Consider the following 42,794-nt stretch of genomic DNA (forward strand, 5'->3'; position numbering starts at 1 on the left):
GCCCCCGGCACCGACGCCCCCGGCACCGACGCCCCCGGTACCGACGCCGCCGACGCCCCGGCCGACGCCGACGGCACCCCGCGTCGCCGGTCGCTGCTGTCCGCCCCGACGACCCGGCGCGCGACCGGCCTGCTGCTCGCCGTCACGGTGCTGCTCGTCGCGGCCGCCGCGTTCTTCGGTGCCGAGTGGTACCGCACGACCTTCACCGGGTCGGCGTCCAACACCGCGCTCACCGACGTCGGCACCACCGCGCAGGTCAGCGAGCAGGTCGGTGAGGCGATCACGAAGGTCTACTCCTTCGACTACGCCCGCCTCCAGCAGGCCGAGGACGACGCCCGCGGCGTCATCACCCCGGGCTTCCAACCGGAGTTCGACAAGATCTTCGGCAGCGTGAAGGATCTCGCCCCGCAGCAGAAGGCCGTGGTCACCGCGACGATCCCGAAGCTCGCCGTGGCGAGCATCGACGGCGACCGCGCGACGGTCTACGCCTTCGTCAACCAGGTCATCCGCCGTCAGGCCGACGGCGGCGCCCCGCAGGAGGGCTCCGCGGCGGCGCGGCTGCGGGTCGACGCCCAGTTCGTCGACGGCCGCTGGAAGATCTCCGCGATGACGCCGGCCTGAGCAGGCCCACCCCGCCGTACCCCCGGGTGAACCGGGGGTACGGCGAGGGGCTACAGTTGCTCTCGATCCACCGAAGACCGCAGGTCCGCGTCCTTCCCGAAGGGCGTACGAAGGTTCCGGGAACGTCCGGACGGCCCGCGCAGGAGGACGAGGCGACACCGGGCGCGCGAGTGCCCCACGAACTTCCGACGCCCCGTGCTGCTGCGCACGGGGCGTTCGTCGTCTCCGGGGTCGGAGTGGGAACTGCGTCGGTGGCACCCCCAAGCACGTCCCACGTGCACGAGACCGACCCCCGAGAGGAGGGCAGCGATGGCAGCACCTGAGAAGGTCGCAGCGGTCGAGGAGATCACCAACCGCTTCCGCGAGTCGGACGCCTCGGTCGTGACCGAGTACCGCGGGCTCAGCGTCGCCAAGCTGACCCAGCTGCGCCGGGACCTGGGTTCGGACGCGAACTTCCGCGTCGCGAAGAACACCCTGGTCAAGCGCGCGGCGGCGGAGGCCGGGGTCCAGGGCCTGGACGACCTGCTCGCCGGCCCGACGGCCATCACCTTCATCAAGGGTGAGCCCGTCGAGGCCGCGAAGGCGATCAAGCAGTTCGCGAAGGACAACCCCGGTCTGACGATCAAGGGCGGGTACATGGACGGGCGCGCCCTGTCCACCGCCGAGGTCGAGCAGCTGGCGGACCTCGAGACCCGCGAGGTCCTGCTGGCCAAGCTGGCCGGCGCGATGAAGGCCAACCTGTCCAAGGCCGCCGGGCTGTTCAACGCCCCGGCCTCGCAGGTCGCCCGCCTCGCGCAGGCGCTGGCCGACAAGAAGGCCGAGTCCGGCGAGTCCGCCGCCCCGGCCGAGGCCGACGGCGACTCCGCCGAGAGCTGATCACCACCCCCATCTGTCTTTCGTAGAGAAAGGACCGCCACCATGGCGAAGCTGTCCACCGACGAGCTGCTCGACGCCTTCAAGGAGCTCACCCTGCTCGAGCTCTCGGACTTCGTGAAGAAGTTCGAGGAGACCTTCGAGGTCACCGCGGCCGCCCCGGTCGCCGTCGCCGCCGCGGGTGCCCCCGCCGCCGGTGCCGCCCCCGCCGAGGAGGAGAAGGACGAGTTCGATGTCGTCCTCGAGGCCGCCGGTGACAAGAAGATCCAGGTCATCAAGGTCGTCCGTGAGGTCGTCTCGGGCCTGGGCCTGAAGGAGGCGAAGGACCTCGTCGAGTCCGCGCCGAAGCCGCTGCTCGAGGGTGTCGCCAAGGAGGCCGCCGAGGCCGCCAAGACGAAGCTCGAGGAGGCCGGCGCCAAGGTCTCGCTCAAGTGACCTGAGCACCGCTCGCACGACGGGGCGCCGACCCACCGGGTCGGCGCCCCGTCGTCGTCTCCACCGGTCAGGTCTGCTCGCGGGCCCGCAGCTCGCGGCGCAGCACCTTGCCCGTGACGGTCTTGGGCACCTCGTCGAGCAGCTCCACCTGCCGCGGGTACTTGTAGGCCGCCATCCGCTCCCTGGTGAACGCGATCAGCTCCTCCGGGGTGGCCGAGGCACCGGCCCGCAGTGACACGAACGCCTTGACCGTCTCGCCCCGGTACTCGTCGGCGACGCCGACCACCGCGGCCTCCCGCACCGCGGGGTGCTCGTAGAGCACGTCCTCCACCTCACGCGGCCACACCTTGTAGCCACCCGCGTTGATCTGGTCCTTCTTGCGGTCGACGATGTAGAACCAGCCGTCGGCGTCCATGTAGCCGACGTCCCCCGTTCTGAGTTCGGGCTGCGCGAGTTCTCCGGTGGGGAACGCGTGGGCCGTCTCCTCGGGCTTGCCCCAGTAGCCCGCGACGACCTGCGGCCCGGACGTGCAGATCTCCCCGATCTCGCCGGGCGGGAGCTCCGCGCCGTCGTCGTCGAGGATGCGCACGACGGTGCCGTAGATCGGGACGCCCACCGACAGTGCCCCGGACGCGGAGTCCACCGGCCCCTGGGTGCCGATCGGCGTCGCGTGCGACGGCGAGGTGGTCTCGGTCAACCCGTAGATGTTGTGGATCCACAGCCCGAACGCCTCGTGGAACGCGGTGACCGTCGACGGCGGGATCGGCGCCCCGCCCGAGCAGATCGTGCGCAGCGACGCGAGCGCCTCCCGGTCGGCGTTCGGGGCGTTCATCAGCGCGATGAACACGGTGATCGCCCCGACGGTCAGGGTCGGCCGGTGTTCCCGGATGACGTCGACGCCCAGCGACGGCTCGAACCGGTGGAACAGCACCAGCGGCGCGGCCAGGTACTGGGCGAGGGTCACGTGCGCGATCAGCCCGGTGATGTGGAACAGCGGGGCGATGCCGAGGACGACCTCGTCGTCGCCGAGGCCGCACCAGGTGGCGTAGGCCTGGCTGGTGAAGACGACGTTGCCGTGGGTGTTCATCGCGCCCTTGGGCGGCCCGGTGGTCCCCGAGGTGTAGGTGAGGAACGCCGTGTCGCCGGCGGCGAACGACGCCGGCGGGGGAGTGCTGCCCCGGTGCGTCCCCAGGAACGCGCCGAGGTCGGTGACGTCGTCGCCGGACAGGTCCGGCCGCGCGGTCCCGGGGAGCGCACGCGGGTCGTCACGGGTCTGGAACTCGCGCTCGGAGGTGGTGAGCACGGTGCGCACACCCGGCTGCCCGGCCAGCACGGTCCGCGCGACGCCGTCGTAGAGCGACTCCAGGCACACCAGCACCGACGACCCGGAGTCACGCAGCAGCAGCTCCAGCTCCCGTTCCCGGTTCATCGGGTTGACCGACACCGCGACGCCGCCGGCCTTCCAGGTGCCGACCAGGCCGAGGACGAACTGCGGCACGTTCTGCAGGTACATCGCGACCCGCTCGCCCGCGGTGAACCCGCCGGCGAGCAGCCCGGCGGCGAAGGCGTCGGTGAGCTCGTCGAGCTCGCGGTAGGTGAGCGCGCCGTCGAAGTAGCGGATCGCGTCGCCGTCGGGGTTCCGCGCCACCGCGGCGCGGAACATCGACAGCGCGTCCGGGAAGTCCGGGGTGATGTCGTGCGGCTGGCCCTCGGCGTAGCGGGCCAGCCAGGGGCGGTCGGCGTAGGACATCAGCGGATCACGATCGGGTTCACCGGTGCCCCCGTGCCGTTGACGACCTTGAGCGGGGCCGCGGCGTAGAGGAAGCTCCACCGTCCGTCGGCGGCGCAGGCGTCGGCGAGGTCGTCGAGCCAGGCGATCTCGGTGAGCGCGACGCCGAGGTTGCGCATCAGCGCGCAGTGCAGCGGGAGCGCGACGCCGGTGTGCGGCTCGCTGGTCACCTCGTTGGCGATCGTGTCGGTGACGAGGTTCGGGATCTCCTTGCGCTGGAACCACTCCACGAGCTCGCGTGAGTAGGTGAGCCCGGGCTCGGTGAAGTCGGTGTAGAAGGTGGCCGGGTCGTTGAGCTCGTACCAGTACTTCATCCATCCGGTGCGGATGACGAGCACGTCGTGCGGCTCGATGTCGACTCCCTGTGCCTGCGCGGCGGCCTCGAGGTCGGTGTGGTCGAAGGTCTCGCCCTTGTCGAGCCACTCCTTGCCGCGGTGCCGGGCCATGTCGATGAGCACGCCCCGCCCGACGACGCCCTTCTCCGCGATCGGCAGCACCGAGGCCCGGTCCATCGCGTCGACGGTGGAGCGCGCGTCGTAGCCGTTCCAGAGCTTGCCGTCGTACCAGACGTGGCCGAGCGCGTCGTACTGCGTGGAGCCCTGCAGGAAGATGAGGGCGGTGTCGTCGGCGTAGTGCAGACCGCCGGGGAACTGCGGTGCGTCGGCCGAGTCCCAGGTGCCCTCGTCCATGACGTTCTGGCGCTTGATGCCCTCGCGGCCCGGCCACAGCGGGTCGCCCGGCGCCTCGGTGCGTCCCATGTGGATCTGCAGGGTGAACACCTCGCCGGAACGGACGTGCTGCACGCCCCGCAGGACCTCGCCCGCGTCCAGGTAGTTCAGGCAGCCGAGCTCGTCGTCGGGACCCCACTTGCCCCAGTTGCTGGGGGCGTCGTCACCGAGGAGCTCGCGCATGGGAGGAGTGCTGTCGGACATCGTCGTCCTTTCGTCGCCGCCGGCCGTCACCGACCTGTGACCGATCGTTGGCGTCCCGACGACACCGTGTCAACCGTCACGCGGATCGCCCCGGACGGGCGTCGGTGGACCGGTCGTCCCGGCAGGATGACCGCTCGTCGACGAAGTGGGACTTGACTCGGTGCGGCGTGCAGGTCACCCTTGGGCAACGGTGGTTGCCTGGATGCTGGAATCGGCGACCTGTCTCGACAGCTGCGCTCGCAGCGTCTATAGTCATTCTTTGCGCTGTCTGCGTCCAGGCTCACGCGCTCATGACCGGGGAAGACTTCCGGACCGATCCGTCGGCCGCCGGAGAGGGTTCGGCGGACATGGGTGCGGGGGTTTCGTTCGTCCGTCAGCGCCCGACAACAGACGGCGTGCGACGTGGCCGGCTACCGGCTTCTCGATCCGGGGGGGACCCCGATCGGATCGAGGGAGACGGTAGCGCCCGCCACCGGCGCACGCCAGACGAGAAGCGCAGTTCTCGGAAGGACGCATCTTGGCTGTCTCCCGCGCCGCCGCGACCACCTCGACCCTCTCCGCTTCGGCGAACCCGAACTACCCCGGCGCACCCACCCGGGTCACCTTCGCGAAGATCGCCCAGCCGTTGGAGGTCCCCGACCTTCTCGACCTGCAGATCCAGTCGTACGAGTGGCTGGTCGGCAGCGAGGCCTGGTTCCAGCGCCGGATCGAGGCCGGTGACGATCTCCCGGTGAGCGGTCTGGAGGAGATCCTCACCGAGATCTCGCCGATCGAGGACTTCTCGGGCTCGATGTCGCTGTCCTTCTCCGACCCCCGCTTCGACGAGGTCAAGGCCTCCGTCGAGGAGTGCCGGGACAAGGACATGACCTACGGTGCCCCGCTGTTCGTGACGGCGGAGTTCACGAACAACACCACCGGTGAGATCAAGTCCCAGACGGTCTTCATGGGCGAGTTCCCCGTGATGACCGACAAGGGCACCTTCATCATCAACGGCACCGAGCGCGTCGTCGTGTCGCAGCTCGTCCGTTCGCCGGGTGTCTACTTCGACCACGCGATCGACAAGACGACCGAGAAGGACGTCTACTCGGTCAAGATCATCCCGAGCCGGGGTGCGTGGCTGGAGTTCGACGTCGACAAGCGCGACACCGTCGGTGTCCGCATCGACCGCAAGCGCCGTCAGCCGGTCACCGTGCTGCTGAAGGCCCTGGGGTGGACCGCCGAGCAGATCGGTGAGCGTTTCGGGTTCTCCGAGACGATCATGACGACGCTCGAGAAGGACAACACCGCGGGCCAGGACGAGGCGCTGCTCGACATCTACCGCAAGCTGCGCCCCGGCGAGCCGCCGACGCGCGAGTCGGCCCAGGCGCTCCTGGAGAACCTGTTCTTCAAGGACAAGCGCTACGACATGGCCAAGGTCGGTCGTTACAAGGCCAACAAGAAGCTCGGCCTCGACATCGAGAACTCGGTCGGCACGCTGACCGAGGAGGATGTCGCCACCACCATCGAGTACCTCGTCCGGCTGCACGCCGGCGAGACCACGATGGCCGTGGGCTCCGGTGACTCCGCGCGGGAGATCCCGGTCGAGACCGACGACATCGACCACTTCGGCAACCGGCGCCTGCGCACCGTCGGCGAGCTGATCCAGAACCAGGTCCGGGTCGGTCTGTCCCGCACCGAGCGGGTCGTCCGCGAGCGGATGACCACCCAGGACGTCGAGGCCATCACGCCGCAGACCCTGATCAACACCCGGCCGATCACGGCCGCGATCCGGGAGTTCTTCGGCACCTCGCAGCTGTCGCAGTTCATGGACCAGCACAACCCGCTGGCCGGACTGACCCACAAGCGCCGCCTGTCGGCGCTCGGCCCGGGTGGCCTGTCCCGTGAGCGTGCCGGCATGGAGGTCCGTGACGTCCACCCGTCGCACTACGGCCGTATGTGCCCGATCGAGACCCCCGAGGGTCCGAACATCGGTCTGATCGGCTCGCTGGCCTCGTTCGCGCGGGTCAACCCGTTCGGCTTCATCGAGACGCCGTACCGCAAGGTCGTCGACGGCGTCGTCACCTCGCAGATCGACTACCTGACCGCCGACGAGGAGGACCGCTTCGTCGTCGCCCAGGCCAACGCCCAGCTCAACGAGGACGGCTCGTTCGCCGAGGAGCGCGTCCTGGTCCGCCGCAAGGGCGGCGAGGTCGACCTGATCTCGCCCTCGGGCGTGGAGTACATCGACGTCTCGCCGCGCCAGATGGTGTCGGTCGCGACGGCGATGATCCCGTTCCTCGAGCACGACGACGCGAACCGCGCGCTGATGGGCGCGAACATGCAGCGCCAGTCGGTGCCGCTGCTGCGCTCGGAGTCGCCGCTGGTCGGTACCGGCATGGAGCTGCGTGCCGCCGTCGACGCCGGTGACGTCGTCACCGCCGAGTCCGCCGGTGTGGTCGAGGAGCTGTGCGCCGACTACATCACCGTCATGGACGACGAGGGGCAGCGTCAGACCTACCGTCTGAACAAGTTCCGCCGCTCGAACCAGGGCACCTGCAACAACCAGAAGCCCATCGTCGACGAGGGCGCGCGGGTCGAGGTGGGCCAGGTGCTCGCCGACGGTCCCTGCACCGAGAACGGCGAGATGGCGCTGGGCAAGAACCTGCTCGTGGCGATCATGCCGTGGGAGGGCCACAACTACGAGGACGCGATCATCCTGTCGCAGCGCCTCGTGCAGGACGACGTGCTCACCTCGATCCACATCGAGGAGCACGAGATCGACGCGCGCGACACGAAGCTGGGCGCCGAGGAGATCACCCGGGACATCCCGAACGTCTCCGAGGACGTGCTGGCCGACCTCGACGAGCGCGGCATCATCCGGATCGGCGCCGAGGTCCAGCCCGGCGACATCCTGGTCGGCAAGGTCACGCCCAAGGGCGAGACCGAGCTGACCCCGGAGGAGCGCCTGCTCCGCGCGATCTTCGGTGAGAAGGCGCGCGAGGTCCGCGACACCTCGCTGAAGGTGCCGCACGGCGAGAACGGCAAGGTCATCGGCATCCGGGTCTTCTCCCGCGACGACGACGACGAGCTGGCCCCGGGCGTCAACGAGCTGGTCCGCGTCTACGTGGCCCAGAAGCGCAAGATCTCCGACGGCGACAAGCTCGCCGGCCGGCACGGCAACAAGGGCGTCATCGGCAAGATCCTCCCGCAGGAGGACATGCCGTTCCTCCCGGACGGCACGCCGGTCGACATCATCCTGAACACCCACGGTGTGCCGCGTCGTATGAACATCGGCCAGATCCTGGAGACCCACCTCGGGTGGATCGCCAAGTCCGGCTGGGAGATCGAGGGCACGCCCGAGTGGGCGGCGCAGATGCCCGAGGAGCTCTACTCGGTGCCCGCCGACACGAACACCGCGACGCCGGTGTTCGACGGTGCGCGCGAGCACGAGATCACGGGTCTGCTGGGCTCGACCCGTCCCAACCGGGACGGTGAGCGGATGGTCGGTCCGGACGGCAAGGCGCAGCTGCTCGACGGCCGCTCCGGTGAGCCGTACCCGTTCCCGGTCGCGGTCGGCTACATGTACATCCTGAAGCTGGCCCACCTGGTGGACGACAAGATCCACGCCCGGTCGACGGGCCCCTACTCGATGATCACCCAGCAGCCGCTGGGCGGTAAGGCACAGTTCGGTGGCCAGCGCTTCGGTGAGATGGAGTGCTGGGCGATGCAGGCGTACGGCGCCGCCTACACCCTGCAGGAGCTGCTGACGATCAAGTCCGACGACGTCGTGGGCCGCGTGAAGGTCTACGAGGCGATCGTCAAGGGCGAGAACATCCCGGAGCCGGGGATCCCCGAGTCGTTCAAGGTGCTCCTCAAGGAGCTGCAGTCGCTCTGCCTGAACGTCGAGGTGCTCTCCAGCGACGGTGCGGCGATCGAGATGCGGGACGCCGACGACGAGGACCTCGAGCGTGCCGCGGCGAACCTGGGCATCAACCTGTCCAGCCGCCCGGGCTCGGAGTCGATGACCGTCGACGACGTCGTCAACTGACCCCCGTCCGACCAGCCGCCCTTTAAACGAAGAAACAGAGGACATACGTGCTCGACGTCAACTTCTTCGACGAACTGCGCATCGGCCTGGCCACCGCCGAGGGCATCCGCCAGTGGTCGCACGGTGAGGTCAAGAAGCCCGAGACCATCAACTACCGCACCCTGAAGCCGGAGAAGGACGGGCTCTTCTGCGAGAAGATCTTCGGTCCGACCCGGGACTGGGAGTGCTACTGCGGCAAGTACAAGCGCGTCCGCTTCAAGGGCATCATCTGCGAGCGCTGCGGCGTGGAGGTCACGCGCGCCAAGGTGCGTCGTGAGCGGATGGGCCACATCGAGCTGGCCGCCCCGGTCACGCACATCTGGTACTTCAAGGGCGTCCCGAGCCGGCTGGGCTACCTGCTCGACCTGGCCCCCAAGGACCTCGAGAAGATCATCTACTTCGCGGCGTACGTGATCACCTCGGTGAACACCGAACTGCGGCACAACGACATGTCCACGCTCGAGAACGAGATGAGCGTGGAGCGCCGTCGGGTCGAGCAGACCCGCGACGCCGACCTCGAGGCCCGCGCCCAGAAGCTCGAGGCCGACATCGCCGAGCTCGAGGCCGAGGGTGCCAAGGGCGACGTCCGCCGCAAGGTCAAGGACGGCGGCGAGCGCGAGATGCGTCAGCTGCGCGACCGTGCCCAGCGCGAGCTGGACCGGCTCGACGAGATCTGGACGACGTTCACCAAGCTCGACGTCCAGCAGCTCATCGCGGACGAGTCCATCTACCGCGAGCTCTACGACCGCTACGGCGACTACTTCACCGGCGCCATGGGTGCCGAGGCGATCCAGAAGCTGCTGGAGAACTTCGACATCCCCGCCGAGGCCGAGAAGCTGCGCGAGATCATCCGGTCCGGCAAGGGCCAGAAGAAGCTGCGTGCGCTCAAGCGCCTGAAGGTCGTCGCGGCGTTCCAGACCACCGGCAACTCGCCGATGGGCATGGTGCTCGACTGCGTGCCGGTCATCCCGCCGGACCTGCGTCCGATGGTGCAGCTCGACGGTGGCCGCTTCGCGACCTCGGACCTGAACGACCTGTACCGCCGGGTCATCAACCGGAACAACCGCCTCAAGCGACTGATCGACCTGGGCGCGCCCGAGATCATCGTCAACAACGAGAAGCGGATGCTCCAGGAGTCCGTCGACGCGCTGTTCGACAACGGCCGCCGTGGCCGGCCGGTGACCGGTCCGGGCAACCGCCCGCTCAAGTCGCTGTCCGACCTGCTGAAGGGCAAGCAGGGCCGGTTCCGCCAGAACCTGCTCGGCAAGCGCGTCGACTACTCGGGCCGTTCGGTCATCGTCGTCGGCCCGCAGCTGAAGCTGCACCAGTGCGGTCTGCCCAAGCAGATGGCGCTGGAGCTGTTCAAGCCGTTCGTGATGAAGCGCCTGGTGGACCTCAACCACGCGCAGAACATCAAGTCCGCCAAGCGGATGGTCGAGCGCGGCCGCTCGCAGGTGTGGGACGTGCTCGAGGAGGTCATCTCCGAGCACCCCGTGCTGCTGAACCGTGCGCCCACGCTGCACCGTCTCGGCATCCAGGCCTTCGAGCCGCAGCTGGTGGAGGGCAAGGCCATCCAGCTGCACCCGCTGGTCTGCGAGGCGTTCAACGCGGACTTCGACGGTGACCAGATGGCGGTGCACCTGCCGCTGTCGGCCGAGGCGCAGTCCGAGGCCCGCGTGCTGATGCTGTCGTCGAACAACATCCTGTCCCCGGCGTCGGGTCGCCCGCTGGCGATGCCGCGTCTGGACATGGTCACGGGTCTGTACCACCTGACCCGTCTCCGGGAGGACGCCCACGGCGCCGGGAACCACTACGGCTCCGCGGCCGAGGCGATCATGGCCTACGACCGCAAGGTCCTCCACCTGCAGGCGCCGATCAAGATCCGGCTTCCGCAGGTTACCCCGACCCCGGGCTCGGACGCCGGGACCGTGACCGAGGACGGCGTCTGGACCGCGGAGACCACGCTCGGGCGGGTGCTGTTCAACGAGCTCCTGCCGGCGGACTACCCGTTCGTCAACGAGCCGCTGCCGAAGAAGCGCCAGGCCACGATCGTCAACGAGCTGGCCGAGCGCTACTCGATGACCGAGGTCGCGCAGGTCCTGGACCGGCTGAAGGACGCGGGCTTCTACTGGGCCACGCGCTCCGGCGTCACGATCTCGATCGCGGACGTGCTGGTCCCGCCGGCCAAGGCGGGCATCCTCGAGGAGTACGAGGCGAAGGCCGACCAGATCAACAAGCGCTACCAGCGTGGTGCCCTGTCGCACCAGGAGCGCAACGACGAGATGGTCAAGATCTGGAGCCGGGCGACCGAGGAGGTCGCCAAGGCGATGGAGCAGAACTTCCCCGAGGACAACCCGATCCCGACGATCGTGCAGTCCGGGGCCGCGGGCAACATGACCCAGATCCGCCAGCTGGCGGGTATGAAGGGTCTGGTCGCGAACCCCAAGGGCGAGTTCATCCCGCGTCCGATCAAGGCCTCGTACCGCGAGGGCCTGTCGGTGCTGGAGTACTTCATCTCCACGCACGGCACCCGTAAGGGTCTGGCGGACACCGCGCTGCGGACCGCGGACTCCGGGTACCTGACCCGTCGTCTGGTCGACGTGTCGCAGGACGTCATCGTCCGCGAGGTCGACTGCGGCACCGAGCGTGCCATCCCGATGGCGGTCACCGAGGAGACGAGCGACGGTCGGTTCATCCCGCACCGTTACCTGCGTACCTCGGTGTACGCCCGGACCTCCGGCGAGGAGATCACCGCGGCGGACGGCACCGTGCTGGTGCGCAAGGGCGACGACCTCGGCGACGCCGTGCTGGACGCGCTCGTCGCGGCCGGCGTCAAGACGGTCCGGGTCCGCTCCGCGCTGACCTGCGCCTCGGCCACCGGTATCTGCGGCATGTGCTACGGCCGATCGATGGCCACCGGCAAGCTGGTGGACGTCGGCGAGGCCGTCGGCATCGTCGCCGCGCAGTCCATCGGTGAGCCCGGCACCCAGCTGACGATGCGTACGTTCAAGCAGGGTGGCGTCGCGGGTGACGACATCACGACCGGTCTGCCGCGTGTCACCGAGCTGTTCGAGGCCCGGGTCCCGCGCGGTAAGGCGCCGATCGCCGACGTCGACGGCCGCATCCGCATCGAGGACGGCGACCGGTTCTGGAAGATCACGCTGATCCCGGACGACGGCGGCGAGGAGATCGTCTACGAGAAGCTGTCCAAGCGGCAGTGGCTCGGGATGACCACCGTCGACGGCACCGAGCGTCCGCTCGCGGACGGCGACCACGTGACGGTCGGCCAGCTGCTCCTCGAGGGCATGGCGGACCCGCACGAGGTGTTGCGTGTCATGGGCCCGCGTGAGGTGCAGTTGCACCTCGTGCGTGAGGTGCAGAAGGTGTACCGCACGCAGAGCGTGGACATCCACGACAAGCACATCGAGGTCATCGTCCGGCAGATGCTGCGCCGGGTCACGATCATCGACTCGGGTGCGACCGAGTTCCTGCCCGGCGCACTGGCCGAGCGGGGCGAGTTCGAGTCGGAGAACCGCCGGGTCGTCGCCGAGGGGCTGGAGCCGGCCTCCGGCCGTCCGGTCCTGATGGGGATCACCAAGGCCTCGCTGGCGACGGAGTCGTGGCTGTCCGCGGCCTCGTTCCAGGAGACCACCCGCATCCTCACCGATGCCGCGATCAACGGAAAGCGCGACAAGCTCGTCGGGCTCAAGGAGAACGTGATCATCGGTAAGCTGATCCCGGCGGGTACCGGCATCAACCGGTACCGCAACATCCAGGTCCAGCCGACCGAGGAGGCCCGCGCGGCCGCCTACGCACTGCCGAGCTACGACGACGGCTACTACAGCCCCGACGTCTTCGGCACGGGCACCGGTGCCGCGGTGCCGCTGGACGACTACGACTTCGGTCGCGACTACCGCTGAGGTAGTTGTCCGGTCCGGACCCACGACGGTGGGTCCGGACCGTGACCGGACAGGTCCCGGACGGGGCCGGACACCGCGCTCCCGTGGCGGTGCCCGGCCCCGTTCGTGCGTTCCGGGGCTGTACGCGGGGTGCGGGCCTCAGCGCAGGCAGTCCGCCCGCAGGGCCAGGCCCAGGGTGCGCAGCGAGGCGTCGGCCTCCGCCAACAGCCCGGCCAGCGTCGGGAAGGCGTGCCACATGCCGGGCGCGCGCTCGTAGGTGACCGGTGTCCCGGCCGCGCGGGCGCGCTCGACGAGGGTGTCGGCGTCGTCGACGAGGATCTCGTCGGCACCGGCGACGACGTGGACCGGCGGCAGCCCGGCCAGGTCCGCGTCGAGAGGCAGGAGCTCGGGGGCGCCGGTGTGCGGGCCCGCGTAGTCGGTGACGGCGTCGGGCAGCCACGACGGATCCAGCATCGCGTCGGAGGCGACGTTGCGGGTGAGCGCGTCCGCGGTGCAGGACAGGTCCAGCCAGGGCGAGATCAGTCCGATGGAGCCCGGGAGATCCTCGCCGGTCGCACGCAGCCGCAGCAGCAGCGACATGGTCAGCCCGCCGCCCGCGGAGTCGCCGGCCACCGCGATGTGCCGGGCCGGGATCCCCGCGGCGCGCAGGGCGGCCCAGGCGGCGTACGCGTCGTCGAGGGCGGCCGGGAACGGGTGCTCCGGGGCGAGCCGGTAGTGCGGAGCGAGGACCGCGCTGCCGGTGGCGTGCGCGAGCCCGGCGAGCAGCGGCCGGTGCGACGCCGAGGACCCCACGAGGTACCCGCCGCCGTGCAGGTAGAGCACCCGGTGCGGGGCCAGCGGCCCGGGAGGTGCGACGACCGCGGTGGGCACGCCGCCCAGCGTCCCGAGGTCGCGGCGGGTGCCGCGGGGGAGCGGGAGCGAGGCGCCGATGAGGTCGAGTCCACGCCGTCTCAGGGCGACGGGTAGTGTCGGGGCGAGCAAGGGCGCGATGAGTGCGCGCGTGGCGAGGCGGTTGACGGCCGTCGGCAGGTGCATACCGGACCGTAACCGTCCCTCCGTCGCCACCGTCCACAGGGTGATCCACACCGTGATCGACACGGCGGGATCGTGCTGTGGCGCAGTCATCGCCCACACCGATCCGACCGCGACGAGCGGCCGTCGATCTGCGACGAGCGGGTGAGTCCGCTTGCCAGTGACGGCGTCGTACGGCATCGTCGGGTCATCACAGGTCTCCTCCGGGGCGTCGTCCCGGGGGATCCGAGGACCATCGAAGCCCCCGATGGTCCCGAAGGCAGGTCCGAGGCGAACGCCCGGAACGGACCCGCTTTGACCGTGTCGAAGAGGGCCGGGTATTCTCATGTCCTGTGCTCGGCTCCGGTCGGGCAGGTCCGCGTGTCCCGTGGTGTGCACCGATCCGTTGGTTCCGACCCTCAGATCTGTGGTTGCGCCCCGGAGCAGGGCACGCCGGACGTCCCGACAGCCTCCGCGGGGCCCTTCCGGCCCCGAGCGTGCCCGGGACGACACGCCCGACCTCGGGGTCCGGCGCGACGGTGGCGGAGTCCGGCGAGAGCCGGTGGCCACGCCGGCGCCCGGGGCCCCGGGACACCGAACGAAGATCACCAGTGTCACGGCGAGCGAGACAGTCGAGCCACGTCGACGGGAAGAAGTAGACGGTTCATGCCCACGATCCAGCAGCTGGTCCGCAAGGGCCGCGAGGACAAGGTCTCCAAGACCAAGACCGCCGCGCTCAAGGGAAGCCCTCAGCGCCGCGGGGTCTGCACCCGCGTGTACACCACCACGCCCAAGAAGCCGAACTCGGCGCTGCGCAAGGTCGCCCGTGTGCGCCTGTCCAGCGGCATCGAGGTCACCGCGTACATCCCCGGTGAGGGCCACAACCTGCAGGAGCACAGCATCGTGCTCGTGCGCGGCGGTCGTGTGAAGGACCTCCCCGGCGTGCGCTACAAGGTCATCCGTGGGTCCCTGGACACCCAGGGCGTGAAGAACCGCAAGCAGTCCCGCAGCCGCTACGGCGCGAAGAAGGAGAAGAGCTGATGCCCCGCAAGGGCCCCGCCCCGAAGCGGCCGCTGGTCTCGGACCCGGTCTACGGCTCGCCGCTGGTCACCCAGCTGGTGAACAAGGTCCTCCAGGACGGTAAGCGGTCGCTCGCCGAGCGCATCGTCTACGCCGCCCTCGAGGGGACCCGTGACAAGACCGGCACCGACCCGGTGGTCACGCTGAAGCGCGCTCTCGACAACGTGAAGCCGGCCCTCGAGGTCCGCAGCCGCCGTGTCGGTGGCGCGACCTACCAGGTCCCCGTCGAGGTCCGTGCCGTCCGGCAGACCACGCTCGGGCTGCGCTGGCTGGTCACCTACTCCGGCCAGCGCCGTGAGAAGACCATGGTCGAGCGCCTCATGAACGAGCTGCTCGACGCGAGCAACGGCCTCGGTGCCAGCGTCAAGCGGCGCGAGGACATGCACAAGATGGCGGAGTCGAACCGCGCCTTCGCCCACTACCGCTGGTGACCGGCCGACCGTCGGGCGCCCACTCGCGATCGAGGGAGAGCTGAGCTAGTGGCAGCACAGGACGTGCTGACGGACCTCACCAAGGTCCGCAACATCGGCATCATGGCCCACATCGACGCCGGTAAGACGACCACCACCGAGCGGATCCTGTACTACACCGGGATCAACTACAAGATCGGTGAGGTCCACGACGGCGGCGCCACCATGGACTGGATGGAGGAGGAGCAGAAGCGCGGCATCACGATCACGTCGGCCGCGACGACCTGCTTCTGGAAGAACCACCAGATCAACATCATCGACACCCCCGGGCACGTCGACTTCACGGTCGAGGTGGAGCGCAACCTCCGCGTCCTCGACGGTGCGGTCGCGGTGTTCGACGGCAAGGAGGGGGTCGAGCCGCAGTCCGAGCAGGTCTGGCGGCAGGCCACCAAGTACGACGTCCCCCGCATCTGCTTCGTCAACAAGATGGACAAGCTGGGCGCGGACTTCTACTACACGGTCCAGACCATCAAGGACCGGCTGAACGCCACTCCGCTGCCGCTGCAGATCCCGATCGGCTCCGAGAGCGACTTCATCGGCGTCGTCGACCTGGTCGAGATGCGCGCGCTGACCTGGCGTGGCGAGGTCGCCAAGGGCGAGGACTACACCGTCGAGGAGATCCCGGCGGATCTGCAGGCCAAGGCCGAGGAGTACCGCACGGCGCTGGTCGAGGCCGTCGCCGAGACCGACGACGAGCTCATGGAGCTCTACCTCGGTGGCGAGGAGCTGACGACCGAGCAGATCAAGACGGGTATCCGCGCGCTGGTGACCAACCGCGCCGCGTACCCGGTCCTGTGCGGCTCGGCCTTCAAGAACAAGGGTGTCCAGCCGATGCTGGACGCGGTGATCGCGTACCTGCCGTCGCCGTACGACCTCCCGCCGGTCGAGGGCTTCCTCACCGACGGCGAGACCCCGGCGACCCGCAAGCCGTCGAAGGACGAGCCGTTCTCGGCGCTGGCCTTCAAGATCGCCGCGCACCCGTTCTTCGGCAAGCTCACCTACATCCGGGTCTACTCGGGTCAGGTCGCCGCCGGCGCCCAGGTCATCAACTCGACCAAGGACCGGAAGGAGCGCATCGGGAAGGTCTTCCAGATGCACTCCAACAAGGAGAACCCGGTCGACGAGGCCATCGCGGGCCACATCTACGCGGTCATCGGTCTGAAGGACACGACCACCGGCGACACGCTCTGCGACCCGCAGAACCCGATCGTCCTCGAGTCGATGACCTTCCCGGACCCGGTCATCCAGGTCGCCGTCGAGCCCAAGTCGAAGGCGGACCAGGAGAAGCTCTCGCTGGCGATCCAGAAGCTGGCGGAGGAGGACCCGACGTTCCAGGTCTCCCTGGACGACGAGACCGGCCAGACCATCATCGCCGGCATGGGCGAGCTGCACCTCGAGGTGCTGGTCAACCGGATGAAGTCCGACTACAAGGTCGAGGCCAACATCGGTAAGCCGCAGGTGGCCTACCGGGAGACCATCAAGAAGGCCGTCGAGAAGTTCGAGTACACGCACAAGAAGCAGACCGGTGGCTCGGGTCAGTTCGCCCGCGTCATCATCAAGCTCGAGCCGCTCACCAGCGGTGACGGTGCGCTGTACGAGTTCGAGAACAAGGTCACCGGTGGCCGTGTCCCGCGGGAGTACATCCCGTCGGTCGACGCCGGTGCCCAGGACGCCATGCAGTACGGCATCCAGGCCGGCTACCCCGTCGTCGGTGTGAAGCTCACGCTGCTGGACGGTCAGTACCACGAGGTCGACTCCTCGGAGATGGCCTTCAAGGTCGCCGGTTCGATGGCGTTCAAGGAGGCGGCCCGCAAGGCGAGCCCCGCCATCCTCGAGCCGATGATGGCCGTCGAGGTGATGACGCCCGAGGACTACATGGGTGACGTCATCGGCGACCTGAACTCCCGCCGCGGCCAGATCCAGGCCATGGAGGAGCGGGCCGGTGCCCGTGTCGTGAAGGCGACCGTGCCGCTGTCCGAGATGTTCGGCTACGTCGGCGACCTGCGGTCGCGGACCCAGGGCCGGGCGAACTACACGATGGTCTTCGACTCCTACGCCGAGGTTCCGGCGAACGTGGCGAAGGAGATCATCGCGAAGGCCACGGGCGAGTAAGAGCTCCCCGGGGCGGGCCCCAGTGCCCGACCTGCTCGGAGGGTGCGGTCCGCGGATCGGTAAGGTCCGCGGCCCGCACCACCCGACACCCACAGACCTGCCGTCAGCACGGCGGAGTACAGACACGAGTCCAGGAGGACCCAGCAGTGGCGAAGGCGAAGTTCGAGCGGACCAAGCCGCACGTCAACATCGGCACCATCGGTCACATCGACCACGGCAAGACCACGCTGACGGCGGCCATCACCAAGGTTCTGCACGACAAGTACCCGAACCTCAACGAGGCTTCGGCGTTCGACATGATCGACAAGGCGCCGGAAGAGCGCCAGCGCGGTATCACGATCTCCATCGCGCACGTCGAGTACCAGACCGAGAAGCGGCACTACGCGCACGTCGACTGCCCCGGGCACGCCGACTACGTGAAGAACATGATCACCGGTGCCGCCCAGATGGACGGCGCGATCCTGGTGGTCGCCGCGACCGACGGCCCGATGCCCCAGACCCGTGAGCACGTGCTGCTCGCGCGTCAGGTCGGCGTGCCGTACATCGTCGTCGCCCTGAACAAGGCGGACATGGTCGACGACGAGGAGATCATGGAGCTCGTCGAGATGGAGGTCCGCGAGCTCCTGTCGGATCAGGACTACCCGGGCGACGACCTCCCGATCGTGCGCGTCTCGGCGCTGAAGGCGCTCGAGGGCGACGACAAGTGGGCCGAGGCCATCGTCGAGCTCATGGACGCGGTCGACGAGGCCATCCCGGAGCCCGAGCGCGACATCGAGAAGCCGTTCCTCATGCCCGTCGAGGACGTCTTCACGATCACCGGTCGCGGCACGGTCGTCACCGGCCGTATCGAGCGCGGCATCGTCAAGGTCAACGAGACCGTCGACATCGTCGGCATCCGGCCGAACAAGACCTCGACCACCGTCACCGGTGTCGAGATGTTCCGCAAGATCCTCGACGAGGGTCGCGCCGGCGAGAACGTGGGTCTGCTCCTGCGCGGTATCAAGCGTGAGGACGTGGAGCGCGGCCAGGTCGTCGTGAAGCCGGGCTCGATCACGCCGCACACCGAGTTCGAGGGCCAGGTGTACATCCTGGGCAAGGACGAGGGCGGCCGTCACACCCCGTTCTTCAACAACTACCGTCCGCAGTTCTACTTCCGGACGACCGACGTGACCGGCGTCGTGACCCTCCCGCAGGGCACCGAGATGGTCATGCCGGGTGACAACACCACCATGAGCGTTCAGCTGATCCAGCCGATCGCCATGGAGGAGGGCCTGCAGTTCGCCATCCGTGAGGGTGGCCGCACCGTGGGCGCCGGCCAGGTCACCAAGATCAACGCGTGATGTGACGGGGCCGTCCCCCGGGGCGGCCCCGTTACCCACCCCCCGGTCGAGGGTGCCGCACAGCGGTGTGTCATCCTTGACGGGTTGCACGATGAGCATGGCGCGTGGAAGCGCCGCCTCTGTTCCCGGTCTCCCCGGTAGTCCAGGGGTCGCGCACCACGCGCCATGTTCGTTGTCACCCCCGGTTCTGCGGTCCGCTGCGTTACCGGGGAGATTCCGAGCGACATGCCCGCCCCAGATGGGGGTGGGACGCGGTGACCCGGGCACAACCATGCGGGCAGGGCGCGACACGCCCGACCTCGTGGACCGGAGAGCCCCGGCAGGACGAGTGCTCCAGGGAACTGGACGCGCGACTCCGGGCCGACAGAGACCTGAACAGAGCACGGGCCGCAGCCGGCCCGCCGGACATCCGGTGGCAGCACGGCGCGAGTTCTTACGGGGCCGAACCGCGACACCCCCGCGGCAGGAAGAAGAGGACGACCGACGACCATGGCGGGACAGAAGATCCGCATCAGGCTCAAGGCCTATGACCACGAGGCAATCGACGCGTCTGCTCGCAAGATCGTGGAGACCGTGACGCGTACCGGTGCCCGGGTCGTCGGCCCCGTGCCGCTGCCTACCGAGAAGAACGTGTACTGCGTCATCCGCTCGCCGCACAAGTACAAGGACTCGCGCGAGCACTTCGAGATGCGCACGCACAAGCGACTCATCGACATCCTCGACCCGACGCCCAAGACGGTCGACGCGCTCATGCGCATCGACCTGCCGGCGAGCGTCGACGTCAACATTCAGTGACGGCGGGGTGGAGACGATGACTGCTGCATTCAAGAAGACGACTGCCACCAAGCAGACGAAGAAGGTCACCGGCCTCCTGGGCACCAAGCTCGGGATGACCCAGTTGTTCGACGAGAACAACCGCATCGTGCCGGTCACCGTGGTCCAGCTCGGACCGAACGTCGTGACGCAGGTGCGCTCGCAGGAGACCGACGGCTACACCGCCGTCCAGCTGGCCTACGGGGCCATCGACCCGCGCAAGGTGAACAAGCCGGAGTCCGGCCACTTCGCCAAGTCCGGCGTCACCCCCCGTCGCCACGTCCTGGAGCTCCGCACCTCCGACGCCGCCGAGTACGCCACCGGCCAGGAGGTCACCGTCGAGGCGTTCGCCGAGGTGGCCGAGGTCGACGTGGTGGGCGTGACCAAGGGCAAGGGCTTCGCCGGTGTCATGAAGCGCCACGGGTTCAAGGGCCTGGGCGCCTCGCACGGCACGCAGCGCAAGCACCGTTCGCCGGGCTCCATCGGCGGCTGCGCCACCCCGGGCCGCGTGTTCAAGGGTGTGCGGATGGCCGGCCGGATGGGTTCCGACCGCCAGACCACGCAGAACCTGAAGGTCCACCGGGTGGACGCCGAGCGCGGGCTGCTGCTCGTCAAGGGCGCCGTCCCCGGTCCGCGCGGTGGCCTCGTCGTGGTGAAGACCCCCGCGAAGGGTGATGGCAAGTGAGCACCGTGCAGATCAAGACTCCCGAGGGTTCCGCCTCCGGCAGCGTCGAGCTGCCGGACCACGTCTTCGACGTGACGGCGAACATCGCCCTCATGCACCAGGTGGTGACCGCGCAGCTCAACGCCGCGCGTCAGGGCACGCACGACGTGAAGGGTCGCGGCGAGGTCCGCGGCGGTGGCAAGAAGCCGTACCGGCAGAAGGGCACCGGTCGCGCCCGTCAGGGCTCGATCCGTGCGCCGCAGTTCGCCGGTGGTGGCATCGTCCACGGCCCGACGCCCCGCGACTACTCGCAGCGGACCCCGAAGAAGATGAAGGCCGCCGCCCTGCGTGGCGCCCTCTCCGACCGGGCCCGCGCCGGCGCCGTGCACGTCGTGTCCGCCTTCTCCGAGGGCGACGCACCGTCGACCAAGGCCGCCCGCAAGGCGATCGAGGCCGTCGTGCCCGACGCGCGCCGGGTGCTCGCTGTCGTCGAGCGCTCCGCGGAGAACGCTCTGCTGAGCCTGCGCAACCTGCCGCAGGTCCACCTGATCGCGCCCGACCAGCTGAACACCCACGACGTGCTCGTCAACGACGTCGTGCTGTTCACGCAGGCGGCGCTGGACGAGTTCCTGGCCGGCCCGATCGCGAAGCCGAAGGCTGCCGGCCGCCGCGCTGAGGAGGCCGACAAGTGATCACGGACCCGCGGGACGTGCTGCTCGCGCCGGTCGTCTCGGAGAAGAGCTACGGGCTGCTCGACGAGCGCCAGTACACCTTCGTCGTGGCACCGGACGCGAACAAGACCCAGATCAAGATCGCCGTGGAGAAGGTGTTCGGGGTCAAGGTGACCAGCGTGAACACGCTGAACCGCCCGGGCAAGCGCAAGCGCTCCCGCACCGGCTACGGCAAGCGCAAGGACACCAAGCGCGCGATCGTCACGCTCTCCGAGGAGAGCAAGGCGATCGACGTGTTCGGTGGCCCGGCGAGCTGAGGGAGCGAGCTGACCCATGGCCATTCGTAAGTACAAGCCGACCACCCCGGGCCGTCGTGGCTCGAGCGTGTCGGACTTCGCCGAGATCACCCGGGACACCCCCGAGAAGTCGCTGCTGCGCCCGCTGCACAACAAGGGCGGCCGCAACGCGCACGGGCGGATCACCACCCGTCACCAGGGTGGCGGACACAAGCGCGCCTACCGTCTGATCGACTTCCGTCGTAACGACAAGGACGGCGTGCCGGCGAAGGTCGCGCACATCGAGTACGACCCGAACCGCACCTCGCGGATCGCACTGCTGCACTACGCCGACGGCGAGAAGCGCTACATCATCGCGCCGGCGAAGCTCAAGCAGGGCGACAAGATCGAGAACGGTCCCCGGGCCGACATCAAGGTGGGTAACAACCTGCCGCTGCGCAACATCCCGACGGGCACCGTGGTGCACGCGATCGAGCTCCGCCCCGGTGGCGGCGCCAAGATCGCGCGCTCGGCCGGTGTCGGCGTCCAGCTGGTCGCCAAGGACGGGCCCTACGCGCAGCTGCGGATGCCCTCCGGCGAGATCCGCTACGTCGACGTGCGCTGCCGCGCCACCGTCGGCGAGGTGGGCAACTCGGAGCACGCCAACATCAACTGGGGTAAGGCCGGCCGTATGCGGTGGAAGGGCAAGCGCCCGACCGTCCGTGGTGTCGTCATGAACCCGGTGGACCACCCGCACGGTGGTGGTGAGGGCAAGACCTCCGGTGGCCGCCACCCGGTGAACCCGGCCGGTACGCCCGAGGGCCGTACCCGCCGCAACAAGCCGTCCGACAAGTTGATCGTCCGCCGGCGTCGTACCGGCAAGAAGCGCTGAGCAGGGAGGTAAGACATGCCGCGCAGCCTGAAGAAGGGCCCCTTCGTGGACGACCACCTGCTCAAGAAGGTGGACGTCCTCAACGAGTCCGGCAAGAAGACCGTCATCCGCACGTGGTCCCGTCGGTCCACGATCATCCCGGACATGATCGGTCACACCATCGCCGTGCACGACGGCCGCAAGCACGTCCCGGTGTTCGTGTCCGACTCGATGGTCGGTCACAAGCTGGGCGAGTTCGCCCCCACCCGGACCTTCCGGGGTCACATCAAGGACGACCGCAAGGCGCGTCGGCGCTAGTAGCCGGCCCGAGTAGCGACTAGGAGAGGTGGAGAAAATGGCAGAGACCACTGCCGAGACCACCGGCGCTGCGCTCGAGCCGACTCGTGCGCGCGCCGTGGCGCGGTTCGTCCGCAGCTCGCCGATGAAGACCCGTCGTGTCGTGGACCTGGTCCGCGGCCTGCCGGTCGACGAGGCGCTGGCGATCCTGCGGTTCTCGCCGCAGGCCGCGGCGGAGCCCGTCGCGAAGGTCGTGGCGAGCGCCGCGGCCAACGCCGAGAACAACCTGGACCTGGACCCGGAGACCCTCGTGGTCGCCGTGGCGATGGTCGACGAGGGCCCGACGCTGAAGCGGATCCGGCCGCGCGCCCAGGGGCGTGCGTACCGCATCCGCAAGCGGACGAGCCACATCACCATCGAGGTCGAGTCGGTTCCGCAGAAGGCCGGCCGTCGTGGTGCGAAGGGGAGGGCCCGCTGATGGGGCAGAAGATCAACCCGCACGGCTTCCGCCTGGGCATCACCACGGACTGGAAGTCGCGCTGGTACGCCGACAAGCAGTACTCCGAGTACGTCAAGGAGGACGTCGAGATCCGCCGCATGCTCTCCAAGGGCATGGAGCGGGCCGGCATCTCCAAGGTCGAGATCGAGCGCACCCGCGACCGCGTGCGGGTGGACATCCACACCGCGCGCCCGGGCATCGTGATCGGCCGTCGTGGCGCGGAGGCCGACCGGATCCGGGGCAACCTCGAGAAGCTGACCAAGAAGCAGGTCCAGCTGAACATCCTCGAGGTCAAGAACTCCGAGTCCGACGCGCAGCTCGTCGCCCAGGGCGTCGCCGAGCAGCTGTCGAACCGGGTCGCGTTCCGGCGTGCGATGCGCAAGGCCATCCAGTCGGCCATGCGCAGCCCGCAGGTCAAGGGCATCCGGGTCCAGTGCTCGGGCCGCCTCGGCGGTGCCGAGATGTCGCGGTCGGAGTTCTACCGCGAGGGTCGGGTCCCGCTGCACACGCTGCGTGCGGACATCGACTACGGCCTGTTCGAGGCCCGGACCTCCTTCGGCCGCATCGGCGTGAAGGTCTGGATCTACAAGGGCGACGTCGTCGGTGGCCGCCGCGAGGGCGTCCCGGCCGCCGCCGAGGCCCCGGGCCGTGGCCCGCGCCGTGAGCGTCCGGCCCGGCGCCGTTCCGGTGCCTCGGGCACCACTGCGACCAGCACCGAGGCCGGGCGTGCCGCGCAGAGCGCGGGCCAGGCCGGCGGCGCCGCGACGGCGACCGCCGAGGCCCCGGCCTCCGGTGAGAACCAGAGCAACGGTGGGGAGAGCTGACCGATGCTGATCCCACGCAAGGTCAAGCACCGCAAGCAGCACCGTCCCAAGCGCAAGGGCATGGCCAGCGGTGGTACCGCGGTCACCTTCGGCGACTGGGGCATCCAGGCGCTGGAGCCGGCCTACGTGTCGAACCGGCAGATCGAGTCGGCGCGTATCGCGATCAACCGGCACATCCGTCGTGGCGGGAAGATCTGGATCAACGTCTTCCCGGACATCCCGATGACCAAGAAGCCGGCCGAGGTCCGCATGGGTTCCGGTAAGGGTTCGCCCGAGAAGTGGGTCACGAACGTCAAGCCGGGCCGGGTGCTCTTCGAGATGAGCTTCCCGAACCGCGAGGTGGCGCACGAGGCCCTGACCCGTGCGATCCACAAGCTGCCCATGAAGTGCCGGATCGTGTCCCGTGAGGGTGGTGACATCTGATGGCGAGCAGTGGCAACACCAAGGCCGCCGAGCTGCGCGAGCTCTCCGACGAGGAGCTGGTCGTGCGTGTCCGGGAGGCCAAGGAGGAGCTGTTCAACCTCCGCTTCCAGATGGCCACCGGGCAGCTGGACAACAACCGGCGGCTGCGGGCCGTCCGTCACGACATCGCGCGGTGCTACACCGTGATGCGCGAGCGTGAGCTCGGCCTTTCCGCCGCACCGACCGAGAGCGAGGGCGCGGCGTGAGCGACGAGCAGAAGAACGACGAGCGCGGGGAGCGCAAGGTCCGCGAGGGCCTGGTCGTGTCCGACAAGATGGAGAAGACGATCGTCGTCTCCCTCGAGGACCGGGTGAAGCACCCCCTGTACGGCAAGGTCATCCGCCGGACCAGCAAGGTCAAGGCGCACGACGAGGGGAACACCGCCGGTATCGGCGACCGTGTCCGCCTCATGGAGACCCGTCCGCTGTCGGCGACCAAGCGCTGGCGGCTGGTGGAGATCCTCGAGAAGGCCAAGTAGGAGTCGAAGTGATCCAGCAGGAGTCGCGGCTGCGCGTCGCCGACAACACCGGTGCCAAGGAGATCCTGTGCATCCGGGTGCTGGGCGGCTCCGCGCGGCGCTACGCCGGGATCGGCGACGTCATCGTCGCCACGGTCAAGGAGGCCATCCCCGGCGCCGGCGTGAAGCGTGGTGACGTCGTCAAGGCGGTCATCGTGCGCACCAAGAAGGAGAAGCGCCGTCCCGACGGCAGCTACATCCGTTTCGACGAGAACGCCGCCGTGCTGATCAAGGCGGACAACGGACCTCGGGGGACCCGTATCTTCGGCCCGGTCGGGCGCGAGCTGCGCGACCGCAAGTTCATGAGGATCATCTCCCTGGCCCCGGAGGTGCTCTGACATGAAGGCGAAGATGAAGGTCAAGAAGGGCGACACCGTTCTGGTGATCGCCGGCAAGGACAAGGGTGCACGGGGCAAGGTCATCGCGGCCTACCCGGAGCGCCAGCGCGTGCTGGTCGAGGGCGTGAACCGGATCAAGAAGCACACCCGGATCAGCCAGAACCAGCGCGGGGCCGAGAGCGGCGGGATCGTCACCCAGGAGGCCGCCATCCACGTCTCGAACGTGATGGTGTGCGACTCCGACGGCAAGCCGACCCGTATCGGCAAGAAGGCCGTCGAGGGCGAGGACGGCACCACCCGCCGCGTCCGGATCTCCAGGCGCAACGGGAAGGAGATCTGAGATGACCACGGCTGAGAAGACCGCGCCGAGGCTCAAGCAGCGGTACCGCGACGAGATCCTCGACAAGCTCCGCGAGGAGTTCGGCTACACCAACGTCATGCAGATCCCCGGCCTGACCAAGGTCGTGGTGAACATGGGTGTCGGTGACGCCGCCCGCGACTCGAAGCTGATCGACGGTGCGCTGCGGGACCTGGCCACCATCACCGGCCAGAAGCCGCAGCTGCGTCGTGCCACCAAGTCCATCGCGCAGTTCAAGCTGCGCGAGGGCATGCCGATCGGCGCGAAGGTGACCCTCCGCAACGACCGGATGTGGGAGTTCCTCGACCGTCTCCTGACCATCGCGCTGCCCCGTATCCGCGACTTCCGCGGCCTCGAGGGCAACCAGTTCGACGGGCGTGGCAACTACACGTTCGGCCTGAACGAGCAGTCGATGTTCCACGAGATCGACCCGGACTCCATCGACCGGCCGCGGGGCATGGACATCACGGTCGTGACCACCGCGACCACGAACGCCGAGGGCCGGGCGCTGCTGCGCCACCTGGGCTTCCCGTTCAAGGAGAGCTGAGCGAATGGCGAAGAAGGCGCTCATCAACAAGGCGAACGCGAAGCCGAAGTTCGCCGTGCGGGGTTACACCCGCTGCAACAAGTGCGGCCGGCCGCGTGCCGTGTTCCGCAAGTTCGGCCTCTGCCGCGTGTGCCTGCGAGACATGGCGCACGCCGGCGAGCTGCCGGGTGTGAGCAAGTCCAGCTGGTGATCCGACCGCCCCGCGTCCGCGGGGCAGCGGATCCGATCGCCGCAGGCCCGCACCGGTGCGGTGCCCCGCACAGGGGCACCGCGCCGGTACGAGGAACCACGGCGGGAAAGAGACAGACACCATGACGATGACCGATCCGATCGCAGACATGTTGACCCGTCTGCGGAACGCGAACTCGGCCTACCACGACCGCGTCGTGATGCCCCACTCGAAGCTGAAGGTCGCCATTGCGGAGATCCTTCAGAAGGAGGGCTACATCGCGGCACACCACACCGAGGACGCCGAGGTCGGCAAGTCCCTGGTCGTCGAGCTGAAGTACGGCCGCAACCGCGAGCGCAGCGTCGCCGGTCTGCGCCGGGTCTCCAAGCCCGGTCTGCGTGTGTACGCGAAGTCGACGAACCTGCCGCGGGTCCTGGGTGGCCTCGGCATCGCGATCATCTCGACCTCTCAGGGTCTGATGACCGACCAGCAGGCCTACCGGAGCGGCGTGGGCGGGGAAGTCCTCGCCTACGTCTGGTGAGAGAGGGGTAACGAACGATGTCACGCATCGGAAAGCTGCCCATCACCGTCCCGTCCGGCGTGGAGATCACCATCGACGGCCGCACGGTCACCGCGAAGGGCCCCAAGGGCACCCTGTCGCACACCGCCGTCGAGCCGATCACGATCGAGCGCGATGACGACGGCACGGTGCTGGTGAAGCGGCCGAACGAGGAGCGCGAGACCAGGGCCTACCACGGCCTGACCCGCTCCCTCGTCAACAACATCGTGGTCGGCGTCAGCGCCGGCTACGAGAAGAAGCTGGAGATCCACGGCGTGGGTTACCGCGTGCAGCTGAAGGGGCAGAACCTCGAGTTCGCCCTGGGCTACTCGCACCCGGTCGTCATCGAGCCGGCGGAGGGCATCACCTTCGCGGTCGAGTCGCCGACCCGGTTCTCGGTCTCCGGCATCGACAAGCAGCTGGTCGGCGAGACCGCTGCCAACATCCGGAAGCTGCGCCGCCCCGACCCGTACAAGGGCAAGGGTGTGCGGTACGCCGGCGAGCAGGTCCGCCGCAAGGTCGGAAAGACGGGTAAGTGATGGCCGAGACGAACGAGACGGTGTCGGGTTCCGCCCGCCGCCGGATGGCGTCCCAAGTGGCGCGCAAGCGCCGCGACTCGCGCATCCGCCGGCACGCCCGGCTCCGGAAGAAGATCTCCGGGACGCCGGTGCGTCCGCGGCTGGCGGTCAACCGCTCCTCGCGGCACATCACCGTCCAGCTGATCGACGACCTGGCCGGCCACACGCTGGCCTTCGCGTCCTCGCTGGACACCGAGGTCCGAGGCCTCGACGGCGACAAGAAGGCCAAGGCGGCCAAGGTCGGCGAGATCATCGCCGCCAAGGCCAAGGAGGCGGGCATCTCCGCGGTCGTGTTCGACCGCGGCGGGCTGGCCTACCACGGCCGCATCGCGGCCCTGGCCGACGCCGCCCGCGAGGGAGGCCTGGAGTTCTGATGAACCAGACCGAGAAGATCGAAGGGACTGTCTGATGCCGGGACGTACGCGGCGTGACGGCGGAGCCCCGGGTGGTAGCGGTGGGAACGACAACCGCAACAACCGGGACCGCCGGGACGGTGGCCGTGGCGGGGCGGCCCAGGACAAGACCCCGTACATCGAGCGGCTGGTCACGATCAACCGCGTGGCCAAGGTCGTCAAGGGCGGCCGCCGGTTCAGCTTCACCGCGCTGATGATCGTCGGCGACGGTGACGGCCTGGTGGGCGTCGGCTACGGCAAGGCCAAGGAGGTGCCGGCCGCGATCGCCAAGGGCGTGGAGGAGGCGAAGAAGAACTTCTTCCGCGTTCCCCGCATCGGCGGCACGATCGTGCACCGCGTGCAGGGTGAGGCCGCCGCCGGCGTCGTCATGCTGCGCCCGGCCTCCCCGGGTACCGGTGTCATCGCCGGCGGCCCGGTCCGCGCGGTGCTGGAGTGCGCGGGGATCTCGGACATCCTGTCCAAGTCCCTCGGCTCCGACAACGCCATCAACATCGTGCACGCCACGGTGGCGGCGCTGAAGTCGGTGCAGCGTCCGGAGGAGGTCGCGGCCCGCCGCGGCCTGCCGCTGGAGGACGTCGCCCCGGCGAGCATGATGCGCCAGCGCGCCGAGGCCGACGCGGCGAAGGTGTGAGCGACATGGCCACGTGGAAGATCACCCAGGTGAAGAGCCGGATCGGCTGCAAGCAGAACCAGCGCGACACGCTGCGCTCGCTCGGCCTGCGCAAGATCCGGCAGTCGGTGGTGCGTGAGGCGGACCCGCAGACCCGCGGTTACGTCCACACGGTGCGCCACCTCGTGACCGTGGAGGAGGTGCAGTCGTGAGCGAGAACGAGAACTCCGTCATCAAGCTCCACGACCTGCGGCCGGCCCCGGGCTCGAAGAAGGCGCGGACCCGTGTGGGTCGCGGTGAGGGCTCGAAGGGCAAGACCGCCGGTCGCGGTACCAAGGGCACCAAGGCCCGCAAGACGGTGTCCCCGCGCTTCGAGGGCGGGCAGATGCCGCTGCACATGCGGCTCCCGAAGCTCAAGGGCTTCAAGAACCGCTTCAAGGTCGAGTACCAGGTCGTGAACGTCGGCGAGCTGGCCACCCTGTTCCCGAAGGGCGGCGAGATCGGTCCGGCCGAGCTGGTCGAGGCGGGCGCGGTTCGCAAGAACCAGCTCGTGAAGGTCCTCGGCGAGGGCGAGCTCTCGGGCGTCGCCCTGACCGTGAAGGCCCACAAGTTCTCCGCGTCCGCGCGCGAGAAGATCTCGGCGGCCGGCGGCTCGGTCTCCGAGCTGTAGGCCCCACCGCACGTCCCCCGGCGCCGTCCGTGGCGCCCGCTCCACCCCAGGTGGACCGGGCCCGTGGGCGGCGCCGAGGCGTTTCCGGGCCGCTGTTACAGTCACGTCCGGACCGAGTGTCCACCGATTACCTGGCGCGCCTCGAGGCGCGCAGCCCCCGCCGGTACACACCGGCCCGGGTGTCCCGCGAGGCGCGGAACGCGCGTCGACCAACCCGGCCGACCCCTCAGGGGCCGGCGCAGGCGGTGTCGGGCCGCCGACGTCGTAGGAGGATCACCGAGTGCTCAGCGCAGTCCGGGCGGCCCTGACCACGCCGGATCTCCGCAAGAAGATCCTCTTCACGCTGGCGATCGTGGCGGTGTACCGGCTCGGGGCGAACATCCCCTCGCCGGGGGTGTCGTACCCGAACATCCAGGAATGTGTTCGTCAGGTCGAGGGCGGCGACAACGCCAGCGTCTACTCCCTGATCAACCTGTTCTCCGGCGGGGCACTGCTCCAGCTGTCGATCTTCGCGCTGGGCATCATGCCCTACATCACCGCGAGCATCATCGTGCAGCTGCTGCAGGTCGTCATCCCGCGGTTCGAGCAGCTGAAGAAGGAGGGCCAGTCCGGCCAGGCCAAGCTCACGCAGTACACGCGGTACCTGACGATCGGTATCGCGGTGCTGCAGGCCACCGGCTTCGTGGCGCTGGCCGAGCGCGGTCAGCTGTTCCAGGGCTGCGCGCTGCCGATCATCCCGGACTCGTCGGTCTTCACCCTGATCGTCATCGTGATCGTCATGGTCGCCGGGACCACGCTGGTGATGTGGCTGGGCGAGCAGGTCACCGAGCGCGGCATCGGCAACGGCATGTCGCTGCTGATCTTCGCCTCCATCGCGCACCGCATCCCCGCCGAGGGCCGGTTGATCCTGGAGAACTCCGGCGGCCTGGTCTTCGCCGGCGTCTGCGTCTTCGGTCTCGCGATCATCGCCAGCGTCGTGTTCGTGGAGAACGGCCAGCGCCGGATCCCGGTGCAGTACGCCAAGCGCATGGTCGGCCGCCGGATGTACGGCGGCACCTCGACCTACCTGCCGCTCAAGGTCAACCAGGCCGGTGTCGTGCCGGTGATCTTCGGTAGCTCGCTGCTCTACCTGCCCGACCTGGTCGCCCGGCTCGCCGGGAACGACGGCGGCTGGTTCCAGCAGTTCGTGCAGACCTATCTGGTCGATCAGTCCAATCCCGTGCACATCGTGTTGTACGTAGCACTGATCATCTTCTTCACGTACTTCTACGTCGGCATCACGTTCAACCCCGACGAGCGCGCCGAGGACATGAAGAAGTACGGCGGCTTCATCCCGGGTATCCGCCCGGGGCGGCCCACCGCGGAGTACCTGAACTTCGTGCTCAGCCGCATCACGCTGCCGGGGTCGCTCTATCTGGGCGTCATCGCGGTGCTCCCGAACTTCTTCCTCGGGATCACCGGCAGCGGCCAGAACCAGAACTTCCCGTTCGGCGGCACGGCCGTGCTGATCATGGTCACCGTGGGCCTCGACACCCTGAAGCAGATCGAGAGCCAGCTCATGCAGCGGAACTACGAGGGTTTCCTGCGTTAGGCTCGCCGGAACGTGGCCGAGCGGGAACCCCGGTGCGGGGCCCCGGCCCCGATCGTGGTGCCTCGGGCACCGTGTGCCGGCGAGGACGCCGGTGCCATGGACGACAAGACTTCAGGAGGTCGGGTCTCGTGCGACTCGTTCTGGTGGGACCGCCCGGTGCCGGCAAGGGGACCCAGGCTGAGCAGATGGCCAAGCGGCTCGACGTCCCGCACATCTCGACCGGGGACCTGTTCCGGGCGAACCTGCGTGACGAGACCGAGCTCGGTCGCGAGGCGAAGCGCTACATGGACGCCGGGGACCTCGTCCCCGACGAGGTGACCGTCGGGATGGTGCGCGACCGGCTCGGCGACGCCGACACGGCAGGCGGCTTCATCCTCGACGGCTTCCCGCGCAACGTGGCCCAGGCGGGCTCCCTCTCCGAGATCCTGTCCGACAAGGGCCTGGAGCTCGACGCCGTCGTCCAGTTCGACGTCGACGACGAGGTCGTCGTGCAGCGGCTGCTCGGCCGCGGCCGCAGCGACGACAACGAGGACACCATCCGCAACCGGCAGCGGGTCTACCGCGAGGAGACCGCTCCGCTGCTGGACCACTACCGTGACCGGCTGGTCACGATCGACGCCGTCGGCGAGATCGACGAGATCACCGACCGGGTCTTCTCGGCGCTGCACAACCGCAACGGCTGAGACCCGGTCGGCGCCGGCACCACCGGCGCCACGGCGGGGAACCGAGGGACGGACACATGAACGGTCGCGGCGGCATCCGCGGGGCCATCGCCCGCTACCGGGGGCGGGACATCGAGCTCAAGACCCACGGTCAGCTCGAGGCGATGCGGGTGGCGGGCGCGCTGGTCGCGGCCACGCTGGCCGCGGTCACCGAGCACGCGAAGCCCGGTGTCAGCACGGCGGAGCTCGACGCGCTCGCCGAGCAGACGATCCGCGACGGCAACGGTGTCCCCTCGTTCCTCGGCTACCACGGTTTCCCGGCGAGCATCTGCGCCTCGGTGAACGAGCAGATCGTGCACGGCATCCCGTCGCCGAAGCAGGTGCTCGCCGAGGGCGACCTGATCTCGGTGGACTGCGGTGCGATCGTCGAGGGCTGGCACGGCGACTCCGCGGTGACCATCGCCGTCGGGGACGTGTCGCCGGAGGACCTCGCCCTGTCCGCGGCCTGCCGTGGCGCGATGGAGGCGGGGATCCTCGCCGTCCGCGACGGGGCCCGGCTGACCGACGTCTCGTACGCCATCCAGGAGGCGTGCCGGTCCGCGGCGCTGGCCGACCGCGCCGACTACGGGATCGTCGCCGAGTACGGCGGGCACGGCATCGGCACGTCCATGCACATGGACCCGTTCCTGCCCAACCACGGCGAGCCGGGCAAGGGGCCGCGGCTCCGCCCGGGCATGGCCCTGGCCGTGGAGCCGATGCTCGTCGCGGGGGACCCGGACACCCTGGAGCTCGAGGACGGCTGGACGGTCGTCACCGCGGCGGGCGGCCGGGCCGTGCACTGGGAGCACACCGTCGCCGTCACCGAGGACGGGCCGTGGCTGCTGACCGCGCCCGCCGGCGCACCGGACCGCCCCGGCGCCTGAGCCCCGCGCCTCCGGTGCCCGACGCGCTCCGCGCGGGTACTGGTCGGTGGCCGGGTCGGTCCGTTACCGTCGCCCTCCCGGGCGTCTACCACGCCCGTCACCCCCGCCTGCACCGGCCTCATACGGCCTCCGTACACTGGACCATCGGCGCGTCCTGTGACGTCCGCTCCGTGTGCTCCGTGTATCCCACAGTGTTCTCGGTCCGGCTCCGTCCGCGCGCGCCGAACCGGTCGTCGGCACCGCTGTCGACCGGGGCAACCGACACCTGTCACGGATAGCGGAGGACATGGCCAAGAAGGACGGGGCGATCGAGGTCGAGGGCCGGGTCGTCGAACCCCTGCCGAACGCGATGTTCCGGGTGGAGCTGGAGAACGGCCACCGGGTACTCGCGCACATCAGCGGGAAGATGCGCCAGCACTACATCCGGATCCTTCCGGAGGACCGGGTGGTCGTCGAGCTGTCGCCCTACGACCTCAGCCGCGGCCGCATCGTCTACCGCTACAAGTGACGACCAGCTCCACCACGGTCGGTCGCGAGACCCACACGAACGACACACAGAGGCAGACGACGTGAAGGTCAAGCCGAGCGTCAAGAAGATCTGCGACAAGTGCCAGGTGATCCGCCGTCACGGCCGGATCATCGTGATCTGCTCGAACCTGCGCCACAAGCAGCGCCAGGGCTGAGCAGAGCGGTACCGGTCGCGATCCTCTGATCGCGCAGCAGAAGCCCCCGATGCACCTGCCGGGCCACACGGGCCCGGTAGTACCCCCGGAACCAGGCCGGGGCCCGCTCAGCTCAGCGGCGGAACGGGACGGGCATCGGGAAGACCTGGGACGACAACAAGGAGACCACGCCGCATGGCACGTGTTGCCGGCGTCGACCTCCCCCGCGAAAAGCGGTTGGAGATCGCGCTCACCTACATCTTCGGGGTCGGACGTACCCGGTCCAAGGAGATCCTCGAGGCCACCGCGCTGAGCCCCGACCTCCGGTCGAAGGACCTGACCGACGAGGACGTCAGCAAGCTCCGCGAGTACATCGAGGCGAACCTGCAGGTCGAGGGTGACCTGCGCCGTGAGATCCAGGCGGACATCCGCCGGAAGATCGAGATCGGTTCGTACCAGGGCATCCGTCACCGTCGCGGCCTTCCGGTCCGCGGCCAGCGCACGAAGACCAACGCGCGCGGCCGCAAGGGCCCGAAGAAGACCGTCGCCGGTAAGAAGAAGGCAGGTAAGAAGTAATGCCGCCCCGCGCACGTCAGGGTGCCGGACCCAAGAAGGTCCGCCGTCGCGAGAAGAAGAACGTCGCGCACGGTCACGCCCACATCAAGTCCACGTTCAACAACACGATCGTGTCGATCACCGACCCGACCGGTGCCGTCATCGCCTGGGCCTCGTCCGGGCACGTCGGCCTGAAGGGCTCCCGGAAGTCGACGCCGTTCGCCGCGCAGCTCGCCGCCGAGAACGCCGCCCGCAAGGCGATGGACCACGGCATGAAGAAGTGCGACGTCTTCGTCAAGGGCCCCGGCTCCGGACGTGAGACGGCGATCCGTTCGCTGCAGGCGGCCGGCCTCGAGGTCGGCACGATCTCCGACGTGACCCCGCAGCCGCACAACGGCTGCCGTCCGCCCAAGCGGCGCCGGGTCTAGGGGAAGGGAGAACCACCATGGCTCGCTACACCGGCCCCATGACCCGCAAGTCCCGCCGACTGAAGACCGACCTCGTCGGCGGCGACCAGGCGTTCGAGCGTCGTCCCTACCCGCCCGGCCAGCACGGCCGGATCCGGATCAAGGAGACCGAGTACCTCCTGCAGCTGCAGGAGAAGCAGAAGGCCCGCTTCGGCTATGGCCTGCAGGAGAAGCAGCTCCGCGCCTACTACGAGGAAGCGCACCGTCGCGAGGGCAAGACCGGCGACGAGCTGCTGCAGATCCTCGAGTCGCGCCTCGACAACGTCGTGTACCGCGCGGGCCTCGCCCGCACCCGGCGCATGGCCCGTCAGCTGGTGAACCACGGCCACTTCCTGGTCAACGGGAAGAAGGTCGACATCCCCAGCTACCGGGTGTCGCGCTACGACATCATCGACGTCAAGGACAAGTCGCGGAACACCGACCCGTTCGTCATCGCCAAGGAGACCCAGGGCGACCGCCCGGTTCCGGCGTGGCTGCAGGTCGTCCCGTCGACCCTGCGGATCCTGGTCCACCAGCTGCCCGAGCGCGCTCAGATCGACACCCAGGTCACCGAGCAGCTCATCGTCGAGTTCTACTCGAAGTAGCTCGACACGCCGTCGCCCCGCAGGGAGGGGCGGCGGTTCCCACTGCGACATCAAATAGCGGTTGTCGCAGGTGCGAAGGAGGCACACACCCATGCTGATCTCTCAGCGACCCTCACTGGCCGAGGACGTCGTCACCGAGACCCGGTCGCGGTTCGTCATCGAGCCGTTGGAGCCGGGCTTCGGTTACACCCTCGGTAACTCCCTGCGCCGGACGCTGCTGTCGTCGATCCCCGGTGCCGCCGTCACGTCCATCCGGATCGACGGCGTCCTGCACGAGTTCACCACCGTGCCGGGGGTCAAGGAGGACGTCACCGACATCATCCTCAACCTCAAGGAGCTCGTCGTGAGCTCCGAGGAGGACGAGCCGGTGACGATGTACCTGCGCAAGCAGGGCCCGGGTGCGGTCACCGCGGGGGACATCGTCCCGCCCGCCGGTGTCACCGTGCACAACCCGGACCTGCACATCGCCTCGCTCAACGACAAGGGCCGGCTCGAGGTCGAGCTCGTCGTCGAGCGCGGTCGCGGGTACGTCCCGGCGATGCAGAACAAGGCCACCGGTGCCGAGATCGGCCGCATCCCGGTCGACTCGATCTACTCGCCGGTGCTGAAGGTGACCTACAAGGTCGAGGCCACGCGCGTCGAGCAGCGCACCGACTTCGACAAGCTCATCCTCGACGTCGAGTCGAAGCCGTCCATCACCCCGCGGGACGCGCTGGCCTCGGCCGGCAAGACCCTGGTCGAGCTGTTCGGCCTGGCCCGCGAGCTGAACGTGGACGCCGAGGGCATCGAGATCGGCCCCTCCCCGCAGGAGGCGGACACCATCGCGGCGTTCGCGATGCCGATCGAGGAGCTGGACCTCACGGTCCGGTCGTACAACTGCCTCAAGCGCGAGGGCATCCACACGGTCGGCGAGCTCGTCGGTCGCAGCGAGGCGGACCTGCTCGACATCCGCAACTTCGGCGCCAAGTCGATCGACGAGGTCAAGATGAAGCTCGTCGGTCTCGGCCTGGCCCTCAAGGACAGCCCGCCCGGGTTCGACCCGTCGGCGGCGGCGAGCGACTACGGCGTCGACGGTGGGAGCGGGTTCGACCCGGACACCTTCGGTGACGACGGTCAGGACTACGCAGAAACGGAGCAGTTGTAGCCATGCCCCAGCCCACCAAGGGTGCCCGCCTCGGCGGGTCGCCCGCGCACCAGCGGCTGATCCTGGCCAACCTGGCGACCTCGCTGTTCGAACACGGCCGGATCACCACCACCGAGGCCAAGGCCCGGCGGCTGCGTCCGTACGCGGAGCGGCTGATCACCAAGGCCAAGGCCGGCGATCTGCACAACCGGCGCGAGATCATGAAGGTGATCCGCGACAAGTCGGTCGTGCACCGCCTCGTCACCGAGATCGGCCCGTTCTTCGCGGACCGCAACGGTGGCTACACCCGGATCACCAAGACGATGCCGCGCAAGGGCGACAACGCCCCGATGGCGGTCATCGAGCTGGTCCAGCAGAAGACGGTCACCGACGAGGCGAACCGTGCCCGTCGTTCGGCCGCGTCCCAGTCCGTGGCCGCCGCTCCGGCCGCCACGGACGAGGACACCACGGTCGAGTCGACCGAGGCCACCGAGGCCGAGGTCACCGCCGTCGACGAGGCACAGGAGGCCGCCGAGAAGGCGGTCGACGCCGCGGCCGAGGCCGAGGAGGTGGCCCCGGGTTCCGAGGCCGCCGACAAGGCCGTCGACGCCGCTGCCGCCGCGGAGGAGGCCGCCGACGAGGCTGCCGACGCCGCCGAGGACTCCACGGGCAAGAAGGAGTCCGGCTCCTGAGCCGAGCGCACCACACCGACGAGCCCGCCGTCACCGACGGCGGGCTCGTCGGCGTCTCCGGTGCCCCCGACCCGGGAGCCGGCACCGTCCGGCTACGGCTCGACGTCGCCTACGACGGCACCGACTTCTCCGGATGGGCCCAGCAGCCGAGCCGGCGCACCGTGCAGGGCGTGCTCACCGAGGCCCTGTCGACCGTGCTGCGCACCCCGCTGCGGCTCACCGTCGCCGGGCGCACCGACGCCGGGGTGCACGCGTCCGGCCAGGTCTGCCACGTCGACCTCCCGGAGACGCTCGCACCGCAGATCGACGGCCTGCTCAGGCGGTTGAACCGGCTGCTCCCACCCGACGTGCGGGTGCACGACCTCGGGCGGGTACCCGACGCCTTCGACGCCCGCTTCTCCGCGCTGCGCAGGCACTACCGCTACCGGGTCACCACGGCCCCGTTCGGGGCCGAGCCGCTGCGGGCGCGGGAGACCGTCGCCTGGCCGTACCCGCTGGACCCGGAGCCGATGAACGCCGCCTCGGCACTGCTGCTGGGCGAGCACGACTTCGCCGCGTTCTGCAAGCGCCGCGAGGGCGCGACGACCGTGCGCGCGCTGCAGCGCTTCGACTGGTCGCCCGCGCCGGGCGAGCCGGACGTGCTGGTCGCGGCGGTCTCCGCGGACGCGTTCTGCCACTCGATGGTCCGCAGCCTGGTCGGCGCGGTGTTCGAGGTCGGCCGAGGGCGCAGGCCCGCCGACTGGCCCGCGGGACTGCTGCGCCGCGAGCTGCGCGCCTCCGAGGTGACCGTCGCGCCGCCGCACGGCCTGTCGCTGACCGGCGTCGACTACCCCGCCGACGACGAGCTCGCCGCCCGCGCCGAGCGGACCCGGCGGATCCGGGTACCGGGCGAGGGCTGAGCAGACCCCGCCGGGACCGAGCCGGACGCGGCCGGCCGGGTGGGGCCGGACCGGCCCCGGGTGTGACCGGTCCGGACGGCGCGGACGGGGGCCTCGGGGACGGGGGCGAGCGGCCTCAGGAGACCGGCCGCACCCAGGCCGGGTGCGGCGGCCCGGGGATCCGGTGCGTCCGGCGGGCGTCGAGCGCCAGGGCCACGCCCAGCCAGACCAGCGACACCGACCAGCCGGCCAGGGCAAGCGAGCCGACGACGTACAGCGGCTCGGTCGGCCCGGCGGGCAGCCCGGCCGACTCCAGCAGCACCGTCAGCGGGGCGCGCACCGAGTCCGCGGTGTCGCCGAAGTCGGGCATCAGCAGCCCGCCGGCGAGCAGGAACCCGGCGCAGGCGACGAACGGGGCGGCCACGGCCGGGCCGAGCACACGGCGTCGCAGCACGATCAGCGACAGCACCGTCGGTAGCGCCAGGAGTGCCGGGCCGACCACGGTCACGATCAGGATGATCAGGAACCACCCCGGCGCGGTGAACCGCAGGGCCGCGACGGCCAGGAGGGCGCCGGCCTGCAGGGCCACGTTCAGGTTCGTCCGCATGCCGACGATCGTGGCGGACCGGGCCGTCCGCTGGATCCGCAGGACTACGGGCCGGACGGGGCAACCATGTCAACAGTCGGTTACCGAGGTTCCGTCCCGCCCGGTCCGCGGGTCACAGTGGCGCGGTGACCACCGAGAACACCGTCGGCGCGGCCGCAGACCGCGGGTACGGCGACCGCATCGTCGCCGTCGAGCCCGGCTCCACAGAGCCCGTGCCGGACTCCGAGCGGCACGGCAGACCCCGCCAGCTGTTCTGGACGTGGACCTCGCCGAACCTGGAGTTCGCGACGATCTTCGTCGGCGTGCTGTCGGTGACGGCGTTCGGGCAGTCGGTGCCCGCGGCGGTCGCGGCGATCGTCGTCGGGAACCTGCTCGCCGCGGTCGCCCACGGGATCCTGTCCGCCCGCGGACCGGCCGCCGGGGTGCCGCAGATGGTGCTGGGGCGGCTCGCGTTCGGCCACCGCGGCAACGCACTCCCCGCCGCGTTGATGACGATCACCTCGGGCTTCGGCTGGTTCGCGGTGAACAGCGTCAGCGCCGCCTTCGCCCTGTCGGCGATCACCGGCGGCGGGACGGCCGCGTGGCTGGTGGCGGTGGTCGTCGTCCAGGTCGCCGTCGCGTTCTTCGGGCACAACCTGGTGCAGGCGTTCGAGCGGCTCGCCTTCCCGCTGCTCGCGGTCGTGCTCGGGATCGGGGCGGTGCTGGTGCTCGCCGTGTCGGACCCGGGGGCGGCCGCGTCGCCGGACGGGGTGGGCGGGGTCGGCGGGTTTCTGCTGACCGTCGGCGCCGTCGTCGGGTACTCGGCGGGCTGGGGCCCCTACGCCGCGGACTACTCCCGCTACCTGCCCCGTTCGGTGTCGGCGCGGGCCACCGGGCTCGCCGCGGGCGGCGGCCTGTTCCTGTCCACCACGGTGTTCATGACCGTCGGTGCGGTGTCGGTCGGTGCGGCGACGGCGGCCGGGCTCGACTCGGACAACCCGGTCGCGAACTACACCGGCCTGCTGCCCGGGTGGCTGACCGTGCTGACCCTGGTCGCCATCGCGGTGGGGGCGGTCGCGGCGAACGTCCTCAACGTCTACTCCGGGGCGATGGCGTTCCTCGCACTCGGCATCGACGTGCCGCTGGCGCGGGCGCGGGCCGTCGTCGCGCTGGCGTTCGGGGCGGTCGGGTTCGTGATCGCGCTGGTCGCCCTCGGCGACGCCGCAGCCGGGTACGAGGCGTTCCTGCTGGTCGTCGTGTACTGGGTCGGGCCGTGGCTCGGAGTGGTGCTCACCGACCAGTGGCTGCGCCCGATCGCCCCCGATCTGCTCTACGACCGCACCTACCGGAACCACGCGGGCCCGGTGGCGCTGGCCGTCGGCATCGTGGTGTCGGTGCTGCTGTTCGCGAACCAGGAGCTGTTCACCGGCCTGGTGCCGCGGCTGCTGCCGGGGATCGGGGACGTGACCTTCCTGGTGGGGCTGCTGCTCGCGGCCGGGCTCTACGCCCTGCTGCTGCGCCGCACCGCCGTCGCGACGCCCGGGGGTACCCGGTGAACGCGCTCATCCCGACCGTGGACCTGGCCGCGCCGGACCCGGCCGCGGTGGACACCGCGTTGCAGCGGGCCGGGTTCCTGCAGGTCGTCGGGCACGGGGTGCCGGAGGACGCGGCATGGGTGGTGCGGGCCGCCGCACGGGACTTCTTCGCGCTGCCCGAGGCGGTCAAGCGCGGCTACGCGGTCGGCGTCGGCGGGCGGGGGTGGCTGCCGCCCGGCGTCGAGGCCAACGACCGCGTGGAGGGCGGTGACTCGCCGCCGGACCTCAAGGAGTCCTTCGCGGTGGGACCGTTCGCGCCGACCGGTGACGCGGAGACCGACGCGGTGTGGTTCCCGCCGAACGTCTGGCCGGCGCAGGTCCCGGCGCTGCAGCAGGCGGTGACCGCCTACTGCACGGCGATGACCCGTGTCGCGGGCGCGCTGCTGGAGCTGTGCGCGGGGGCCCTCGGGCAGGAGCCGTCGACGCTGCGCGACCTCGCGACGCACCCGACGTGGACGTTCAACATCAACCGCTACCCGCCGATGAACGAGACCGGGGCCCCGCTGCCCGGGCAGTTCCGGATCGGCCCGCACACCGACTTCGGCACCGTCACCCTGCTCGACCGGGAACCCGGGGCGGGCGGGCTGCAGGTCGACGTCGAGGGGCACGGCTGGACCGACGCGCCGTACACCCCGGGTGCGCTGACGGTGAACGTCGGCGACCTGCTCGCGCACTGGACCGGGCACCGCTGGCGGGCCGGGCGGCACCGGGTGCTGCCGCCGCAGGCCCACGCCCCGGCCGAGGACCTGGTGTCGCTGGTGTTCTTCTTCGAGCTGGACCACGACGCCGTCGTCACGCCGCTGGCCCCGCCGCTCGGCCGGACGGTGCTGGAGCCGGTGGTGTCCGCGCCGTTCCTGCGCGAACGCCTGGACGCGATCTCGGTATAGGTTCGCGCGCATGGATCCGAGCTGGCTCGACGTCGCGGTGGAGCAGGCCCGGGCCGGGCTGGCCTCGGGCGGCATCCCGATCGGCGCCGCACTCGTCGGACCGGACGGGGAGGTCCTCGGGCGCGGCCACAACCGTCGTGTGCAGGACGGCGACCCGACGGTGCACGGCGAGACCGCGGCGTTCCGCGACGCGGGCCGCCGCCGCGACTACCGGCCCACGACGATGGTCACCACGCTCTCGCCCTGCTGGTACTGCTCGGGGCTGATCCGTCAGTTCGGGATCGGCGCGGTGCTCGTGGGGGAGGCCCGGACCTTCCACGGCGGGCACGACTGGCTGGCCGAGCACGGGGTGCGCGTGCAGGTGCTCGACGACGCGCGCTGCGTGGACATGATGACCGCGTTCGTCGCCGAGCGCCCCGACCTGTGGAACGAGGACATCGGCGTCGCGGAGTAGCGCTCAGCCCGCCGTGAGCGGGACGTCCGGGTCGAGCTCGATCGCGACCTCGCGCAGCGCCACGTCGAGCACCGACCAGACCCACCGGGCCAGGTGCTCGGCGAGCTCGTCGAGCGGGAGCGGGTCCGCCGAGGAGAGCCAGCGCTCGGTCGCGCCGTCGACCAGCCCGACCGCGCCGGCGGCCAGCGGCGCCGCGACGGTCGCGGGCAGCCCGGGGTAGCCACCGGTCAGCAGGCCGGTCATCCGGTCGGCGATGCGGTGCCGGATGTCGGTGACGGCCGTCGTGACCCCGGCGGCGCGCAGCACGTACCGGTAGAGCTCGGTGTGCGCGGCGAGCCACCGCACGTGCGCGGCGATGGCGGCGACGAGCATCTCCCGCGGCGTCCCGCGCGGGCTCCACACCGGCGCGAGCGCCTCGGAGTAGAGCTCCAGCGCGGCCTCGGCGATCGCGCCCTGCAGGTCCTCCAGGCCGTCGAAGTGCCGGTACAGCGCGGGCCGGGGCACCCCGGCGCGACCGGCGATCTGCTCGGTCGTGGCCTCCGGTCCGTGCTCGGCGATCGCGGCCATCGCGGCCTCGACGACCTCGGCCCGCCGGGCCGCCCGCTGTCCGGCCCAGCGACGGGCGCGGCCGTCGCCGGGGGTCACGGATCCGCTCACCCGGCCATCATCCCGCGCCCGGTTGACACCGCGCCCGGCGCCACCGATGATTCGGCGATAAGGGGTACGCGCTGTACGGGATACTTTCTGTCACGGATGCGGCCCGACCGTCGACGACGACCGGAGGACCGACCGTGACCGAGACGGCGACCGACAACGGGTCCGGCCCACGCCCCCGCAGGCTGACCGGCGGCGACGTCGGCATCCCGCCGCGGCACCTGGACTTCCGGCTGCCCGAGCAGATGGTCCGCTGGGCCTACGCCGACAACGCGACCGCGACGCTGTTCCTCGCGATGCTCTCGGCGATCTTCCCGCCGGGGGAGGACTTCTTCGTCCGCTCGGTGATCCACTTCCGGGACCGGGTGACCGACCCGGAGCTGCGCGCCCGGGTCGCCGGGTTCACCGCGCAGGAGGTCATCCACAGCCGCGAGCACGACCGGCTCAACGAGGCGTTCCGTTCCCGCGGCTTCCCGGTGCACGTACCGGAGTCCGCGGTCGCGCTCGCGCTGAAGGTCCTCGACCGCACCTCGCCGCGGCAGCAGCTCGCCTGCACCGCGCTGATGGAGCACTTCACCGCGGTGATGGCCGAGGACATCCTCGGCAGCGACGAGTTCGCCGAGCGCGTGCACGCCGACATCCGCGAGCTGTGGCACTGGCACGCGCTCGAGGAGCTCGAGCACAAGTCCGTGACCTGGGACGTCTACGAGCTCATCGGCACCGACGGCCCCGAGCGCGGCCGCGCCGCACCGCTGGTGGTCGCCACCGTGCTGCCCGCGGTCGTGTTCGGGTGGGCGTACCTGCTCGTGCAGCAGGGCGTCTGGCGGCGGCCGCGGGACCTGCGCGAGGGCTACCGGCTGCTGTTCGGGCGCGGCCAGTTCCTGCGCCGCGTGCTGGGCCGGATGCCCGTCTTCGGGCACCCGCGCTTCCACCCCGACCGGCATGACACCCGAGCGCTGGAGCAGCGCTGGCGCGACACCCTCTTCGGCGACGACGGCGCCCTGGCCGAGCAGCTGCGCCGTCCGGTCCGCGAGGCCTGACTCAGCTCCACGGCCGCAGCACCCGCCCGGCCCATGCCGCGAGCAGCGCCTCGTCGTGGCTGACGGCGAGGACGCCGAGCCCGCGGCCGTCGACCTCGGCGGCGACGACCGAGACCAGGGCCGCGGTGCTCGACGCGTCGAGCATCGCGGTCATCTCGTCGCACAGCAGGTAGTCCGGCCGGGGCGCGAGCGCACGGGCAAGGCAAGCGCGCTGGAGCTGGCCGTCGGACACCTCGTGCGGCCGGCGTCCGCGCAGCTCGGCGGTCAGCCCGACCTGCGCGCACACCTCGTCGACGCGTGCGGTGACCCCGGGCGCCCGGGCGGCGCGCAGCGGCTCGGCCACGATCTCCTCGCAGGTCAGCCGCGGGTCGGTCGAGGCCCGCGGGGACTGGAACACCACCCCGATCCGGCGGCGCAGCGGCGCGGGCGCGTCGAAGCGGAACCGGCGGACCGGCTCGTCGTCGACGGTCACCCGGCCCGACCACGGTGCGTGCAGCAGCGCCAGCACCCGGGTCAGCGTCGACTTCCCGCACCCCGACGGGCCGGCCAGCCCGAGCACCGAACCCCGTTCCACGGCCAGGTCCACGCCGTCGACGACGGCGTGCCCGGCCCGCCACCCGGCCCGCACCCCCTCCGCGCGCAGGCTCACCGCGACCC

At 70.1% G+C, this 42,794-nt stretch carries 51 protein-coding genes; 45 read left to right on the forward strand and 6 right to left on the reverse strand.

Translation table 11 applies throughout. The annotated features are described in order from the left end of the window. From GTW08_RS26535 to rplL, 3 genes are all read left to right on the forward strand, one after another. Window positions 1–621, forward strand: a 621-nt coding sequence (locus GTW08_RS26535) for a nuclear transport factor 2 family protein (RefSeq protein ID WP_161152691.1), incomplete at its 5' end; no start/stop codon positions are given. Between the two features lie 309 nt (window positions 622–930). Further along, a complete protein-coding gene (gene rplJ / locus GTW08_RS26540) occupies window positions 931–1,497 on the forward strand; it encodes a 50S ribosomal protein L10 (RefSeq protein WP_020622230.1) in 567 nt (188 codons plus the stop codon). 42 nt (window positions 1,498–1,539) lie between these two features. Continuing rightward, window positions 1,540–1,929 carry a 50S ribosomal protein L7/L12 gene (gene rplL, locus GTW08_RS26545; protein ID WP_062397856.1) on the forward strand — a complete coding sequence of 130 codons (390 nt, stop codon included), beginning with the start codon at window positions 1,540–1,542 and terminating at the stop codon, window positions 1,927–1,929. A 67-nt stretch (window positions 1,930–1,996) separates the two neighbouring features. On the opposite strand, the gene GTW08_RS26550 is transcribed toward rplL, so the two are convergent. Further along, on the reverse strand, window positions 1,997–3,679 hold the full coding sequence (locus GTW08_RS26550; RefSeq protein WP_161152692.1) for an AMP-binding protein: 1,683 nt from the start codon (window positions 3,677–3,679) through the stop codon (window positions 1,997–1,999). Continuing rightward, on the reverse strand, window positions 3,679–4,629 hold the full coding sequence (locus GTW08_RS26555; RefSeq protein WP_237454217.1) for a cyclase family protein: 951 nt from the start codon (window positions 4,627–4,629) through the stop codon (window positions 3,679–3,681). Before GTW08_RS26555 ends, GTW08_RS26550 begins: the two co-directional genes overlap by 1 nt. 538 nt (window positions 4,630–5,167) lie before the next feature. On the opposite strand from GTW08_RS26555, the gene GTW08_RS26560 reads away from it, so the two are divergent. Together GTW08_RS26560 and GTW08_RS26565 are read left to right on the forward strand one after the other, a co-directional pair. Then, complete coding sequence (locus GTW08_RS26560; protein ID WP_073576475.1) at window positions 5,168–8,677, forward strand: DNA-directed RNA polymerase subunit beta; 3,510 nt, start codon at window positions 5,168–5,170, stop codon at window positions 8,675–8,677. A gap of 47 nt (window positions 8,678–8,724) precedes the next feature. After that, complete coding sequence (locus GTW08_RS26565) at window positions 8,725–12,636, forward strand: DNA-directed RNA polymerase subunit beta' (RefSeq protein WP_073576474.1); 3,912 nt, start codon at window positions 8,725–8,727, stop codon at window positions 12,634–12,636. 138 nt (window positions 12,637–12,774) lie between these two features. On the opposite strand, the gene GTW08_RS26570 is transcribed toward GTW08_RS26565, so the two are convergent. After that, complete coding sequence (locus GTW08_RS26570) at window positions 12,775–13,734, reverse strand: alpha/beta hydrolase fold domain-containing protein (RefSeq protein WP_083658783.1); 960 nt, start codon at window positions 13,732–13,734, stop codon at window positions 12,775–12,777. A gap of 579 nt (window positions 13,735–14,313) precedes the next feature. Between GTW08_RS26570 and rpsL the strand changes: the two genes are divergently transcribed. From rpsL to truA, 36 genes are all read left to right on the forward strand, one after another. Continuing rightward, entirely contained in the window at window positions 14,314–14,688 is a 375-nt protein-coding gene (gene rpsL, locus GTW08_RS26575) for a 30S ribosomal protein S12 (RefSeq protein ID WP_020622943.1), read from the forward strand. Further along, window positions 14,688–15,158, forward strand: coding sequence for a 30S ribosomal protein S7 (gene rpsG / locus GTW08_RS26580; RefSeq protein ID WP_073576473.1), 471 nt, complete (start codon window positions 14,688–14,690; stop codon window positions 15,156–15,158). Before rpsL ends, rpsG begins: the two co-directional genes overlap by 1 nt. 48 nt (window positions 15,159–15,206) lie before the next feature. Continuing rightward, window positions 15,207–17,309: an elongation factor G gene (gene fusA, locus GTW08_RS26585; protein ID WP_073576472.1), complete on the forward strand. Its 2,103-nt coding sequence runs from the start codon at window positions 15,207–15,209 to the stop codon at window positions 17,307–17,309. A gap of 146 nt (window positions 17,310–17,455) precedes the next feature. Beyond that, the gene (gene tuf / locus GTW08_RS26590; RefSeq protein ID WP_073576471.1) at window positions 17,456–18,649 is read left to right on the forward strand and encodes an elongation factor Tu; all 1,194 of its coding nucleotides are present in this window, start codon (window positions 17,456–17,458) and stop codon (window positions 18,647–18,649) included. A 489-nt stretch (window positions 18,650–19,138) separates the two neighbouring features. Beyond that, window positions 19,139–19,444 (forward strand): 30S ribosomal protein S10, encoded by a 306-nt coding sequence (rpsJ, locus tag GTW08_RS26595; RefSeq protein ID WP_003938093.1) that lies wholly within the window; start codon window positions 19,139–19,141, stop codon window positions 19,442–19,444. A gap of 16 nt (window positions 19,445–19,460) precedes the next feature. Further along, window positions 19,461–20,147 (forward strand): 50S ribosomal protein L3, encoded by a 687-nt coding sequence (rplC, locus tag GTW08_RS26600; protein ID WP_161152693.1) that lies wholly within the window; start codon window positions 19,461–19,463, stop codon window positions 20,145–20,147. Continuing rightward, complete coding sequence (gene rplD, locus GTW08_RS26605) at window positions 20,144–20,818, forward strand: 50S ribosomal protein L4 (RefSeq protein WP_073576470.1); 675 nt, start codon at window positions 20,144–20,146, stop codon at window positions 20,816–20,818. The genes rplC and rplD overlap by 4 nt, the downstream gene beginning before the upstream one ends. After that, window positions 20,815–21,114 carry a 50S ribosomal protein L23 gene (gene rplW, locus GTW08_RS26610; protein ID WP_020622937.1) on the forward strand — a complete coding sequence of 100 codons (300 nt, stop codon included), beginning with the start codon at window positions 20,815–20,817 and terminating at the stop codon, window positions 21,112–21,114. Before rplD ends, rplW begins: the two co-directional genes overlap by 4 nt. Window positions 21,115–21,130: 16 nt before the next feature. Then, entirely contained in the window at window positions 21,131–21,964 is an 834-nt protein-coding gene (gene rplB / locus GTW08_RS26615; RefSeq protein ID WP_073576468.1) for a 50S ribosomal protein L2, read from the forward strand. A 15-nt stretch (window positions 21,965–21,979) separates the two neighbouring features. After that, entirely contained in the window at window positions 21,980–22,261 is a 282-nt protein-coding gene (gene rpsS, locus GTW08_RS26620; RefSeq protein WP_062397841.1) for a 30S ribosomal protein S19, read from the forward strand. 37 nt (window positions 22,262–22,298) lie between these two features. After that, on the forward strand, window positions 22,299–22,718 hold the full coding sequence (rplV, locus tag GTW08_RS26625; RefSeq protein ID WP_073576467.1) for a 50S ribosomal protein L22: 420 nt from the start codon (window positions 22,299–22,301) through the stop codon (window positions 22,716–22,718). After that, the gene (rpsC, locus tag GTW08_RS26630) at window positions 22,718–23,563 is read left to right on the forward strand and encodes a 30S ribosomal protein S3 (RefSeq protein ID WP_020622933.1); all 846 of its coding nucleotides are present in this window, start codon (window positions 22,718–22,720) and stop codon (window positions 23,561–23,563) included. Before rplV ends, rpsC begins: the two co-directional genes overlap by 1 nt. 3 nt (window positions 23,564–23,566) lie before the next feature. Further along, window positions 23,567–23,986, forward strand: coding sequence for a 50S ribosomal protein L16 (gene rplP, locus GTW08_RS26635; protein WP_020622932.1), 420 nt, complete (start codon window positions 23,567–23,569; stop codon window positions 23,984–23,986). Beyond that, the gene (gene rpmC / locus GTW08_RS26640; protein ID WP_020622931.1) at window positions 23,986–24,231 is read left to right on the forward strand and encodes a 50S ribosomal protein L29; all 246 of its coding nucleotides are present in this window, start codon (window positions 23,986–23,988) and stop codon (window positions 24,229–24,231) included. Before rplP ends, rpmC begins: the two co-directional genes overlap by 1 nt. Further along, on the forward strand, window positions 24,228–24,503 hold the full coding sequence (gene rpsQ, locus GTW08_RS26645; RefSeq protein ID WP_062397834.1) for a 30S ribosomal protein S17: 276 nt from the start codon (window positions 24,228–24,230) through the stop codon (window positions 24,501–24,503). Before rpmC ends, rpsQ begins: the two co-directional genes overlap by 4 nt. Window positions 24,504–24,511: 8 nt before the next feature. Further along, entirely contained in the window at window positions 24,512–24,880 is a 369-nt protein-coding gene (gene rplN, locus GTW08_RS26650) for a 50S ribosomal protein L14 (protein WP_010228481.1), read from the forward strand. 13 nt (window positions 24,881–24,893) lie between these two features. Then, window positions 24,894–25,220, forward strand: coding sequence for a 50S ribosomal protein L24 (gene rplX / locus GTW08_RS26655; protein WP_062403788.1), 327 nt, complete (start codon window positions 24,894–24,896; stop codon window positions 25,218–25,220). 1 nt (window position 25,221) lies between these two features. Next, window positions 25,222–25,785 carry a 50S ribosomal protein L5 gene (gene rplE, locus GTW08_RS26660; protein WP_073576466.1) on the forward strand — a complete coding sequence of 188 codons (564 nt, stop codon included), beginning with the start codon at window positions 25,222–25,224 and terminating at the stop codon, window positions 25,783–25,785. A gap of 4 nt (window positions 25,786–25,789) precedes the next feature. Further along, window positions 25,790–25,975, forward strand: coding sequence for a type Z 30S ribosomal protein S14 (locus tag GTW08_RS26665; protein WP_020622927.1), 186 nt, complete (start codon window positions 25,790–25,792; stop codon window positions 25,973–25,975). Between the two features lie 121 nt (window positions 25,976–26,096). Continuing rightward, complete coding sequence (rpsH, locus tag GTW08_RS26670) at window positions 26,097–26,495, forward strand: 30S ribosomal protein S8 (protein ID WP_062397829.1); 399 nt, start codon at window positions 26,097–26,099, stop codon at window positions 26,493–26,495. 17 nt (window positions 26,496–26,512) lie between these two features. Then, window positions 26,513–27,052 carry a 50S ribosomal protein L6 gene (gene rplF, locus GTW08_RS26675; protein WP_062397827.1) on the forward strand — a complete coding sequence of 180 codons (540 nt, stop codon included), beginning with the start codon at window positions 26,513–26,515 and terminating at the stop codon, window positions 27,050–27,052. After that, entirely contained in the window at window positions 27,052–27,465 is a 414-nt protein-coding gene (gene rplR, locus GTW08_RS26680; RefSeq protein WP_073576465.1) for a 50S ribosomal protein L18, read from the forward strand. The genes rplF and rplR overlap by 1 nt, the downstream gene beginning before the upstream one ends. A gap of 34 nt (window positions 27,466–27,499) precedes the next feature. Continuing rightward, the gene (gene rpsE / locus GTW08_RS26685; protein ID WP_062397823.1) at window positions 27,500–28,135 is read left to right on the forward strand and encodes a 30S ribosomal protein S5; all 636 of its coding nucleotides are present in this window, start codon (window positions 27,500–27,502) and stop codon (window positions 28,133–28,135) included. A gap of 5 nt (window positions 28,136–28,140) precedes the next feature. Further along, window positions 28,141–28,326, forward strand: coding sequence for a 50S ribosomal protein L30 (gene rpmD / locus GTW08_RS26690; RefSeq protein WP_062403786.1), 186 nt, complete (start codon window positions 28,141–28,143; stop codon window positions 28,324–28,326). Further along, window positions 28,323–28,784 (forward strand): 50S ribosomal protein L15, encoded by a 462-nt coding sequence (rplO, locus tag GTW08_RS26695; RefSeq protein ID WP_208622979.1) that lies wholly within the window; start codon window positions 28,323–28,325, stop codon window positions 28,782–28,784. Before rpmD ends, rplO begins: the two co-directional genes overlap by 4 nt. 280 nt (window positions 28,785–29,064) lie before the next feature. Then, window positions 29,065–30,375: a preprotein translocase subunit SecY gene (gene secY / locus GTW08_RS26700; RefSeq protein ID WP_161152694.1), complete on the forward strand. Its 1,311-nt coding sequence runs from the start codon at window positions 29,065–29,067 to the stop codon at window positions 30,373–30,375. A 128-nt stretch (window positions 30,376–30,503) separates the two neighbouring features. After that, complete coding sequence (locus GTW08_RS26705; RefSeq protein WP_161152695.1) at window positions 30,504–31,058, forward strand: adenylate kinase; 555 nt, start codon at window positions 30,504–30,506, stop codon at window positions 31,056–31,058. A 56-nt stretch (window positions 31,059–31,114) separates the two neighbouring features. Then, window positions 31,115–31,960, forward strand: a complete 846-nt coding sequence (gene map / locus GTW08_RS26710) for a type I methionyl aminopeptidase (protein WP_073576462.1) — start codon at window positions 31,115–31,117, stop codon at window positions 31,958–31,960. 286 nt (window positions 31,961–32,246) lie between these two features. Then, the gene (gene infA / locus GTW08_RS26715; RefSeq protein ID WP_010228514.1) at window positions 32,247–32,468 is read left to right on the forward strand and encodes a translation initiation factor IF-1; all 222 of its coding nucleotides are present in this window, start codon (window positions 32,247–32,249) and stop codon (window positions 32,466–32,468) included. 61 nt (window positions 32,469–32,529) lie between these two features. Then, the gene (gene rpmJ, locus GTW08_RS26720; RefSeq protein WP_020622917.1) at window positions 32,530–32,643 is read left to right on the forward strand and encodes a 50S ribosomal protein L36; all 114 of its coding nucleotides are present in this window, start codon (window positions 32,530–32,532) and stop codon (window positions 32,641–32,643) included. A 174-nt stretch (window positions 32,644–32,817) separates the two neighbouring features. Next, window positions 32,818–33,198, forward strand: a complete 381-nt coding sequence (gene rpsM, locus GTW08_RS26725) for a 30S ribosomal protein S13 (protein WP_020622916.1) — start codon at window positions 32,818–32,820, stop codon at window positions 33,196–33,198. Next, the gene (gene rpsK / locus GTW08_RS26730) at window positions 33,198–33,605 is read left to right on the forward strand and encodes a 30S ribosomal protein S11 (protein ID WP_020622915.1); all 408 of its coding nucleotides are present in this window, start codon (window positions 33,198–33,200) and stop codon (window positions 33,603–33,605) included. Before rpsM ends, rpsK begins: the two co-directional genes overlap by 1 nt. A 17-nt stretch (window positions 33,606–33,622) precedes the next feature. Continuing rightward, window positions 33,623–34,228, forward strand: coding sequence for a 30S ribosomal protein S4 (gene rpsD / locus GTW08_RS26735; protein ID WP_060710555.1), 606 nt, complete (start codon window positions 33,623–33,625; stop codon window positions 34,226–34,228). Window positions 34,229–34,319: 91 nt separating this feature from the next. Continuing rightward, entirely contained in the window at window positions 34,320–35,372 is a 1,053-nt protein-coding gene (locus GTW08_RS26740; protein WP_062397812.1) for a DNA-directed RNA polymerase subunit alpha, read from the forward strand. Between the two features lie 2 nt (window positions 35,373–35,374). Continuing rightward, entirely contained in the window at window positions 35,375–36,043 is a 669-nt protein-coding gene (gene rplQ / locus GTW08_RS26745; RefSeq protein WP_161152696.1) for a 50S ribosomal protein L17, read from the forward strand. Further along, window positions 36,040–36,942 (forward strand): tRNA pseudouridine(38-40) synthase TruA, encoded by a 903-nt coding sequence (gene truA / locus GTW08_RS26750; RefSeq protein ID WP_073576864.1) that lies wholly within the window; start codon window positions 36,040–36,042, stop codon window positions 36,940–36,942. The genes rplQ and truA overlap by 4 nt, the downstream gene beginning before the upstream one ends. Window positions 36,943–37,057: 115 nt before the next feature. Here the strand turns inward: truA and GTW08_RS26755 are convergent, their stop codons facing one another. Beyond that, a complete protein-coding gene (locus GTW08_RS26755; protein WP_073576460.1) occupies window positions 37,058–37,528 on the reverse strand; it encodes a hypothetical protein in 471 nt (156 codons plus the stop codon). A gap of 125 nt (window positions 37,529–37,653) precedes the next feature. Between GTW08_RS26755 and GTW08_RS26760 the strand changes: the two genes are divergently transcribed. From GTW08_RS26760 to GTW08_RS26770, 3 genes are read left to right on the forward strand one after another with little or no spacing between them, the layout of a single operon-like run. Then, on the forward strand, window positions 37,654–39,063 hold the full coding sequence (locus GTW08_RS26760; protein WP_073576459.1) for a purine-cytosine permease family protein: 1,410 nt from the start codon (window positions 37,654–37,656) through the stop codon (window positions 39,061–39,063). Further along, the gene (locus GTW08_RS26765; RefSeq protein ID WP_073576458.1) at window positions 39,060–39,989 is read left to right on the forward strand and encodes an isopenicillin N synthase family dioxygenase; all 930 of its coding nucleotides are present in this window, start codon (window positions 39,060–39,062) and stop codon (window positions 39,987–39,989) included. Before GTW08_RS26760 ends, GTW08_RS26765 begins: the two co-directional genes overlap by 4 nt. Before the next feature lie 10 nt (window positions 39,990–39,999). Then, window positions 40,000–40,443, forward strand: coding sequence for a nucleoside deaminase (locus GTW08_RS26770; RefSeq protein WP_073576457.1), 444 nt, complete (start codon window positions 40,000–40,002; stop codon window positions 40,441–40,443). Window positions 40,444–40,446: 3 nt separating this feature from the next. Here GTW08_RS26770 and GTW08_RS26775 read toward each other — a convergent pair whose 3' ends face one another. Then, window positions 40,447–41,100, reverse strand: a complete 654-nt coding sequence (locus GTW08_RS26775; RefSeq protein WP_301549009.1) for a TetR/AcrR family transcriptional regulator — start codon at window positions 41,098–41,100, stop codon at window positions 40,447–40,449. Between the two features lie 134 nt (window positions 41,101–41,234). On the opposite strand from GTW08_RS26775, the gene GTW08_RS26780 reads away from it, so the two are divergent. Beyond that, entirely contained in the window at window positions 41,235–42,137 is a 903-nt protein-coding gene (locus tag GTW08_RS26780) for a metal-dependent hydrolase (RefSeq protein WP_073576455.1), read from the forward strand. Between the two features lies 1 nt (window position 42,138). On the opposite strand, the gene GTW08_RS26785 is transcribed toward GTW08_RS26780, so the two are convergent. Continuing rightward, window positions 42,139–42,786 carry an ABC transporter ATP-binding protein gene (locus tag GTW08_RS26785; protein ID WP_083658782.1) on the reverse strand — a complete coding sequence of 216 codons (648 nt, stop codon included), beginning with the start codon at window positions 42,784–42,786 and terminating at the stop codon, window positions 42,139–42,141. Window positions 42,787–42,794: the final 8 nt, after the last annotated feature.

Source organism: Pseudonocardia sp. SID8383 (assembly GCF_009864975.1).
Lineage (GTDB): Bacteria > Actinomycetota > Actinomycetes > Mycobacteriales > Pseudonocardiaceae > Pseudonocardia > Pseudonocardia alni.

What these genes read in the sequence shown, in the direction of transcription:
- rplJ (WP_020622230.1), top strand. Translation starts at nt 931, where the DNA reads ATGGCAGCACCTGAGAAGGTCGCAGCGGTCGAGGAGATCACCAACCGC.
- rplL (WP_062397856.1), top strand. Translation starts at nt 1,540, where the DNA reads ATGGCGAAGCTGTCCACCGACGAGCTGCTCGACGCCTTCAAGGAGCTC.
- GTW08_RS26550 (WP_161152692.1), bottom strand. Translation starts at nt 3,679, where the DNA reads ATGTCCTACGCCGACCGCCCCTGGCTGGCCCGCTACGCCGAGGGCCAG.
- GTW08_RS26555 (WP_237454217.1), bottom strand. Translation starts at nt 4,629, where the DNA reads ATGCGCGAGCTCCTCGGTGACGACGCCCCCAGCAACTGGGGCAAGTGG.
- rpsL (WP_020622943.1), top strand. Translation starts at nt 14,314, where the DNA reads ATGCCCACGATCCAGCAGCTGGTCCGCAAGGGCCGCGAGGACAAGGTC.
- rpsG (WP_073576473.1), top strand. Translation starts at nt 14,688, where the DNA reads ATGCCCCGCAAGGGCCCCGCCCCGAAGCGGCCGCTGGTCTCGGACCCG.
- rpsJ (WP_003938093.1), top strand. Translation starts at nt 19,139, where the DNA reads ATGGCGGGACAGAAGATCCGCATCAGGCTCAAGGCCTATGACCACGAG.
- rplC (WP_161152693.1), top strand. Translation starts at nt 19,461, where the DNA reads ATGACTGCTGCATTCAAGAAGACGACTGCCACCAAGCAGACGAAGAAG.
- rplB (WP_073576468.1), top strand. Translation starts at nt 21,131, where the DNA reads ATGGCCATTCGTAAGTACAAGCCGACCACCCCGGGCCGTCGTGGCTCG.
- rpsS (WP_062397841.1), top strand. Translation starts at nt 21,980, where the DNA reads ATGCCGCGCAGCCTGAAGAAGGGCCCCTTCGTGGACGACCACCTGCTC.
- rplV (WP_073576467.1), top strand. Translation starts at nt 22,299, where the DNA reads ATGGCAGAGACCACTGCCGAGACCACCGGCGCTGCGCTCGAGCCGACT.
- rpsC (WP_020622933.1), top strand. Translation starts at nt 22,718, where the DNA reads ATGGGGCAGAAGATCAACCCGCACGGCTTCCGCCTGGGCATCACCACG.
- rplP (WP_020622932.1), top strand. Translation starts at nt 23,567, where the DNA reads ATGCTGATCCCACGCAAGGTCAAGCACCGCAAGCAGCACCGTCCCAAG.
- rpmC (WP_020622931.1), top strand. Translation starts at nt 23,986, where the DNA reads ATGGCGAGCAGTGGCAACACCAAGGCCGCCGAGCTGCGCGAGCTCTCC.
- rplX (WP_062403788.1), top strand. Translation starts at nt 24,894, where the DNA reads ATGAAGGTCAAGAAGGGCGACACCGTTCTGGTGATCGCCGGCAAGGAC.
- rplE (WP_073576466.1), top strand. Translation starts at nt 25,222, where the DNA reads ATGACCACGGCTGAGAAGACCGCGCCGAGGCTCAAGCAGCGGTACCGC.
- GTW08_RS26665 (WP_020622927.1), top strand. Translation starts at nt 25,790, where the DNA reads ATGGCGAAGAAGGCGCTCATCAACAAGGCGAACGCGAAGCCGAAGTTC.
- rpsH (WP_062397829.1), top strand. Translation starts at nt 26,097, where the DNA reads ATGACGATGACCGATCCGATCGCAGACATGTTGACCCGTCTGCGGAAC.
- rplF (WP_062397827.1), top strand. Translation starts at nt 26,513, where the DNA reads ATGTCACGCATCGGAAAGCTGCCCATCACCGTCCCGTCCGGCGTGGAG.
- rplR (WP_073576465.1), top strand. Translation starts at nt 27,052, where the DNA reads ATGGCCGAGACGAACGAGACGGTGTCGGGTTCCGCCCGCCGCCGGATG.
- rpsE (WP_062397823.1), top strand. Translation starts at nt 27,500, where the DNA reads ATGCCGGGACGTACGCGGCGTGACGGCGGAGCCCCGGGTGGTAGCGGT.
- rpmD (WP_062403786.1), top strand. Translation starts at nt 28,141, where the DNA reads ATGGCCACGTGGAAGATCACCCAGGTGAAGAGCCGGATCGGCTGCAAG.
- map (WP_073576462.1), top strand. Translation starts at nt 31,115, where the DNA reads ATGAACGGTCGCGGCGGCATCCGCGGGGCCATCGCCCGCTACCGGGGG.
- infA (WP_010228514.1), top strand. Translation starts at nt 32,247, where the DNA reads ATGGCCAAGAAGGACGGGGCGATCGAGGTCGAGGGCCGGGTCGTCGAA.
- rpsM (WP_020622916.1), top strand. Translation starts at nt 32,818, where the DNA reads ATGGCACGTGTTGCCGGCGTCGACCTCCCCCGCGAAAAGCGGTTGGAG.
- rpsK (WP_020622915.1), top strand. Translation starts at nt 33,198, where the DNA reads ATGCCGCCCCGCGCACGTCAGGGTGCCGGACCCAAGAAGGTCCGCCGT.
- rpsD (WP_060710555.1), top strand. Translation starts at nt 33,623, where the DNA reads ATGGCTCGCTACACCGGCCCCATGACCCGCAAGTCCCGCCGACTGAAG.
- GTW08_RS26740 (WP_062397812.1), top strand. Translation starts at nt 34,320, where the DNA reads ATGCTGATCTCTCAGCGACCCTCACTGGCCGAGGACGTCGTCACCGAG.
- rplQ (WP_161152696.1), top strand. Translation starts at nt 35,375, where the DNA reads ATGCCCCAGCCCACCAAGGGTGCCCGCCTCGGCGGGTCGCCCGCGCAC.
- GTW08_RS26755 (WP_073576460.1), bottom strand. Translation starts at nt 37,528, where the DNA reads ATGCGGACGAACCTGAACGTGGCCCTGCAGGCCGGCGCCCTCCTGGCC.
- GTW08_RS26770 (WP_073576457.1), top strand. Translation starts at nt 40,000, where the DNA reads ATGGATCCGAGCTGGCTCGACGTCGCGGTGGAGCAGGCCCGGGCCGGG.